Raw genomic sequence first — 40900 nt, 5'->3', positions numbered from 1 at the left:
GATAACGAGGTCGGCAGCCTCGCGTTTGAATTCAGGGGAAAAGGTACGGCGTTGTTTGGTCATCTGACACCTCGTTCTGGCGAGCATTCTCGCCTAAATGGGTGTCCGGTTTCATTAGACCACTACAAAACCGACTGATGGCCGGATGACCACGTTCACCCTCATTTCCGCTCATCTCAGCCAACACGTTAGGGTGTTATCAGGAATATATCCATGTTGGCGAGGTGGGAAGGTTAAGGTGGGTTAAGAAATAGTTAGTGTTCGCACGCGCCTTAGATCAATAGGGTTCGCTGGCACTGGGTGTCGGCATTGAGTCGGGAACACCGAAAAACAGGTTCAAAGGGAGGACATCATGAGTAATGCGTTGGTCATAGAGGATGACCAAGTAACGGCGGAAATCATCGTCGCCGAACTCCAGCGCCACGGCTTCAGCTCAAAGTGGGCGGCCACCGGGCGCGACGGGCTGGCCCTGGCGATTGCAGGCGGCTACGACGCCATCACGCTGGATCGCATGCTGCCGGACTTTGACGGGCTGACGATTGTGAGCACCTTGCGCAGTCTTGGGATTCAGACGCCGGTCCTGATGATCAGCGCTCTTTCGGACGTGGATGAGCGCGTTCTGGGACTTCGTGCGGGCGGCGATGACTACCTGACCAAGCCCTTTTCGGCCGTCGAGATGGTCGCGCGCCTTGACGCATTGCTCAGACGCACCGCCGCAGACCCCAGCAACCCACACCTCAGTTGCGGCAACCTGCGACTGGACTTGGTGGAGCACAAGCTGACGCGCAATGACGAAGACATCCAGTTGCTGCCCACCGAGTTCAAACTGCTCAACTTCCTGATGCGCAGTGCCGGCCAACTGGTCACTCGCACCATGCTGTTTGAAGGCGTCTGGGGCTATCACTTCGACCCCGGGACAAACATCATTGATGTGCACATCGGTCGGCTGCGTAAAAAGCTGGAAAGCGACAAAGACTCACCTGTGATCCATACAATACGCGGTGCCGGCTATGTCCTCGCTACCAAAAAATGAGGAATGGCGCTCGTCCGGTAGTCGATTGATCGGGTTTTACGCGGTGTTCTTCGTGGCCTGGGGAGCACTCTTTACCGGTGTGCTGTACTGGGAAATCTCCCACTATCTGGGCACGGTTGCCGAGCGTACGTTGTTGCAACGCGCCCACTACTATCAAAAGGTCGACGACTCGAACCTGCTTGCTGAGTTGGCGGCGAGTGAGGCTTACTCGACCCCCGGGATCGACGCCTACGGGTTATTTGCACCCGATGGCACCCATGTCGCCGGCGACCTGCTGAAGCTGCGCTCCAACCTGCCCGACGATGGCCAGGTTCATTACCTTGAGCGCGGCTTGAGCATTGCGTTACCCAACACAGAAACCCGAAGCAGCTATGCCTTGCTGGCACGGCGCGCCGACGGGCATATCCTGATTTTGGCACGTGACGGCGGGTCGATTTCCGCCGTGGGTGGCATTATTGAGCAGGCCCTGATGTGGGGGTTGTCATTAACCCTTATCCCCGGTTTGATTGGCTGGCGCTTACTGCGACGTCGCCCATTGCGCCGTGTCAAACGCCTGCAGCTGTGTACCGAAAGTATCGTTTCGGGCAACCTGGCTGAGCGTTTGCCGTTGTCAACACGCCGCGATGAACTGGATATGCTGGCCAACGCTGTCAACACGATGCTCGATCACATTGAGCAGTTGATGCACGAGGTGAAAAGCGTCTGCGACGGTATTGCCCATGATTTGCGCACGCCCTTGACACGCTTACGCGCACGGCTCTATCAGCTCCAGAAATTGCCGCTGGCCCGTGAACATAAGCGGACCTTGAACCAGGCGTTTGAGGAGAGCGAGTCGATCATGGTGCGCTTTCAAGGACTGCTGCGGGTCGCCGAGCTTGAGGATATTCGTCGCCGTTCTGCCTTTGCGCCCTTCCCGATCATGACGTTGTTGAAACAGGCGCATGAGTTTTACGAGCCGATGGCACTTGACCGCGCCCAAACGCTTTCGCTGGACATTCCCAGCGATTGCGCCCAGGTGTATGGCGACTCTTCGTTACTGTTCGAAGCGCTGGTCAATCTGCTCGATAACGCCATTAAGTTTACTCCGGAGGGCGGCCATATCGAATTGCGGGGGAGCATCAAGGACTCAGCTGTCGTTATTGAAGTCGTGGACGATGGTACCGGCATCCCCGAAGCGGACCGTACGCATGTCATTCGCCGGCTCTATCGCGGCGAGGGAAGCCAGATAAACCCAGGCCACGGCTTAGGCCTGTCATTAGTCGCCGCCATCGTGAAATTGCACGGATACACACTGGATATCCACCCTGGTGCCTCAGGCAGGGGAACACGCGTATTGATTCACTGCCCGATGTTCAGCGGTCAAGCCCCGGATCGATTTGTACCTCAACATTAAATTTAACTTAATACTGGTTAATTTGAGCGCCTCTGCGCCCAGGCCTAGTTTGGCAGCACATATCGCTGACCCAAGGCCTTTTGCTTGTGAAATATCCGTTGTTCCTGCGTGTGTTAACCGTGCTCTGTGTAACGCCACCGCTTCTTTGGGCGAATGCCGCTCTGGCTGCCAACGCAACCCTGGGGACAATGATCCCCGCTGCGCCGAAGCTGGGCGCCGAAGCCTGGATACTCATCGACGCGGAAACGAACAGGGTCATTACCAGCCACAACAGTGATGCACGCCTACCACCGGCCAGCCTGACCAAGTTAATGACGGCGTACATCACGACGCATGAGATTAAGGCCGGCCTGATCAGCGCAGATGATGAGGTCGTCGTGAGCGAAAATGCCTGGCGAACAGGTGGATCACGGATGTTTCTCAAGCCCGGCAGCTCTGCTTCGGTTCACGATTTGCTAAACGGCGTGATCATCGACTCAGGCAATGACGCAAGCGTTGCGCTGGCCGAACATATCGCTGGAAGCGAAGCCGGGTTTGTCGGAATGATGAACTCAACCGCTTCAACACTGGGAATGCTCAACACCCACTTTATGAACGCCACCGGCCTACCGGACCCGGAGCACTATTCTTCCGCACGTGACATGGCGACCCTGGCTCGAAAAGTCATCAACGAAGGGACCACCTACTACCCTCTTTACGCCAAGAAAACCTTCACCTGGAACGGCATTCAGCAATCCAACCGCAATACGCTTTTGTGGCGTAATTCCACCTACGACGGCTTGAAGACCGGGCACACAGAGGCAGCGGGCTACTGTTTGGTCGCCTCCTCACAGCGCGATGGGCAACGTTTGATCAGCGCAGTTCTGGGCGCCAGTAGCGCCCACAAGCGCACGGCAGAAACGGAAAAGCTGATGGGGTATGGCTTTCGCTTCTACGACACCCAAACCTATAAGAAAGGTGGCGAAGTACTCTCGCAGGTCGCGCTCTGGAAAGGCATACAACCCTACGTGAATGTGGGTTTGCTTGAAGACATGACCCTCACGCTGCCCAAGAATAAAAATCGAGACGTCGAGATGCGCCTGGCGTTTGATGGCCCCATCGAAGCCCCTATCACGGCAGGCACGGTCGTCGGAAGGCTCGACCTGTTCGACGCCGAGCATAAGCTGGGGAGTCGGTCATTGGTGGTCCTTGTGGACGCAGAGCAAGGTCATTGGTGGCAACGCTGGTGGGACACCGTGCATTTGTTTTTTACCCAGACGGTCCGCAGCTGGTTCGATGAGGCCCAGGTAACGTGAATAGTGAGGAGAGCGTCATGAACTCCGATGATCTACGCAAAGAACTCGCGCTATCAAAATTCTTCGAAGGCGATTCATCCCTCAATGACGCTGTACAGGGACTGAGTCAGGCTGAAAGGAAACTGTGTATCGAATCGGCCTTTGAGCAAGAGGCCGCAAGGCTTGGGGTAGAAGTGTGGGAGCTGACGCTGACAATGATTTCGCAGTCACCCCAAGAGCTGAAACGCCTGACCCTGGCGTTTCATCGGGAAGTGTCAGAAATGGTTGAGATGCCATGGAAGGATTACTGCACGCTGAATGGGATCACCGAGTAGCCTTTGGGCCGCATAAGCATCGGCGCTTCGCGTCGCGACGGCCCTGAGTGCTGACCGTCTGTCCTGGCTCAAGCCTCTCAACAGTGAGCACTCAATATCTCCAGAATACCGGCGTGACGAGCACTAACACTGTCAGGATTTCCAGCCGTCCAAGTAGCATGCCTAGGGTCAATAGCCATTTGGCGGCATCCGGCAGTGATGAGAAATTACCGGCCGGCCCAATGATTGTGCCAAGCCCAGGCCCGACGTTACACACCGCCGTAGCGGCACCGCTCAACGCCGTTGTCCAATCCAGCCCAATCAGGCTCAGGCCCAAGGCAATCAGAGCAATCGTGATGGTGAAAAAGAATGAGAACGTCAAAAGCGAACGTAAGATCTCTTCGTCGATGGGGTGGCCATTGTACTTTTTCTGAATCACGGCGCGTGGGTGGATCAGTTGCTTCAAACTGCTCACCAGTAAAGTTGCCGCCACTTGAAAACGGAAGATTTTAAGACCCCCCGCCGTGGAACCTGAGCAGCCCCCCACAAAGGTCAAATAGAAAAAAAGCAACACCGAGAAACTGCCCCACACGGTGTAATCGCCGACGGCGACGCCGGTGGTGGTGACAACCGATGTCACATTCACCGCCACGATACGAAATGCATCCCACCAGCCGTAATCGCTGTGAAGACAAAGCCAAGTACCTACCGCCAGCCACGCGAAGACCAAGAACCCAATAAATCCACGAACCTGGTGATCCTTCAGCAGCGCGCGCCGATGGCCGCGCAATGTCGCGACATATAACGTAAAAGGCAGGCTACCCAGAATCATGATGGCAACTGCCACCCAGTGAATAGCAGGCTGTGTCCAATGCCCAAGCGAGGCGTCCGACGTCGAGAAACCACCGGTAGAGATCAACGACATGGCGTGATTGACGGCGTCAAATGGCGTCATCCCGGCAATCCAGAGCGCGAGCGTTCCGCCCCCCGTGAGTCCAAGATAGAGAAAAAGAATGTATTTGGCTGCCACATGGGAGCGCGGCGTCACTTTTTCCGACCAGTCTGAAGACTCTGTCTGGAACAGCCGCATGCCCCCTACTCGCAGCAGCGGAAGAATCGCCACGGCCATGCCGATAAAACCGATCCCACCCAGCCAGTGAAGCATCGATCGCCAGATCAACAGCCCCGGCGAGGCGGTGTCCAAACCACTCAACACCGTTGAGCCGGTGGTTGTGATGCCAGACATCGTTTCAAAAAAAGCGTCGGTGTAACTGATGTGACTGATAAACACCATTGGCAACGCCGCGAAGATACACACCACCACCCAACTGCCGGTCGTCAGCAGGTACATGTCCCTTGGGCGAAGTTGAGCGGTCTCTGGGCGCCCTCGCATGACCAGCAACAGGCCGCAGACGAACGTAATCAAGCTGGACCAAAGAAAGGCGGACAGATTGTCGCTGCGCTCATAGACCACCAAGGTGATCATGGGGATGGCCATGCTGATGGCCAACGTAATCAGAAACAGACCTAAGACAAAGCCGATGAGTCGTATTGCCGCGTGGGACATAAACAATAACCTGGCAAATTAGCGCCGCGCAGTATCGCGGCGCCAAAACGTCTCCACCCGTAAATTTCTCGTAAATTTTTTAGGGCCGACGGGTCGCTTCGTCAACCTTAGCCTATTCCAAAGACTGCGCGGTTTTGGCAATGCGTTCTTGGGTCATCACCAATGGGTGATCGGGTAGGCGATCCAACGGCAGTAATAACCAACGACACAGCTGCGGGCCGATTCAACGCAGCAGCTCCCCGAGGTCATATAAAATCCTGCCAACGGTAACTGACACCCACTCGAGCTCAGGAAACAGACGATGGCGAACATCGCCAGGGATTAAGGCGAGTAAACGGTTCTGCTGGGGGGTTGGCGTCTCCGACATATTCAGTAACCTTTTTTTCGGCACCCTTGACACGGTGCGAAGCACGCGAGTTCAGCGGCCAAGCAACGCCGACTTGAGCGTGCGCTCTACGCCAATACGGCAACCCCCACATTAGCGGCCTGACAGGCGCTTGAGTAGCCTCGGAAACTGCCCACAGACAAGCATGGGCGGTATGACTGGGCGGATACCAGGAGGCCCGTGCGCCCCCAGAGTCTGGCCCGTTTTAAAGCCGCAGATGTCGCGCAGGGGCAGAAGGTGCGAAAACGACTCAGTGGCGCTTTCCATTCTCACGCTGAGGCGCCTGCACTCAGTGATGTTTTTTTGCCTAGACTGGACGCTTAGCCGTATAACCAAATGCGCGTCAGAGCACAGGCCGCACAAAAACTAAAATAAGAGGAATCCCCCAAAATGTTCAAATCCATCTGCAAGGCACTCGCCTGCACGGTTGCTCTAGGGAGCATGAGTGCAGTCATGGCAGCTGATCCGATCATCATCAAGTTCTCACACGTCGTCGCCGACCATACGCCCAAGGGCCAAGGGGCACTGCTGTTCAAGAAACTGGTAGAGGAACGCTTACCCGGCAAGGTCAAGGTCGAGGTGTATTCCAACTCATCGTTGTTTGGTGACGGCAAAGAGATGGAAGCCCTGTTGTTGGGGGATGTGCAGTTAATTGCGCCGTCACTGGCCAAGTTCGAACAGTACACAAAGACCCTACAACTGTATGACCTGCCCTTTCTGTTTGATGACATCGCTGCGGTTGACCGTTTCCAGATGAGCCCGCAGGGCCAGGGGCTGCTTAAGTCCATGGAGAGTAAAAACATCACCGGCCTGGCCTATTGGCACAATGGGATGAAGCAGTTGTCGGCCAACAAACCGCTGCGTGTTCCTGGGGATGCCCGCGGCCTGAAGTTTCGGGTGCAGGCCTCTGCCGTGCTTGAGGAGCAGTTCAAGGCCCTGCGCGCCAACCCGCGCAAGATGAGCTTTGCCGAGGTGTATCAGGGCTTGCAAACCGGTGTGGTCAACGGTGCAGAAAATCCTTACTCGAACATCTACAGCCAGAAAATGCATGAGGTGCAGAAATACATCACCGAATCCAACCATGGTGTGCTCGATTACATGCTGATCACCAACACCAAGTTCTGGAATGGCCTGCCGCCGGACATTCGCAGTGAACTGGACAAGATTATTGTGCAGGTGACCGCGCAGGTTAACAAAGATGCCGAGCAGCTCAATCAGGACGCCAAGCAAAGCATCATTGCCGCCAAAACCACCGAAATCATTACCCTGACACCTGAACAACGCGAACAATGGCGCGTCGCGATGAAACCCGTCTGGAAAAAATTCGAAGCCGATATCGGCCCTGAGCTGATCACCGCAGCCGAAGCCGCCAACAAGGCTCAATGACCGGGAGGCAGGTGTTGCCGACGTGGTAGCACCTGCCAGTCATCACGATACGGGAGATGCCATCCATGCAGGCCTTTCGGCGCATCTGGGAACACTTCGAGGAAGGCTTCATTGTCTTCCTTTTGGCCGCGATGACATTGGTAACGTTCGTCTACGTCATTCTCAACAATCTCTATACGCTTTTCTACCGGCTTGCCGATAACTGGGAAGGCGCCAGCGACCTATTGTTCACCATCGGCGATGGCGTCATGAGCATGGCTCAAGCCATGACCTGGAGCACCTCACTCACCAAGGCGCTGTTCGGCTGGCTGATCTTCTTCGGCCTGTCCTATGGCGTGCGCACCGCCGGGCATATTGGCGTTGACGCGCTGGTAAAGCTGGCGAGTAAACCCGTCCAACGGCTCATTGGGATCTTGGCCTGTCTTTGCTGCTTGCTCTATGCCGGCCTGTTCAGCGTGGCCAGCTTCGAGTGGATTCATACCTTGATGTCGGCGGGAATAGGCGCCGAGGACCTTGGCCATTTCGGGATCATGCAATGGCACATAGGGCTGATTGTCCCGGTGGGTTTTGCATTGGTATTCATCCGTTTCGCTGAAATTTTCGTGCGCATCCTGCTGCACCGCCAAACCGGTCTCGGCCTGGCCGATGAAGCCGCCGACGTAATGAAACTGACCGAACACGAGGACAATAAACCATGACCATTGCCTTCCTGTTCGCGGCACTCTTCGCATTGATGTTCATTGGTGTGCCCATTGCCATTTCCTTGGGCCTGGCGGGCTCGCTGACCCTTGTATTTTTCAGCCCGGACTCCGTTCGCTCCCTGGCCATAAAGTTGTTTGAAACATCAGAGCACTACACCCTGCTGGCGATTCCGTTTTTCTTGCTTGCGGGCGCCTTCATGACCACCGGCGGCGTCGCACGCCGGCTGATCGACTTTGCCAACGCCTGCGTCGGCCATATCCGTGGGGGGTTGGCCATCGCCGCCGTATTGGCCTGCATGCTGTTTGCAGCCCTCTCCGGCTCCAGCCCCGCAACGGTTGCGGCGGTGGGTTCGATCGCGATTGCCGGCATGGTGCGCTCTGGTTACCCGCAGGCATTCGGCGCGGGAATCGTCTGTAACGCGGGCACACTGGGTATCCTGATACCGCCCTCAATCGTGATGGTGGTGTATGCCGCCGCCACCGAGACATCCGTTGGCAAGCTGTTCATGGCCGGCGTCATACCTGGCCTGTTGCTGGGGATAACGCTGATGGTGGCAATCTACATCGTCGCCGTTAAGAAAAACTTGCCGGCCCTGCCACGCGCAACCCTGCGTGAGTTTCTGAGTGCTGCGCGTAAAGCCGCCTGGGGATTGCTGTTGATGCTGATCATCCTGGGTGGCATTTACACCGGGATGTTCACGCCGACGGAAGCCGCTGCCGTGGCGGCGGTGTATTCGGCGTTCATCGCCTTGTTCGTCTACAAGGATCTGACGTTTCGCGAGACACCTAAAGTGCTGCTGGACGCTGCCAAGCTGAGCATCATGCTGATGTTCATCATTGCCAACGCCATGCTCTTCGCTCACGTATTAACCACCGAGCAGTTACCCCAACAAATCACGGCCTGGGTGATCGAGGCGGGGCTGACACCGGTGACCTTCCTGCTGGTGGTGAACATCGTCTTGTTGGTGGCAGGTGCCTTTATGGAGCCCTCGGCCATTATCCTGATCCTGGCGCCGATCCTTTTCCCGATCGCCATGGAACTGGGTATCGACCCGATTCACCTGGGGATCATCATGGTGGTCAATCTGGAGATCGGTTTGATCACGCCCCCGGTCGGTCTGAACTTGTTCGTGACGTCCGCGGTGACGGGCATGTCAGTGCCTGCCACCATCAAGGCAGCCATGCCCTGGCTGGTGCTCTTGCTGCTGTTCCTGGTGCTGATTACCTATGTACCCTGGATTACCCTGGCACTGCCCAACTGGCTGGGCATGAATTAATGCCCGCCCGCCCCAATCAGTCATCCTCCTCGCAGCGCCCTGAAAGGAAATCGCTATGATCGATATGAGCCACTTCACGCCGCTGAGTGCATGGGTCGGTGGCCTCTTGATCGGCTCGGGCGCCGTGCTGTTGATACTGTTCAACGGTCGCATCGCCGGCATCAGCGGCATCGTCGGCGGCCTGCTACGCCCGGGGACCGGGGACGTGGCCTGGCGAACGGCATTTGTGCTGGGGCTGCTGATGGCACCCGTGGCTTACCAACTTATCGCGCCATTGCCTGCGGTGCAGATCGACGCCGGTTATCCACTCGTGATCCTTGCCGGCCTGCTGGTCGGTATTGGCACGCGCTATGGGGCTGGGTGTACCAGTGGTCACGGTGTGTGTGGCCTGTCGCGTTTATCGCCGCGCTCCGTGGTCGCCACACTCGTGTTCATGAGCGCGGGTTTCATCACCGTTTATGTCGTTGGCCATCTCCTGGGAGGCCTTTGAGCATGCCGCTTTTTTATGCGTGGGTTGCCGGTTTGGTGTTCGGCATCGGCTTGCTGGTTTCCGGAATGACAAACCCGGCCAAAGTCATAGGTTTCCTCGACGTGAGCGGACGCTGGGATCCCTCACTGGCCTTTGTCATGGGCGGCGCCATTGCGGTGGCGGCAGTCGGTTTCAAATTCGCAAGAACGCGAACCCGATCGCTGCTGGGGCTGCCGATGAACCTGCCCACCGCTCGAAATATTGATCGGCGCCTGGTCATGGGTAGCCTTCTGTTCGGCGTCGGTTGGGGCGTGGCGGGTATTTGTCCGGGGCCGGCCTTGGTGCTGCTAGGCTCGGGCATTCCTGAAGGTGTGGTTTTTGTCATCGCCATGTTAGCCGGCATGGGACTCTTTGAATGGCTCGAGCGACGCAGACGTCGTGGAGCGTCGATCAGCGCCAGCGTAGATAAAGCCAACTGAATCAGCTTCGCCTTGGACAAATCGCTGTCTGTCGACCTCGACTGTGCTTCGATCAAGGCCTCTGCGCTGAATGAATCGTCACAACAGTTCAACCGGGAACGCGAGAATAGACCTGTGCCAGGTGGCCGCTGAACAGCATCCACAGCGCTAATACGCCAAGGACGACAAGCAGCACGGCAACAATCATCTCGAGCCTTTTGAACACAGGCTCAGTCGGCGAGTGCTCTTTGCGTGCCCAGATAAACACTCCGTTGCCTATGGCAAAGAACATGGCGCCGGCGAGCATGTATTCAAGGCCAGCGGCATAAACAAGCCAACACCCATAGACCGTACCCAACACACTGCTAACCAACGCCGTGGTTTTACCGGCCTTTGCGGTCGTCGGGTAACTGCCATTCGCGATGATTTTCCACAAGAAGCCCGTGGCGCCGATGTAGGCCGGCAATATCATCACGCCGGTGATGGAGAGCATCACGTTCCACGCGTTGTTCGAGAAGAACATCAGGATCATCGCCGCCTGCATGACGAAGGTGGAAACCCACAGCGAGACCGACGCAGAGCCCTGTTTGTTAGTCATGGCGAACGCCTGGGGAAATGTCCCGTCCTTGGCCGCAGCCCAGGGTAGTTCAGCGACAAGCAGGGTCCATACCAGCCAGCAAGCCAATACCGAGATCAGCACCCCACCATTAACAAAATACTCGCCCCATTTGCCGACAATCGAGCCTAGAATCGCCGCCATCGAGGGCGGTGCAATGACCGCCAACTGCGCCTGAGTCATGACCCCAAAGGGCAGTACCGAAATCAGAACGTACAGTAACAAGGTCACGAAAAACCCTATCAATGTCGCCCGGCTCACGGTCTTGGCATCCGATTTGTCGGAAATGACCACTGCGCCTTCAATGCCAATGAAAACCCACAAGGTCACAAGCATGGTGCTCTTGACCTGCCCCAGCAGGCTACCCAACGGCTTGCCGCCCGCTACGTTGCCGCCGACATTGCCCCAGAAATCGGTGGTGAAAAGTCCGGTTTTCACCGAGAGGGCAACCACCCGCTACGCCGCGCTGGTCCAGCACTTCCCCGCTTCCGAGAGCCATCACCACGCCTACCCCGGTGGCATGCTGGACCATGGCCTCGAAACCGTCGCCTACGCCCTGAAGCTGCGCCAATCGCACCTGCTGCCCCTCGGCGCCCCACCGGAAACCCAAGCCGCCCAGACCGAAGTCTGGACCGCTGGCGTTGCCTACGGCGCGCTGCTGCATGACCTGGGCAAGATCGCCGTCGACCTGCATATCGAGTTGGCCGACGGCAGCATCTGGCACCCATGGCACGGCCCGCTGACCCAGCCCTACCGCCTGCGCTACCGACCCGATCGCCATTACCGCCTGCACAACGCCGCCACCGGCCTGCTCTACAACCGCCTGCTCGACCGCAGCATCCTCGATTGGCTCAGCACCTACCCCGATCTGTGGTCGGCGCTGCTCTATCTGCTGGCAGGCCAGCACGAGCATGCCGGCGTCCTCGGCGAACTGGTCAGTCGCGCCGATCAAGCTTCAGTGGCCCAGGCAATGGGCGGCGATCCGAGCAAAGCCCTGAGCGCCCCCAAGCAGGCCCTGCAACGCAAACTACTGGACGGCCTGCGCTACCTGCTCAAGGAACAGCTGAAACTCAATCAACCCCAGGCCTCCGACGGCTGGCTCACCGACGACGCTCTCTGGCTGGTCAGCAAAACCGTCTCGGACAAATTGCGCGCGCACCTATTGAGCCACGGCATCGAAGGCATTCCCGAACGCAACACCGCGGTGTTCAACGTGCTGCAGGACCACGGCATCGCGCTGGAAAGCCCCAGCGGCAAGGCCATCTGGAAGGCCACCGTGAGCAGTGAAAGCGGCTGGTCGCACAGCTTCACCTTCCTGAAGGTCTCCCCCGCACTGATCTGGAACAGTGATGAACGTCCCGCTTCCTATACCGGCAGCGTGACGGTCGATCCGGTACAGGATGACGAACCACCTGAAGCCGCTACCCCTGTAAAAACCAGAAAGAAGCCTGCCACAGCAGCAAAACCGCCCGGCAAGTCCAGCGAAGCACCGCCCTACTTTGTACTGGACCAGGATCCTGATGAAGCGTTGATGGACAACGGCCCCGCGCAGCCGAGCACGCCCAGACCTTCCTCGCCGCCTCGTAGCCAGTCACCCTCCGGGCAACACTTTGTCGACTGGCTGCACCAGGGCATTCGCTCCCACCGCCTGATCATGAATGACGCCAAGGCGCTGATCCACTCGGTCGACCACACCCTGTACCTAGTCAGCCCTGGCCTGTTTCAGCGTTACGCCCAGGAACATCCTCAGATCGCAAACCTGGCCAAGCAGGAGAAGCTGGCCGATTGGGAGTGGATTCAAAGACAGTTCGAACAGCTCAAGCTGCACCGCAAACAACCCAATGGCCTGAACATCTGGACCTGCCACGTCACCGGCCCACGCAAGTCACGGCGCCTGCATGGCTACCTGCTCAAGGATCCGGGCGACCTGCTGGGGGAGTTGGCGTTGAACAATCCGTATCTCACGATTGCCACGATAGGCGATGTAGCACACTCGGCCACCCACGATAGCTCGCCGCTGTAACCCCGGCACAATGCGGAGCCCAGGCCTTCCGTATATCCGGATTGACAAACCGCGCCCCGGCTATCACCGTTAGCCCATGCCGTGCTGACACGTTCAGCAGCATGCCAGCAGCCAGGACCTTCAGGCTGCGATGCGGTTCACCGCAGGTCCACCCCAATGACCGCTTCGCTTCCGGTAGCGCGGTCAGTCGACATACGTCGAGGAAGCATTGCTTTTCCCACCCATGACGGGCCTTCCCGTCGTGGGCAGGCCTTTGTTGTTTTTGGAGGCCTTATGAAAACCGAACTGGCTCTGTACCAGGCGTTGGTCGCGATCAACGTCCCTGAGCTCAAAGCAACCGCTGTTATCGAAGCACTGGAGTCCGACTTGTTTGCACTATTAGCAACCAAAGGCGATCTGGCAGCCCTGCGTACTGATGTTCTGGCCCAGGCTGCTGAGATCAAAACGCAGATGGCTCAATTCAAATCTGAGATGGCTCAGCAAGAGACCAAACTCTTGATCCGCATGGGCATGATGTTCTCTGCCTCTGTGGGTATCTTGATCGGCGCGATGAAGCTCTTTCAGTAATCACACGTTTTCAGGCACCGTACGCGACAACTTTCCCCAAACGGGAGGTTGTCGCGTTTCTCCTCTTCAAGCACTCACAGGCGCTTGACTCAATCGTTGCCCATTTGTGTCGCGCACGCCGTCGCAATCCGATGCAAGGCCGCCTGATCTTCCTCAGGCATCGCCCTATAAGCCGTCAGCACATCGGACACCTGACTGTCGAGGCTATCGGCGCACAACAGCACTCGACGCCCCGTCAGCAGATAAAACACATCCACACCCCGAGCGGCGACAGCCATCAGGTACTGGATCCGGGGAGTGCGTTCACCGTTCTCGTAACGAAATTGCGTATTGATGCTGACACCCCCTATAGCGGCCATTTTGCTCGCCGCCAGTCCAAGCTTTGCCCGCTCCTGCTTCAATCGCTCAGAGAAAAAACGCATACGACGACCTCAAAAAAACCAAACCGTCGCAAACGATAAATCATCTGAGGCGAGCAGCCATTTTCAGGGTGAAATCAGGATCCATCCTACACGCCTTCCTCCCTGATTCAGACCCGCTACTGCACCACGATTGGCTCAATCGGCTTGAACACTGTGGTTTTGGTCCTCAGACGTCGCAGCTCAAAAGCCCCCAACACCTCGAACACTTGAACAACCGCTCCCATTAGAGCGGCTGACACAATTACGGTGAGGGAGGCTCTGCCTCGAAGGCATTCAGCGCCGCACCGTGCCTGCCTGGATGTCCAATCGTGTCGTGGCATAAGTCCACCCCATCCCCCATGAAAGACTGTTCCTACAGACGGCACTCACTGGACTCGCAGGAGACGTCCTGATTACTTCCACCTAATTGAAGTGCATGGACGGCGCTGACTAGGATGTTACGGCTCGTCAATGCCGACCAAGATCCGATTTCCACGCCAATGGAAAGTGAGCTGCGCTGCTACCCAGCGGCAGCCGGCCGGTCAAATTGGGCCACCCAAGGCTGGCTGCTCTGCGCTCTACATGGCCCAGAAAATAACTAACAAAAAGTTAATTTTGCACGTTCAAGGACCCTCCTCGACAATGAAGTCCATCATCGCCGCCATTTCACCTGCCATGCTGCTCCTTGCTGGCTGCACAACACCGAAATATTGGGAAGCCACCGGCGGCAGTCAGTCAGACGGACTCGTTCAACTGTCCTATCAACAGGGGCCGTTTGAGTACGGCCAAAGCAGGGAGTCCCAAGGTTTGGCGATCGCCACGGGGCGCTGCCAATTTTGGGACTACAAACGCGCAGAGCCCTCGGGCGAAGAAAAATCCGTATGCCGCACCATGGGGCAACTCCATTGCCTGGAAACCACTGTCATACAGGACTACCGCTGCAAAGCGTGATACCGGACCAAGGTGTCACGGGGGGCCGGAAGGTGATCATATCCCCCGGCCCCACGAAAAGCGCACATGTCGCGATCAGCCCGGCCGCCTGAATATTTCATCAAATTCCTATTGCACAACGGGCGCAGTCAAAACACCCTTTTGGCACCTCGCTCACACGCCTGAGTGCTTCCCGTCACACCATGTCCCGCCCCACTCCCCGCCTCGATTGCGCCCGTCTCGCCGTGTTGCGTCCCGGCGATTCCCTGGAACAACTGCAGGCCGCGCTCGGGGAGGCCTGGTCTCCACCGCGCGCGAAAGACGATGGCTGGTGGCGTCCCGCTCGCCATCTGGACGGGTTCATGGCGCGCATCGGGCCGGATGCTCGACTGGTGTCCGTGTGCTTCTACGGCCATTTTTCCATGCGCTGCCGCGTGGAGAACATGCATATAAATCTGCCCCTGGCCTCAGCACAGGCACGACAGCCCTCGCTGCGTCGGCTGGAATCGGTGTCAGGCCCGCGGCGTGATGTGCATTACATGCGCAGCAGTGACGGCCATCACCTCTATGTGCAGGTCTACCGCAGCCGTATTTGGCGCTTATGTCTGGAGGCAGACGGCGGGTACCCCCCCTTGACCCCTTCTGCCTGAAGCACATTGATGACCTACACGCTTGACTAATCGAACCGGTCACGCCCCGGCACAGGCCATTGAAGCGATTCCGGGAGAAGCCAGCGCATGGCTGCGGCCACCCGATGCACGCGTTGTTTGAACACCGCAGACGCCATCCTCAAACACCAGAGCCCACAAGATAGACCCAATGCGCTTGGCGCCCTGACTCAACCACAATGGTCTTGCAAGGCCACACACAGGGTTTTGCACGTTTTATTGAGGTTGCTCGACGACACTATTTCGATCGGCACCTTCCCATTGAATTGCGCACACGGCTGCGAAAGTGCCCGGTACATCGTCCAGCCATCCACGTCGGTCGTCTCATCCAACACACGCTGGATCAATGAATGCCGCACGGGGTCCAGCTGCCAGTCAGGTATCCGATGCCCACGATTGCCCAGACTGATTGCCAATAAGCGCCGTGCCTTGATATCGCGATTGATCTGATCGCGGGATTTGCCCACCAGTCGGGCGAACGCCTGAACTGAAAGATTGTGAGGGGCTTCAAAGTCGTCCAACATCGCCTGCCGTTGCTGCTGGAGAGCAGACGGTGGTGCGGCCTCCACCGGCTCAGGTGGCTGAGGCGTTTGGGGAACCGCCGATAACCGCAGACTCGCCCGTTCAGTCACCGGCGCCGAGGGCGAGCTGGGCATGACCAGAACCTTCAAAGACGCGGAGGGGTTCAATTCGGCGCCCTCGGCAGGCAAGGCCGCACCCTCCAGACGAATGGTCAAATGCGTGCTGGCCGCTTCCACCCGCCCTTGCTCCAGCAGATCCAGACGATCGGCCCAGTCCTGCATCATGCGGCGCCGCAGCTCCACGTATTCGGCATGATTGTAGGCGGCGCTGACCTTGTCCGGGTCCGCATGGGACAACTGCGCATCCACCCAGACCTTCGGATAGCCGATTTCATGCAGCACCGTGGACAGGGTCGCCCGTATCCCGTGCCCGGTCAGTTGATCGGCGTACCCCATCCGGCGTAACGCACCGTTGAGCGTGTTTTCGCTGATCCGCTTGCCCAGGTCGCTGCGATGGCTCAACAGGTAACGCTGGGCCGGCCGCATCTGCTGAAGCAGGTAACGCACCACCTCCAGCGCCTGGACCGACAACGGCACGATGTAGGGAGGGATATCCTGGGAACGCTTGCCTTCCTTACGCATTTCCAGCTGCAGTTGCTTAACCACTTCCGGCGGAATGATCCACAGCGCCTGATCAAGGTCAAATTGGTCGGGCGTCGCCCAGCGAAGCTCCCCCGTCCGCACACCTGTGAGCAGCAACAATCGGATGCCCAGCTGGGTTTGAGGCATCCCGCCGTAACCGCGCAAGGTGCGCAGCAACGCCGGAAGCTCGGTGATACGCAAGAAGGGGTGATGGGCCACAGGAGGCTTGGGGGCTGCCACCACATCCAAGTCCGAGGCGGGGTTCTGCTCCAGACCCGATACTTTCACCAAGGCAAAACGAAACAGCTGATTGAACCAAGTGCGGCACTTCTCGGCGGTGGTGAAGGCGCGGCGTTGTTCGATTCTTGCCAGCACCTCCAGCAAGTCCGGGCGCCTGATCTCAAAGAGTGAGCGTTTACCCAGGGTGGGCAGTACATCCTTGTTGAAGATCCGGCGGATTTGAGCCAGGGTACTTTGACGGCCATCCTTGAGCGTCAGAGCCCGGTGCGCGACCCAGCGGTCAAACATGCTTTTGAACGTATGTTGATCCGCCTGCCGGACGGCATGACGGGTGTGCTTGCGGTGAACCCGCGGATTGATCCCCTTGGCCAGCAACGCGCGCGCCTCATCCCGCAGAGCACGGGCCTCCCGCAGGCCGACTTCGGGATAGGTCCCCAACGACATGCGTTTTTGCTTGCCGGCCCAGCAGTAGCGAAAGTGCCACGAACGCCCACCCGAGGCCGTCACAGCCAGAGACAGGCCATCAATATCACCGAGGGTATAGTCTTTGCCGGTCGCCTTGGCCTGGCGAACCGTTGCATCTGAGAGTGCCATAGTACGAGCTCCTGAATAGAGGATTCAGGGATAGATGCTCGTTACCTCAAACGCTCCTCTCCAGCAACAAACCGCACCGCGACCACCCGGATTTCATGGACTAATTTCTGGACTAAAAAAGTCCGGATACCGGTGGTTTTCGGTGGATCGCACTGGAACGAAAAAAGACGCCTAAGCGTCTATTTTCAATGACTTACAGACTTCCATGGAACTCTGTAGATCCATATATGGAGCGGGAAACGAGACTCGAACTCGCGACCCCGACCTTGGCAAGGTCGTGCTCTACCAACTGAGCTATTCCCGCGTCTTGGTGGTGCGCATTCTATAGAAATATCAGAACCCGTCAACCCCTTGATTCAAAAAAGTTTTATTTCTTTTCAATGGTGGTGCGCAGATGCGGCCAGGCGGCGCGCAGATACTGGAGCATGGACCACAAGGTTAGGCCGGCGGCGATGAGCAGCAAGGCGTAGCCGCTCAAGACCCAGAAAGAGAAATCCGACGGGTTGGCCAGCAGAATCACCAATGCGAGCATCTGCGCAGCGGTTTTCCATTTGCCCATGTTGGAGACGGCAACGTGGGCGCGGGCGCCGATTTCTGCCATCCATTCGCGTAGGGCCGACACCACGATCTCGCGGCCGATGATCACCGCGGCCGGTAGGGTCAGCCACAGGTTGCCGTGTTCCTGAACCAGTAGGACCAGGGCGACGGCCACCATGAGCTTGTCGGCCACAGGGTCGAGGAACGCGCCGAACGGCGTGCTCTGCTCCAGCCGACGTGCCAGGTAGCCATCGAGCCAGTCGGTGGCGGCGGCAAACGCAAACACCGAGCTGGAGGCCATATGACTCCATTCGTACGGCAAATAGAACAACAGAATGAAAATGGGGATAAGCAGGACGCGTAGAACGGTGATCAGATTAGGGATATTCATCGGCACAACTGGCTACGAGGTGGAAAGGGCATTCTATTCGCTATGCAGGTTCGCATAAATCAACTCAGCGAGCTTTTTACTGATACCGGGTGCTTTGGCTATTTCGTCAATGCTGGCACGGGACAGCTCCTGCAAGCCACCAAAATGTTTTAGCAAGTCGCGACGCCGTGTCGGCCCAACCCCCGCCACCCCTTCCAGGGTTGACGTTCGCCGGGTTTTACCACGGCGGGCGCGGTGGCCGGTAATGGCGAAACGGTGGGCTTCGTCGCGGATCTGCTGGATCAAATGCAGCGCAGGCGAGTCACCCTTCAAGGTGAACTCGTGGGCGGCATCATTCAAGTACAACGTTTCGAAACCGGCTTTGCGTGTGGCGCCCTTGGCCACGCCGAGCAGGATCAGGTCGGGCACGGCCAGTTCGTTGAGCACGTCGCGAGCCATCGACAGCTGGCCTTTGCCACCGTCCACCAGCAGGATATCGGGCAGTTTGCCCTCGCCGTCCTTCAGCTTGCTGAACCGCCGCGTGAGGGCCTGGTGCATGGCTGCATAGTCATCGCCAGCGGTGACACCTTCAATGTTGTAGCGCCGGTAATCGGATTTGATCGGCCCTTCCGGCCCGAACACCACGCAGGAGGCCACGGTGGCCTCGCCGCTGGAGTGGCTGATGTCGTAGCACTCCAGGCGCTGTGGGGGCTCGTCCAGGTTGAGGACTTCGGCCAGGGCGTCAAAGCGTGCTGCGACATGCTGTCGATTGGCCAGGCGTGCTCCCAGGGCCTGTTCGGCATTGGTCACGGCCAATTGCTGCCAGCGCGCTCGGGTGCCGCGTACGCGGTGGCTGATGTCCAACTCGCGGCCGCGCAGTTCGTGGATCGCCTCGATCAGCGTGGGGAAGTCTTCATGCACCACGTTGACGATCAGCTCCGCTGGCAGGTCGCGCTCGGGGCTGCTGACGTAGTACTGGCCAAGGAACGCCGCCATGACTTCGGCGACCTCCTCGTCGATACCGGTCTGCGGGAAGAAATTCTTACTGCCCAACACCCGCCCGCCACGCACGCTGATCAGGTGCACACAGGCACCGCCCGGGTTGACGAAGGCTGCGATCACGTCCACGTCGCCGGAGCCGCCTTCCATGCTCTGCTGGTCCTGCACGCGGCGCAGCAGGGAGATCTGGTCGCGCAGTTCGGCGGCCCTCTCGAAATCCAGGGTGCTGGCGGCTTGCTCCATGGCGCTGGAGAGTTCGTCGGTGAGCGCATTACTGCGTCCTTCGAGGAACATCACCGAATGGCGCACATCCTCGGCGTACTCGGCCGGTTCAACCAGGCCCACACAGGGTGCCTTGCAGCGTTTGATCTGGTACTGCAGGCACGGCCGGGTGCGGTTCTTGTAGAAGCTGTCTTCGCACTGGCGCACAAAAAAGGTCTTTTGCAGCAGGCTAAGGCTTTCGCGGATCGCGCCGGCGCTCGGATAGGGCCCGAAATACTTACCCTTCGACTTCTTCGCGCCACGATGAATGCTCAGGCGTGGGAAATTACCGTCGGATAAATACACGTAGGGGTAGGATTTATCGTCACGCAGCAGAATGTTGTATGGCGGCCGCCATTCCTTGATCAGCGTCTGCTCGAGCAGCAACGCCTCGGTTTCATTAGCGGTGATGGTGGTTTCGACCTGGGCGATACGCGCCACCAGTGCAGCGGTCTTGGGCGCGAGACCGCTCTTGCGAAAGTAGCTCGCCAGACGGTTCTTCAGGTTCTTGGCTTTGCCGACATACAGCAGGCGCGCCTCACTGTCGAACATGCGGTACACGCCAGGGCGGCCACTGCAGGTCGAGAGGAAAGCACTTGGATCAAACAATGTGGTCATGTCAGGCGCTGGCGTCCACCATGCCGTGGCGCACCGCGAGCAGGGTCAATTCAACATCACTGCTGATGGCGAGCTTCTCGAAAATGCGATAGCGGTAGGTGTTGACGGTCTTGGGCGACAGGCACAGTTTGTCTGAAATCGTCTGCACCTTCTGGCAACCGACAATCATCAGGGCGATCTGGATTTCCCGCTCCGACAGCGCATCAAAGGGCGAGTCGCTGGTGGGCTGGAAGGATTTGATGGCCAGTTGCTGGGCAATCTGCGGACTGATGTAACGCTGGCCCGCAAATACCAGGCGAATCGCTTGCACCATCTCCGCCAGGCCTGCGCCCTTGGTCAGGTAACCGGCCGCACCCGCCTGCAACAGGCGTGTCGGGAACGGGTCTTCTTCACACACGGTCACCACCACGACTTTGATGTCCGGGTGGCTGCGCAACAACTTAGTCGTGGCGCCAAGACCACCGATACCGGGCATCTTGACGTCCATCAGCACCACATCGGGTTTCAACTCCCGGGCCTTGATCAGGGACTCTTCCCCGGACTCGGCCTGGCCGACTACTTGCAGGCCATCGATGTCAGCCAGCATTCGTGTAATGCCTGTACGAACGAGATCATGGTCATCGACTACTAGCACCCTAATCAAGCAGACACCTCGCGATATGGTCTTATAGGTTGCTGAACACCTTAGCAAAAAACCTAGGCGCAGACCTAGCTGCAAGCGTCATATATATAGCGTTAGCACACAGTAGCCGCCCAGTGTGGGCCGGGCGGCTCAATTTTCTGGGCAACAGGTCAGGAATTCCGGGGCTACGGCTTGGTTTTACCGTTAAGCGCCACACAATGCTCGGCAAGGCTAGACGTCAAACGACGGATTGCAGCCTGGTCTTCCTTGAACATCGCACGGTAGTCACCCAGCACTTTTTCTTCAATCTGGCTGAGATTCTCAAGTTGCAGGGGCGTGGTTTCACCGGTCAGCACGTACAACACGTCTACACCTCTTTCGGCGACACGCGACAAGTAGTCGGCTTTGGGCGCTCGCCCTCCGTTTTCGTACTTACCCTGTGCATTGGCTTCAACGCCGCCTATTTCACCAAATACTTTTTGCGACAGGCCAAGTCGCTCCCTTTCTTGTCTCAAACGCGAACTAATTCCACTCATTTGAATACGCATTCCTGTTTGACACGTTGAAGCGACAACAAGAAAGTCGCCTCCTGTACCCAGTATGCGCTTATTAAAATGGACCATAGGGATTAGCTCGATTGACAGGCACGCTCCATGCGCCAGAAGCAATCATCTTCACCCACAATGTTCAGCCCGCTGCGCTGATAGAGCTGCCTGGCAGGATTACTCTTGAACACCGTCAAGCGTAACAAACCCAAGAATTGAGCCTTGGCGGCCATCTGCTCCAACACCCAACTGCCCGCGCCCAGCCCGCGACACGCCTCGAGCATATGCAACTCGCGGATATAGAGCGCGCGACTGTCGCGGCTCAGGCTGATAAAGCCCAGCACGACGTCATCATTGCAGATCAGCCAGTTTTCACGGCCCGCCCAGGCAACATCAAAGCCATCGTTGGACCACACCAAGCCATATTGCACGTAGTAGCGGCTCATGGCTTCGAACGTCAACGTCCGCGCGAATGGCAGGTCGTGGTCCGTCGCCGCGCGTAAGTGGAACGCCATTTAGAGAGCTACCACTTGGCCAGCCCACACGGCGCCAACACGACGGGCAATCACCAGCGCGTCGCCAACACCGGGAGCGGCGGCCAGCAAACCGCCATCAGCCGCCCAGATGGCGCTGCGACCGGCGCAAACATAGCCCCCGGACGGGCCGCCATGGTTGGCCATCAACACCAGCAGGCCATGCTCAGCCGCATAGCCCTGGAGTAACGCGCTGTCCGTTGCGTAGCCGCCCTCGCTAACCAGCACGCCAGCGGCGTAGACAGTGGCGCCCGCCTCTGCCGCCAGGCGCGGATGACTGGCGTGTGAGAAGTCCGCGCACACGGCCAATGCTATCTGCTCATCCTCACACTCGAGGGCCGCACCGCCCTGGCCCGGGACGAACGCAACCTCTTCGCCTGGGTGCAAATGCTGCTTGGTATAGAGCGCCAGGGAGCCATCCGCGCCCAGTACCAGCGCGCCAATCAACACACCGGCATCGGGTGCGAGGCGGACAGGCATTCCCACTACCGCCGTTAATCGCAACGCCCGGGCTAGTTCACGCAGCGGCGCGAGGACTGGGTCATCTGGCGTAATCGCCAAACCGGCAGCCAATGACGGCTCGTACCCGGTCAACGAAAGCTCGGGAAATACAAGTAATTGCACGTTATGCTCGGCCGCCACGTGCACGAACGCCAGGTGCCGTTCGATATTGGCCGGCACATCACCCGCAATGGAAATGGATTGAGCCGCAGCAAGGGTCAGGGCAGTCATGGTCGCGTCCAAGCAATTATTGTCGAAGTGTTACAAGCATATCCCGGCCGATAGCAGTAAGTACCCCGGCACGATAGAAATTTCTGATTGAATCCCCCCGTGTGCCTCTAGTAAGCTGCCCCCATCATTTGGAGACATACCGTGTTGCAACTCACCCACACTCACGTTTGCCATGCTGCCAGCGCCCCGCGCCCGGTATCGGCTACCCGTGTGAACGGTTCGAGCGCTGCGGTATGCTTTTATTTTGGGTATTGGTTTAGCCACTGGCGCGCCTGATACCTGAAATCGGCGCCCACTACTCAAGGGGTCGCCTACCAGAGAAATCTAACCCCCGGTCGGCTCCCCGACCGGGGGTTTTGTTTTTTCAGGCCTCCATCAATTTTGCAAGAACACTTAAAGGACTCACGACATGAACTACGCCACCTATTACCGCTACGACACTTCCACTGCATGGCGATTTAGCAAGCTCCGTTCGGGACAGCCTGCCGCCTCCGATCGGTCACCTATTGGTGGCAAGCCAACACACGCAGCCGATACGGCCAATTGTCGAACACCCCAGTAGGGCAGAGCGCGCGGGAATAGCCCGCCGCTTGCCCAGGAAGCCTTGAATATGAACACTGCCATTGCCGCCCTGCCCCTCTCTGCCCTGACCAGCGCCAATGAAGCCCTGACCCAGCGCCTGCCCAGTTCCCTTGATTTAAAGCTCAAGCTGCCGCTCAGCCCGTTCCTCAACGAGCAGGTCCATGCCCATCGCCAAGCCGTACGCGGCATCCTCAATGGCGACGATTCACGTTTGCTGGTGATTGTCGGCCCGTGCTCGATCCATGATCCGGAAGCGGCCATGGAATACGCGCGCAACCTGAAGAAGCTCGCGCTTGAAGTCAGCGACCAGATGCTGCTGGTGATCCGCGCCTACGTCGAAAAACCGCGCACCACCATCGGCTGGAAAGGCCTGGCCTACGACCCTCATTTGGATGGCAGCGATGACATGGCTGCCGGACTTACGCTGTCGCGCGAACTGATGCGCGAAATGCTGCGCCTGGGCCTGCCAGTAGCCACCGAGCTGCTGCAACCCATGGCCGCCGGCTACTTCGATGACCTGCTCAGTTGGGTCGCGATTGGCGCGCGCACCACCGAATCGCAGATCCACCGCGAAATGGCCAGCGGCCTGGGCATACCCGTGGGTTTCAAGAACGGCACCGACGGCGGCGTGGCGATAGCCTCTGACGCGATGCGCTCGGCCTCACACCCGCACCGCCATTTCGGCGTCGACAGCCAGGGCCACCCGGCGATCATCCAGACCCCGGGCAACCCCGATACTCATCTGGTACTGCGCGGCGGTCACCGTGGGCCGAACTACGATGCGCAAAGCATGGCGCAGGTGAAACACGACTTGGCCAAATCCAAGGTGGCGGCGCGGATCATGGTCGACTGCAGCCATGCCAACAGCGGCAAGGATCCGTTGCGTCAACCGGCCGTATTCAACGACGTACTGGAGCAACGCCTGCAGGGCGACACCGCGCTGATCGGCATGATGCTCGAAAGTCATCTGTTCGAAGGTTGCCAGCCGTTGAGCGCGTCCATGAAGTACGGCGTGTCAGTGACCGATGGTTGCCTGGGCTGGAGCAGCACCGAGCAACTGCTGCGCAGTGCGGCGGAGCGGTTGCGCGGACAACGAAACATCACTGACTGATGAAGATCGATGTGTGGGAGCTGTCTTGCCTGCTCCCACATTTGATCAATGCTCGGTTCAGAGACGTGGGTACAACGCCTCATCAAACTGCTCAAGTTTCGGAAACACCAAGGGCTGCTCATCCGCCAATCCTTGCCGCCGTATCTCATACCCCAGCAGGAAATCCTGGTGCGCCTCAGCGCTGATATACGGAGCGTGCCACGCCACAAACGGCGCCAATACGTCATAGCCCCCATACGCCAGCATCCCGCGCAGAATCGGTCGCAACATATCCGCGCGCCCTAGCCGAACATATGCTCAGGCCCTCCCAAGGTGACCGTGAGCAGCGCCCGGCCCTCTTCGTTGGCGGCTTTGCCAGTACCTTCGGCGATGGGATCACCTCGCGCACCGGGCTGGCGAATAAGGGGGCGGCATCGTACCTGCGGGAATCAGCCTGCGCCGGTCACTCCCTGGATTACTTCGGGCATATCCGCCAGGACCTGTTCACCCTCGGCGCCCTGCTGCCCCCCCCCAGCGCGCAAATGTTGAGCGATGCGCTGGATGCCGACCTGGCACGCGCCCATACTCGTGACCTGGGGTAAAGAGTCCTTTTCGGATTCGGCGGTTTTTCCAGAGGAACGACGAGCGGATACTCGACTCCATTGTTTACACCCCTTCAGGAGTTACTGATGTCTATCCCAACGCAAAACGTTCCGGCCTTCGGCCTAGGCACCTTCCGCCTGCAAGGCCAGGTGGTGATCGATTCGGTCAGCACCGGCCTGGAACTGGGCTACCGCGTCATCGACACCGCGCAGATCTATGAGAACGAAGCAGACGTCGGACAAGCCATTGTCGACAGCGGCATACCGCGCGATGAGCTGTTTATAACCAGCAAAATCTGGATCGCCAATTTCGCCAAAGGCAAGCTGATTCCAAGCCTGCGTGAAAGCCTGAGCAAACTGAAAACCGACTATCTGGACCTCACCCTGATCCATTGGCCATCGCCGGAAGACCAGGTGCCTGTCGCCGAATTCATGGGCCAACTGCTTGAAGCCAAACGCCTGGGCCTGACCCGCCAGATCGGCATCTCCAACTTCACCGTCGACCTGATGAAGCAAGCGATTGCCGCCGTTGGTGCCGAGAACATCGCCACCAACCAGATCGAGATGCACCCCTACCTGCAAAATCGCAAGGTCGTGGATTTTGCCACCGCTAACGGTATCCAGATCACCTCATACATGACCCTGGCCTACGGCGAAGTGCTCAAAGACCCGGTGATTGAGCAAATCGCCGAGCGCCATCAGGCTACCCCGGCGCAAGTGACGTTGGCCTGGGCCATGCAACTGGGCTACGCGGTCATCCCATCGTCGACCAAACGTGCCAACCTGGAAAGCAACCTCAAGGCCTTGCAACTGACCTTGAGTGCGGCCGACATGGCGCAGATTGCCGAACTGGAGCGCGGCCATCGCCTGACCAGCCCGAAAGGTATCGCGCCACAGTGGGACTAGGCCACAGGCGCGCGCGATAACTCCCGCAGCCAAGGCAAAACCCGCAGGCCGGTGGTGGCTGCGGGTGGGTCGATGATGTCCATGAAGTGTTCGAGGTTGACGTTATCCGGCATGCCGGGCAGCCGTACCAGCACCGCCGGCGTTGCATCGGCGGGGGTGTTCAGATCCAGGCTCAGGTCCTGGTGATCGTAGACCAGCACATGATGTGCCTGGGGTTGGGGCCCGCAAGCGTGGACCGCCAGCCCCGCACTGATGATCAGCACGTCAAAAGGTTGGGCCGGGATAGCAGTGAGTAGCTGGACCTCTTCGAAGGTCTGCACCGGTACGATCCGGTGATACCCCAACTGGTTGAGCATTTTCTCGATGTACAGGCGTTGCAGGTGCTGCTCATCGGCAATCAGGATAGTCAGTGCTTTGTTTGGCATGGCAAACCCCTGGGCAGGCAGTGCTCGTCAGTGAGCGAGGCCCATTTTCCAGACATATACCGAAGACAAAATCAGGCTTATTACCCTTCCATGTAGGCGTTCTCCCAAATCCGCCGAATGGCTATCCAGCTCAGTCAAGCCTGCTTGCTGTGCTGGCTCAGGCTGTGGTGCAAACCATCGATGGCCGCGTCCAGCGCCTGTATCGCAGGCGCCAATGCCTGGTGGTCATGTCTTTCACACGCCCCTTCCAAGGCTTCGCAACAGGCGACCAAACTGTGGGCCTTGACCATGCGAGCGCCCCCTTTAACGCGATGAGCCAGGTCATGCAACTTGGCGATATCCGCGTGATCTTTCAGCGTCGACAACAGCACGCGATCGTCTGCAAGACTGATGAGCAATGGCATCAGTAACTCGTTAAGCGCGGCAGTGTCACCGCCTGTCAGCGCAGTCAGCGTACTCAGGTCGTACACCGACTCGACCTCACCCTTCACGGCTGCTGCGGTGCGAGGAGCCAGCGCCGCACGCAAATCATCAAGGCCGGTCGGTTTGAACAGGCAACCATCCATGCCCGCCTGCCTGCAGCGCTCGGTTTCCTCCGGCTGGGCGTTGGCGGTGAACCCCAGCAGCAGGCACGGCACCAGACCACGCTGACGCTCTTGGGCACGGATATCACGTGCCAGCGTGTAACCGTCCATAACCGGCATATTGCTATCAGTGATGACGCCATCAAAATGCCCGGCCTGCCACAGTGCAAAGCCCTCGGCGCCATCTTCGGCCGTGACGATGTGATGCCCAAGGAAGCTCAGTTGACGAGTCAGTAACAAACGGTTGGCCGGGTAGTCGTCGACCACCAGAAGGTTCAACGCCTGCGTCGGTGGAACACCTGCGACGGAAGTCGAAACCCGTGCTGCGCGGGTCAACGCCAGCGCCAACGTCACGTCCACCCGCGTCCCCTTGCCCAGCACACTGCTCAAGTGCAGTTGACCGCCCATCATCTCGCACAGGTTGCGACTGATCGCCAACCCGAGTCCGGAACCACTGCGCGCCGACTGGTCGTTGTTACTCCCCTGGATAAATGGGTTGAACAAACGCTGCTGATCTTCAGCACTGATGCCAACCCCCGTGTCTTCGACATACAACCGTAGGTTCAAGTGGTCCCCGGCCAACGCCGGGGCGCACTGGGCACCCAGGCGCACCTGACCGGTGGCGGTAAACTTGATGGCATTCCCCAGCAGATTGGACACCACCTGCTTGAAGCGCAAAGGGTCGATGAGCACCGGGCGGTCAATCATCGGATCGAGATCCACTTGCAGCTGCAAACCTTTGTCCCGCGCCAGCCCCTCAAACACACGCGCCACAGATGCCAACAACTCGTGGAGATTGGCCGGCGCGAGGGTCAGGGACAGGTGGCCGGATTCTATCTTCGCAATGTCTAGAATATCGCCGATCAATTCCAGCATGCTTCGGGATGCCATCGACGCCACCTCCAGCGCATCCTGATCGACGCGGCCCTGCTCGGCGTTTTTCTGGGCCAATTCGATCATGCCTATCACGGCATTCATCGGCGTGCGGATCTCATGGCTCATGGTCGCGAGGAATGTGGTCTTGGCACGGTTTGCCGAGTCTGCGTCCTCCTTGGCTGTCTGCAACTGGCTCAACAGCCGCTGGCGCTCGCTCACATCCACCCAACCTGCAATCATGCCTACAACGTGGCTATTGCTATCTCGGTACGGCAGCATCCACTGGTAGATGGTTAGTACACCGCCATCGGGAACCTTGAGTACGCGATCCTGGATCTGCGGCTCCCCCCGTGCCATCAAGCTCAAGTATTCGGCGTGGAACGACTGCGCCTGGGGCGGGTTGCCCGTATCGGTTTGCACCACGGTCTTGCCGATCACGTCCTCCAACTTAAAGCCAAATACATCGAGGTAAGCGTTATTACAGGCCATTAACCGGCCCTGGCGATCGCGCACGTAAATCGGGTGCGGAGTGCCGTCGATCAGAACGCTCATGAACCGCATCTGGTCGCTCAGGGCCCGTTCGGCCTGTGTGCGCTTGTGAATCAGGTTACGCAGGTAGAGCACCCAGCCCAGTGTGATCAGCAGCAGCAGCGCGGCCAGGCCAAACCCTTGGATAATCACGTTGCGATGGCTGATCCAGTAGCTGTCTTCGATGATGATCTCACTGCGCCAACGGTTGGTCAGTTCGTCCATTTCTTCAGGCGTGATACATAACAGCGCCTTTTCGAGGATCGAATACAGCTCCAGTTGGCTGCGATTGACACCGAAGGCAATGCGCGCTGGCTCCGTACCGACGGTGCTGGTGATACGCAAGCGATCACGGTAATGGCGCGCAATCATGTAGCGTGCACTGATCAGCGAAATAACGTTCGCATCGACGCTGCCCTTGGCGACCAGATCCATGGCCTGCTCGGGGTTCTCGACATTGACAAACTCGATGCCTGGATAGTCCCGGGCAATCTGCACGGAGAGCGTGCTACCGGCGAGCAATGCCAGGCGTTTTCCAGGCATGTCCTCCAGCGTCACCAGGCGTTCGTCACCGGTACGCGCCACTAACACATAGGGATTGGACAGATAAGGCCGAGTGAAGCGCAGCTTTTCGGACCGCTCGACGCTGGGCGTGATCACCGCCAGCATATCCACTCTGCCGGTACTGACCTCTTCAATCTGCTGAGGCTGCGAACTGCCTGGCACCACTTCGAACTTCAAGCCCGTAAGCAAGCTGACGCGCGACAATACCTCGTCACTCAAGCCCACAAACTGCCTTTGCTCATTAAAAAAAGACAACGGCACGAACTTATCGAGCACTGCAACTTTCACCCGTGGGTGCTTCTGCAGCCAACGCTGCTCACTCTCACTCAAACGCAAACGGTCGGCAGCCAGGAAACCGCTGTCACCGGCACTCCAGCGGCGCAGGATCTCCATCTGCTGGTTGGCCGGGATAACGGCCAGCGCTTCGTTGATGATATTCAGCAGGCGCTCGTTGTCCTGGTTGAAGGCAAACCCGAACGGGTTGACCTCCAGTGCGGAAAAATCTGCCATGCGGACGTTATTGAGGTGGTTCTTGTTGATCAGATAGCGGGTGCTGATAGCGTCGCCCAAGTAGACATCCGCCTGACCGAACGCCAAGGCGCCGATAGCCTGGTGCGTCGAGCCGTACAGCTGCAGTTGCGCGTGGGGGTAAAAGGCCTGGACAGCGTCAGGCTGCATATAGTGGTAAAGCATCGCGACGCGCTTTCCAGCCAGGTCGGCGCTCAATGAATGACTGTCACCCGAGCGGGTCACCAGCACGGGTTGATCACTAGCGTAGGAACGCGACAGTATCAGTGCCTTATCGGCCGCTTCGTAACCGTTGGCAGACCCGACTAAATCCACCTCACCGAGTTTGAGCGCTTCGATGACTTCATCACGAGTGTCGTAGCGTCGAACCTCAATAGGAATGTTTAAAATCAGGCTGATCAGCCACGCATAGTCAGCTGTAATGCCTTCAAAGTCGTTTCCGTTGGACCGGTCGAAAGGTATGTAGTCAGGTGCTGACACCCCCATCACCAACATCCGTTGCTCGCGCAGCCAGCGCCAGTCACTTTCCTCAAGTTCCAGACGTGGGTTTTCCAGCGTTGAATGGCCGAACAGCCGCAGTGTATGTGGCTCATCCAGAGCCATCGCTGCACAGGGCAACAGCCCCATCAGCAGGATGGCCATGAAAATCAACAGCCGGGAGATGGTCATTTCAGATCAGATGATTGCGCTGGGCAAACTTGGACAGGTGCACCACCGAGGACATACGCAGCTTCTCCTTGAGTCGTGTCTTATAGGTGCTGATGGTCTTGTGGCTCAACAACATCTCCTCAGCGATTTCCTTGTTGCCCTGGCCCAGCGCCAGTTTTTGCAATACCGTCAATTCGCGATCCGACAGCGCGTGCACCAGTTCTTGCTCGGTGGTCTGCAAATCATCACGGCGCACCGAACTGGTGGCCACGCTGGGGAAGCAGCTGTAACCGGACCTGATCGCCCTGATCGCCTTTTGCAACTCGTCCAGTTCACCGGTCTTGTTAACAAAGCCCATGGCTCCGGCGCGCATGCAGCGGGTAGAAAAGAACACCGCCAGGTACGAAGTCAGCACGAGGATTTTACAGGGCAGTTCCAACGCCTTGATCCGGCTGATCACCTCCAGCCCGCCAAGCTTGGGCATCGCCAGGTCAAGGATGACCAGGTCCGGACATTTCTCACGAGCAATCTGCATGGCGTCTGCACCGTTGCCTGCTTCATATATTTCAAAGAATCCTTCCTGCTTCAACAGGTACTTCACGGTGGCACGTATAAAAGGGTGATCATCCACAATTAAAGCTTTGCTCATAAGACTCCCCGAGGGATCAGTACGCTTACATATCACACGGGACCTATCTACCTGTGAAAAGTAACAGTTCCGACAAACGGTGCTGATTACTCTGCTTGACACTTCAGGCAGTACAGACCCCTACTTTTGATAAAGCACGGTAAACACGTAGAGCCGCGCCCTTGTTCCTGAGGCGCAAGCGCGCAACCTTAGCAACGTCGCGCCTTATCAAATGAAGGGATCATCTCGATTGCTTGTAGGATTTTTCCTCGTAGTAGCATAGTCAGCTTTGCGCGGGACAGAGCCTGGCAGCCGGGGGGGGGCTACTCGGTGGTACTCGGACTCCAGAACGCCTGCACCACCAGAGTCGACATCGATATCCTTTCCACCAGCGCGTCCAACTCGTCACCGTCGACCGACGTCACGGCCAGGGTGGCTTCGATTTCTACTTCCTCCGTGCCAAAGGGGCGCACGTCAACATCGCTGGCTGGGTAATTGCAACGCGCCAGCTCAGCTTCCAACAAGGCCAGCACGGCTTTCTGCTGGGTACGTCGAGCGATTACATACAAGATATTGGTCACCTCCGCCGACACCACATCCAGCGGCTGGCGGTTGATAGTGTTAACGATCGGCCGCAGCAAGGTATTGGCCGCCAGCACGAACAGCGTGCCCAGCAGCGCTTCGAGGATCAGGTCGGCACCCGCGCAGGCCCCCACTGCCGCCGACGCCCAGAGCGTGGCGGCGGTGTTGAGCCCGCGCACATTGCCTTCTTCACGCATGATCACACCGGCGCCGAGAAAGCCGATGCCCGACACGACATACGCCACTACGCGCACCGCACCTTCCGCACCGCCGAGACGGTTGGCCATGTCGACGAAAATCGCCGCGCCCACCGCCACCAGCACGTTGGTGCGCAGACCTGCAGTGCGCTGGCGGTATTGACGCTCGAAACCGATCAGGCCGCCAAGGATGAATGCCGCAGTGAGGCTGACCAGGGTGTCGATCAGGGAATTGAGGTTGATGTTGTTGATTGCTTGCAAAGGAAATCGTCCCTGTTTATTGCCAGCCAAACTTACGGATGTAGTAACCCTTCACCGCCTGGGTCAGGGCCATGTACGCCAGCAGGATCACGGGCAGGAACACAAAGTACAGCGATGGCAGCGCCTGCAATTTAAAGTAATGCGCCAACGGCCCCATCGGCAGGAAAACCCCCACGGCCATGATCACACCGGTCATCACCATCAACGGCATCGCCGCACGGCTTTGCAGGAACGGGATTTTCGGGGTGCGGATCATGTGCACGATCAGCGTCTGGGTCAGCAGCCCCACCACAAACCAGCCGGACTGGAACAGGGTCTGGTGGTCGGGGGTGTTGGCATCGAAGACATACCACATGAGTGCAAACGTGGTGATGTCAAAGATCGAACTGATCGGCCCGAAAAACAGCATGAAGCGGCCGACATCGCCCGGTTGCCAGCGTTGTGGCTTGGCGAGCATGTCTTCATCGACGTTATCGAACGGAATCGCGATCTGCGAAATGTCATACAGCAGGTTCTGCACCAGCAAATGCATCGGCAGCATCGGCAGGAACGGGATAAATGCACTGGCCACCAGCACCGAGAACACGTTGCCGAAGTTGGAACTGGCGGTCATCTTGATGTACTTGAGCATGTTGGCGAAGGTACGCCGCCCCTCCAGCACGCCCTCCTCCAGGATCATCAGGCTTTTTTCCAGAAGGATGATGTCGGCGGCTTCCTTGGCAATATCCACCGCGCTGTCCACCGAAATACCGATGTCGGCGGTACGCAACGCCGGCGCGTCGTTGATGCCATCGCCCATAAAGCCCACCACATGTCCGTTAGCCTTGAGCAGGCGCACGATGCGCTCCTTGTGGCTCGGCGTCAGCTTGGCGAACACGTTGGTGGTTTCCACGGCCTCTGCCAGCTCGGCGTCGGTCATGTCCTCGATATCGTTGCCCATCAGCAGGCCTTGTTGCTCCAGGCCCACTTCACGGCAGATTTTGGCGGTGACCAGCTCGTTGTCACCGGTCAGCACTTTTACCGCAACGCCATGGGCTTTGAGCGCCTTGAGGGCGGGAGCAGTGCTTTCCTTCGGTGGGTCGAGGAAAGCCACGTAGCCGATCAGCGTGAGGTTTTGCTCATCCGCCAGGCTGTAAGTGTCGCGCCCCGGCGTCATGGGTTGCGCGGCCACGGCCACCACGCGCAGGCCTTCTTCGTTGAACGCAGCGGTGACCTGGCGAATACGTGCCAGCAGTTCATCGGTCAGCGCCTCGTTGGTGTCGCCATGGCGCACGTTGTTGCACACAGAGAGGATTTCCTCCACAGCGCCCTTGCAGATCAACAGGTGCGGCAAGCCTTCCTCGGCCACTACCACCGACATGCGGCGACGATTGAAATCGAACGGGATCTCATCGACCTTGTGGAACGCGGTGCCGACTTTCAGCTCGCGATGCACCTCCACGTGCTCCAGCACTGCCACGTCCAGCAGGTTTTTCAGGCCGGTCTGGTAGTAGCTGTTGAGGTAGGCCATTTCCAGCACATCGTCGGACTCTTCGCCCCACACATCCACATGGCGCGCCAGGAAAATCCTGTCCTGGGTCAACGTGCCGGTCTTGTCGGTGCACAGCACGTCCATGGCGCCGAAGTTCTGGATCGCGTCCAGGCGCTTGACGATGACCTTTTTGCGCGACAGAAACACCGCACCCTTGGCCAGGGTGGAGGTGACGATCATCGGCAACATTTCCGGGGTGAGGCCCACGGCAATCGACAATGCAAACAGCAGCGCCTGAGTCCAGTCACCCTTGGTGAAACCGTTGATAAACAGCACCAGTGGTGCCATCACGAACATGAACCGAATGAGCAACCAGCTGACGTTGTTAACACCGTGCTGGAACGACGTGGTCGCGCGGTCGGTGGCCGTCACACGCTGGGCCAACGCGCCGAAATAAGTGCTGTTACCGGTGGTCAGGATCACCGCCGTCGCCGCGCCGGACACCACGTTGGTGCCCATGAACAGGATATTCTCCAGGTCCAGCGGATTGCGGGTGTTGGCGTCCTGCTGGTGGGCGAACTTCTCCACCGGCATCGATTCCCCGGTCATCGCCGCCTGGCTGACGAACAGGTCCTTGGCGCTGAGCACACGGCAGTCGGCCGGGATCATGTCGCCGGCCGAAAGTACAATCAGATCGCCGGGAACCAACTGCTTGATCGGTAACTCGATGCGCTTGGCCTCATCGCGACGCAGCACCGTGGCGGTGTTACTCACCATGGCCTTCAGGGCATCGGCGGCCTTGTTGGATTTGGCCTCCTGCCAGAAACGCAGCAACGTCGACAGCACCACCATGGAAAAAATCACCGTGGCGGCCTTCACGTCTTCGGTCAGCCAGGAGATGACCGCCAACAGGGTCAGCAACAGGTTGAACGGGTTCTTGTAGCAGTGCCACAGGTGCACCCACCAGGGCAGCGGTTGCTCATGCTCGACTTCGTTGAGGCCGTATTGCACGCGCAGGGCATCGGCCTCTTGGGTGTTCAAACCTTCGCAATGACTGCCTAGCGTGCCGAGCAATTGCACGGCACTGTTGTTGGCCGAGACCACGAGGGTTTGCGCCAGGGTCGGTGGTACTTCGCGGCTGACACTGGCGTCAGTCACCGTTTCGAGCATCGCCAGGCGGCGGAAATGCCGGGCAATATGCCGGGTCCGCAGGAAGCCGGCGAAGAACTCTTTGAGCAGCGTGAAGTTCATGGTGTTACTCCTGCGCGAGGAAACACTCGTGCAGGTACGGCCGTCTGCCCCGCGCCATTTTATAGGCACAGTCAGCTTGGCCCGCCCACCGTAAAGGCAGGCGCGTCCGTAGCATCCCGAGGTGAGTCAGGTGCTGGTCAGCGTCGATGAGAGGGATTCGGGCAGGCGCCAGGATTGGCTGCTGCCGGGATGCCGTTTCTCGCTTTTATTGGCGAGACAACGGCATCAGAAGAATGCGCGTTACCTTGCCAAGCCTGTGCCGGCTACCAGAACCGGCCGACTACTGTCACTCGAACAAGTACCCACTGAGGGTCTCCGCTATTGATGAAAACGCGCGAAGCTTACGCCTCGAGTTCAGGAGCGTAAACCGCAGAAAAGTGTCTGCGTGAGGAATAAGAAGATTCTTCAGGGAGGGTTCAGGAACGCATCTTCCTGAACCCTCCAGATATCTAAATGTGGGAGCGGGCTTGCTCGCGAAGACGGTGTATCAGCCACTGCAGATGTCGACTGAGCTACCGCATTCTCGAGCAAGCCCACATTTCGGACAGCGTACATCAGTTGCTACGCGGTACCCGGTCTATCCCTCGCCACCAGCCTCAAGTAATCCTCAACCGCCCCACCCGCCAGCGCCTTGACCTGAATCGACACCCGGTTCACCTGCCGTCCCATCGTGACGCCCTCCCGCGTACGTACCTGCGCATACCCAAGCCTGGGCCAGAAACGCTCGGCTTTGATATTGCCGATAACCACCGTCAACCGCAGCCATTGGGCGCCCTTCTTCGCAGCCCATTCTTCAAGGTCCGCATGCAGTCGTTGCGCAAGGCCAGTGCCATGCAGGCAGGAATCGACCAGCAGCAGCCCGATATGCCAGACACCGCTCGCCAGCAAGTCCGCCGCAATGTTCACCACCGCGACCCATTGGTCGTCAGCATCGCGATAACCCAGCCAATACATCCGGCGGCACGTCCATCCTGTGGGCAACTGCCCGTGCAACTCCTCGCGCGCTTCAGTCGGCGTGGCGGGCTCGCCGTTCACCGCAATGAAGTAATCCGGCGCTCGCTCGAAAAAACGTTGCAGCTCGGCCTCGTCGCTAGCGCACAGCTCAACCACCCGAGTACCTGCAACAGAGCAACCGGGCAACACGTGCTCATCAACATCCCTGTTCATCCGCCCTCAATCATCCCGCGTCAGCACTTCCAACAACTCAATCTCAAAACACAGATTACTGTTGGGCTTGATATGCGCGCCCATCGACCGTTCGCCATACGCCAGATGCGCCGGCACGAACAAGGTCCGAACACCGCCCACCTGCATGCCCATCAGCCCCTGGTCCCAGCTTCTTCAGATGTGACACTGAAAGCTGATATGCTTTCAAGCATCAGGAGAACACATGAAACAAGCTATCTCATATGTACGATTTTCCAGCTTCCGACAGCACGGTGGTAGCTCGGTAGAGCGCCAGACCGCCATGATTGCTGAGTGGTTAACTAGAAATCCCGAATACCTACTGAGCGGGTTGAAGTTCGAGGATTTGGCAAAGTCTGGCTATCACGGCGACCACATCAAAGCTGGAGGTGGCTTCGGCAAACTGCTAGGTGCTGTCGAGGCTGGAGCCATCAAAGAAGGTGATGTTGTATTGGTGGAAGCCATCGACCGAACAGGCCGGATGGACACCGTTGACATGCTCGACCTACTCACGCCAATCCTTAAAGCTGGCGTCTCTATAGTCACTCTTGATGACGGGAACACATACAACCGTGCCAGCGTAAACGGCTCACACATCTACATGCTGATGGCGAAAATCCAAGCTGCAAACCAATACTCCGAAGCCCTCTCCCGCCGTGTAACAGCGTCGTACAGGATACGTGAAGAGAAGGCGAAAGCCGGAGAACAGGTGAAACGCTGGACGCCTGCCTGGCTAACTGTGGAAGGCAAAGTGATAGACCGGATTGCCAAGCACGTTAAGACAGCTTTCGAGTTGTACGCGGCTGGCGTGGGCAAGGCAACTATCTCTGTCCGCATGCGAGAAACTGGGGAACCAGAGCTAGCAAAATGCTCAAGTCCAACCATCGAGGGCTGGCTACGCAACAGGACTGTGCTCGGCTACTGGAATGACATCCCCAACGCTTACCCCGCAATCATTGAGCCGGACCTTTTCTTTCGTGCCCAGCAACGCGGCAAGGAAGCGAAGACAACACGACCGGTGAAGACGGCAAAACACTTACTCGTTGGTTTGGTCAAGTGCGGGCATTGTGGCGGAAACTACATAATGCAAAACAAGGACGGACGCCCCCACAGTATGAGGTGCTTGAATCGTCAGCGACAACAGCCGTAGGCTTATATAGAGACTTAACTGCCGTTTTCCGTAGTTGGGTAAATGGTGCAGTACTCGTTAAAGGTGAGGCTGTCGGTGGGCCTTGGGACTCAGAAGCATTTCCTACTTTCGTAGAGGGGTACGCACTCACGTATGCCCAAACGGCTTTGACACCTTTGCAATAATAACGGTGAGTCTATTGAGCGGTAGGAGTCTGCTGGGGGATATACCTGACCACGAAACCATTAATCTGATGGTTTTTAGTCAATTTATCTCGTATACGGTCTGCTTCTCCCCGCTCATTCACCGGGCCAACAAATATCCGACTTTTACCGTCTGCCTGAGTCAAATAAGTGATATATCCGGCTTGTTTGAGATATGCCATCATCTTCAGAGCAGTTGTTTCAGATGAAAGTGATGCTACTTGTACGCTCCACAAAATGCCATCCTGAGTAGTAGCGATAGGAGCAGTCTGAGAGGGCTTCGGTTTTTGCTGAAGTACGAAAGCAAACGCCATGGGTTTCGCTTCCCAAAAAATGTTTTTCCCATCCGCAATGATATCTATCGTGACTTGATGGCTCTCACCATCAATTTCAACTTCAGCCATGCCCTTGTATTTGTTACCTGATTCATGAATTGCCGTGACGCTTCGAACTTTTAGTTCGTATTTTTTAAGGTTTTCGTCGGTGTCTAGTTTTTCCTGAACTGACAGCTTTGCCTGTTGACTCACGGCATCAACGGAGGGACCACATCCGGAAAGCAAAACGACTAGAGCTGAAAATACGAGGGCTTTCCCTTTCATTCCTGTACGTCCTTACACAATTCTAGAGAAGCCATACGGGCTATAGCCCTTGTGATGCAGTAATTTTCTTCAGTTCGTCATAAATCCCGCTGAGGACAAGCCAGAAACCAGCCATCACCGCCCCAGCTATGAAGCCTCCGATTGCCCCCCATTCGCCATAGATCGCATACCCCGCGAATGCAACAGCAACAATGGCAAAGTAACAAAGGTAATCGTTGAGCCTAATGATACTGTCTTTCATCTCTGTTTCCCCTTCGTCCGCTGACTGAGTAGAAGATGATCTATTCAGCCGATGTCACGATTAGTGTGTTCACGATAAGTGTACATTACCACACGATACGCGGATGCAATCCATCCCACTCCGCAAATCATTCGGAAACCGCGTACGAGAGCTTCGTCTTGCCACAGGTCAGACTCAAGAAGCTTTCGCGGACACGTGCGGATTCGCCCGGACGTACATGAGCCGTATAGAAACCGGTGGCGCCAACCCAAGCCTAGATGCAATTAAGGTTCTTGCTGACGCACTTGGTATATCCTTAGCAAAGCTTCTTGACGGGCTCTGAAAGACTGTCTGGCTGACACTCATCGCCACATCATCAAAAGGAAGCGATCCCGTGGCCAAAAAAAGCAAAGGTGTCCACGAGATACCTCGCGACGACTACGTGTATGGTCACGCAACAGACTTCGTCTCGCAGCTCACAGTAAGATTTGATCCAAGTGGCGGCGTAACCATCGTTGAAATAAACCCTAGCTCAATTCACCGCAAGCTTTCTCACCCAAAAGCCAAAGGCGACAAGATAATTCTTTCAACCCCTGCACATGACTTCAGCCTGCCGGAAACCTATACCCAAGAATTACAGGCTCGCTTCGACTACCTTGCGGCGGTGGACACGAACACAATCGCGGATGACCAAGGACCGACGAGATTCGACGGTTACGTGGTGAGTGCAGCCACTGTCAGTGTCATCGCTGAGCCGCTGCGATCCCTTCACGAGAAATCCATCTTTCAACCGCTCGTTACTTACCTGATCCTAGACCCAAACTTCGTAGCTTCCCACGAGCCATTGGGCTGGCACCTGGCTTTGACTCGCCACATGAACACCCCACATCTACGTTCAAGCCGGCTAGGCGTCATCGTAGATCATGACTTGAGAGCTCACCCAGCAATCAATGCCCGCGAGCGCCCCTACTATGGCGATCATTTACTACCCAGCCATGCCGCCCTCATCTACGCCTCGGCAGATAAGAGAGACACGATTGGCAATCGCATGATTCATTATTGCGACAACATAGCCGGGCAGATTCTTACGCAGTTCAAGCAGCAAACAGCAGCAGTGCTGAAACAGGAAAGCTTTCGGGTAGGTTCGGCAGTGTGTGTCGCCATTCCGCATCCGAAACAGAAAGCGCCCGCTTAGCTTTGTTTCTAGCCTTCGCGGCTACCAGCATGAGCCATGTAAAGCTTGGCATCATCAAACGACCGTTAAACGATACCTTCCTGACAGGCGGTATTAGGTATCATCAAAATAGACCTTGCATATTGTTGATACCTTGGTACACTGATACCACGTTAAACGATACCGGAGCCAACATCATGTCACGCACATTCCTCTACTGCCGAGTCAGCACCTCCAACCAGTTCACTGAAAACCAGGTGCAGGAAGTGAAAGCTGCTGGCTTCGATGTACAGGCTAGTCGTGTAGTGGAAGAAACGGTGTCGGGTAGCGTCGCTGCAAAGGAGCGTGCAGGCTTCCAGAAGCTCCTAGAACGTATGGAATCGGGTGACGTACTGATCGTTACTAAGCTTGACCGTCTGGGGCGCAACGCGATGGATGTACGTCAGACAGTCGAACATTTGGCAGAGAATGGCATCCGTGTTCACTGCCTCGCTCTTGGCGGTGTAGACCTGACCAGTGCAGCAGGCAAGATGACCATGCAAGTGCTAGGGGCGGTAGCAGAGTTTGAACGTGACTTGCTTATCGAGCGTACACAGCAAGGTTTGCTGCGGGCCAAAGCAGAGGGTAAGAAGCTTGGACGTCCTGAAGCCACAGACACCACAGCAAATGTTCAGCGCCTCAAAGCTCAAGACAAAACTCAGGCACAGGCTGCTAACGAATTGAACATTGGCATAGCTACAGTGAAGCGTCACTGGAACAAGTAATGGCGATCCGCAGAGAGACGAAGACTTAGGCTGCTCCCCCTCAAGAACCGTCTTTTCTAGGCGGTTTCAGCCCCTCTGAGACGTGATAGCTCTTCTTCCCTCTCCCTGTCAGGGGTAGCCAGTGAGCCACCCCAAGGCTCTCATATTTCCACATCGTATGGATGAGATACGTTCTCATTTGTTGCTGATCTTAACCGTGGTGCCCTAGCGCCAATATTTGCGAATCCCCTGCCCTCTTCTAAGCTAGCCATTTCATAGAAGGAAAAACGGGGAAGGTGAAGGGCGACTTGCTATCATCCCTAGCTACCATCGAAACGTCACAACACTGCAAGGGAAGGCGCCATGGCTCACGAAGTAAAGATCAATCTTCAATCTATGCTGGTGCAGCGTCAGGACGTAGAAGTTGAAGTGAAAAAGGATGGTGGCAAGCTCGGCACTATTCTCATAAGCCAAGGCAACATCGAATGGCTTCCATCAGGCAATCATGTAAATAAATACAATCTTACCTGGACGCAATTCTCTGAGTTTATGGAAGAACACGGAATGCCAAAGAGGATGTAATGCTTACGCTTCGGATGTGAGCCCTGCGTGCAGGGCTTTCTTGACGGCCATCGCGCTGATGGACATCACGATTTCGGGGGGCTTACTCTTTAATAAAGTTTTGGGAAGTGTAGGCAGTCTTACCACTGGGCAATTGGACCAAAGCATTGCCACCAGACGCCGGGTCTAGGTAGCTAACTCGCATTGGTTTGTCCAACATCCTGCATTTGCCACCGTCAAGTAGCCGCTGAGCCTGATCTGCGTCCTCGTCAATGGACGCCGCAACAATCTTGTCCCAATCCCCCCTCGCGAAACACAGGACTGTATCTGTTACCAAGGTCACTTGGCGGTATTCCTCCGCGCTGGCGTTAGGCATGGTCGATAAAGCCCCAAGAAGAGATGCTGATAAAACTGCGGCATACTTCCCATTCATTTCCCTGCTCCATATTTTCCTGTCCGGCAATGCGCCTTGTGGAAAGGTATAGCAGTTACATTTCTAGGGGACGGGGGTAATTTCGGCAGGGAGAAAACACCGGAGGACTCAAAATTGAAGCTTTCTCTGTAGTGGTCAACTAATTCCGGACACCTCGATAGGTGGTTTCGACGCCATTGCCCGTTCGTAAACGGTCGGTGGCAGATATCCCAGTTTTGAGTGCAGCCGCTCGTTGTTGTAAAACCCAACGATGT

The 40900-nt window shown here is 57.4% G+C and carries 38 protein-coding genes, 1 tRNA gene and 3 pseudogenes; 21 read left to right on the top strand and 21 right to left on the bottom strand.

Features of this window, described 5'->3' with window-relative positions; translation table 11 throughout:
* Window positions 1-352 precede the first annotated feature (352 nt).
* The 4 genes from AACY52_RS25580 to AACY52_RS25565 all read left to right on the top strand — a co-directional run bounded on the left by AACY52_RS25580 (window position 353) and on the right by AACY52_RS25565 (window position 4035).
* The gene (locus tag AACY52_RS25580) at window positions 353-1033 is read left to right on the top strand and encodes a response regulator transcription factor (protein ID WP_083359030.1); all 681 of its coding nucleotides are present in this window, start codon (window positions 353-355) and stop codon (window positions 1031-1033) included.
* Window positions 1011-2426, top strand: coding sequence for a HAMP domain-containing sensor histidine kinase (locus AACY52_RS25575; protein ID WP_339560951.1), 1416 nt, complete (start codon window positions 1011-1013; stop codon window positions 2424-2426). Before AACY52_RS25580 ends, AACY52_RS25575 begins: the two co-directional genes overlap by 23 nt.
* Before the next feature lie 86 nt (window positions 2427-2512).
* Window positions 2513-3721 carry a D-alanyl-D-alanine carboxypeptidase family protein gene (locus tag AACY52_RS25570; RefSeq protein ID WP_370468051.1) on the top strand — a complete coding sequence of 403 codons (1209 nt, stop codon included), beginning with the start codon at window positions 2513-2515 and terminating at the stop codon, window positions 3719-3721.
* A gap of 17 nt (window positions 3722-3738) precedes the next feature.
* Window positions 3739-4035 (top strand): DUF6388 family protein, encoded by a 297-nt coding sequence (locus AACY52_RS25565; protein ID WP_339419421.1) that lies wholly within the window; start codon window positions 3739-3741, stop codon window positions 4033-4035.
* A gap of 91 nt (window positions 4036-4126) precedes the next feature.
* Here the strand turns inward: AACY52_RS25565 and AACY52_RS25560 are convergent, their stop codons facing one another.
* Complete coding sequence (locus AACY52_RS25560; protein WP_339560950.1) at window positions 4127-5581, bottom strand: TrkH family potassium uptake protein; 1455 nt, start codon at window positions 5579-5581, stop codon at window positions 4127-4129.
* A 775-nt stretch (window positions 5582-6356) separates the two neighbouring features.
* Here AACY52_RS25560 and AACY52_RS25555 point away from each other — a divergent pair.
* From AACY52_RS25555 to AACY52_RS25535, 5 genes are all read left to right on the top strand, one after another.
* Window positions 6357-7352 (top strand): TRAP transporter substrate-binding protein, encoded by a 996-nt coding sequence (locus AACY52_RS25555; RefSeq protein WP_370467854.1) that lies wholly within the window; start codon window positions 6357-6359, stop codon window positions 7350-7352.
* 65 nt (window positions 7353-7417) lie between these two features.
* Window positions 7418-8050, top strand: a complete 633-nt coding sequence (locus AACY52_RS25550) for a TRAP transporter small permease (RefSeq protein WP_339419425.1) — start codon at window positions 7418-7420, stop codon at window positions 8048-8050.
* Window positions 8047-9330 (top strand): C4-dicarboxylate TRAP transporter large permease protein DctM, encoded by a 1284-nt coding sequence (gene dctM / locus AACY52_RS25545; protein WP_339493487.1) that lies wholly within the window; start codon window positions 8047-8049, stop codon window positions 9328-9330. Before AACY52_RS25550 ends, dctM begins: the two co-directional genes overlap by 4 nt.
* Before the next feature lie 55 nt (window positions 9331-9385).
* Window positions 9386-9820 carry a YeeE/YedE family protein gene (locus AACY52_RS25540; protein WP_339419429.1) on the top strand — a complete coding sequence of 145 codons (435 nt, stop codon included), beginning with the start codon at window positions 9386-9388 and terminating at the stop codon, window positions 9818-9820.
* Window positions 9821-9822: 2 nt separating this feature from the next.
* Window positions 9823-10278, top strand: coding sequence for a YeeE/YedE family protein (locus AACY52_RS25535; RefSeq protein WP_339468847.1), 456 nt, complete (start codon window positions 9823-9825; stop codon window positions 10276-10278).
* 88 nt (window positions 10279-10366) lie between these two features.
* Here the strand turns inward: AACY52_RS25535 and AACY52_RS25530 are convergent, their stop codons facing one another.
* Complete coding sequence (locus AACY52_RS25530; RefSeq protein WP_339560949.1) at window positions 10367-11326, bottom strand: amino acid permease; 960 nt, start codon at window positions 11324-11326, stop codon at window positions 10367-10369.
* Here AACY52_RS25530 and mobH point away from each other — a divergent pair.
* Together mobH and AACY52_RS25520 are read left to right on the top strand one after the other, a co-directional pair.
* Window positions 11292-12896 carry a MobH family relaxase gene (gene mobH / locus AACY52_RS25525; RefSeq protein ID WP_339560948.1) on the top strand — a complete coding sequence of 535 codons (1605 nt, stop codon included), beginning with the start codon at window positions 11292-11294 and terminating at the stop codon, window positions 12894-12896. The genes AACY52_RS25530 and mobH overlap by 35 nt on opposite strands.
* 273 nt (window positions 12897-13169) lie before the next feature.
* The gene (locus AACY52_RS25520) at window positions 13170-13463 is read left to right on the top strand and encodes a hypothetical protein (RefSeq protein ID WP_339456259.1); all 294 of its coding nucleotides are present in this window, start codon (window positions 13170-13172) and stop codon (window positions 13461-13463) included.
* An 89-nt stretch (window positions 13464-13552) separates the two neighbouring features.
* Here the strand turns inward: AACY52_RS25520 and AACY52_RS25515 are convergent, their stop codons facing one another.
* Complete coding sequence (locus tag AACY52_RS25515) at window positions 13553-13885, bottom strand: helix-turn-helix transcriptional regulator (RefSeq protein WP_339456261.1); 333 nt, start codon at window positions 13883-13885, stop codon at window positions 13553-13555.
* 621 nt (window positions 13886-14506) lie between these two features.
* Here AACY52_RS25515 and yecR point away from each other — a divergent pair.
* The gene (yecR, locus tag AACY52_RS25510) at window positions 14507-14815 is read left to right on the top strand and encodes a YecR family lipoprotein (protein ID WP_339456263.1); all 309 of its coding nucleotides are present in this window, start codon (window positions 14507-14509) and stop codon (window positions 14813-14815) included.
* Between the two features lie 341 nt (window positions 14816-15156).
* Window positions 15157-15444 (top strand): hypothetical protein, encoded by a 288-nt coding sequence (locus AACY52_RS25505; RefSeq protein ID WP_339456265.1) that lies wholly within the window; start codon window positions 15157-15159, stop codon window positions 15442-15444.
* 188 nt (window positions 15445-15632) lie between these two features.
* Here the strand turns inward: AACY52_RS25505 and AACY52_RS25500 are convergent, their stop codons facing one another.
* The 8 genes from AACY52_RS25500 to AACY52_RS25465 all read right to left on the bottom strand — a co-directional run bounded on the left by AACY52_RS25500 (window position 15633) and on the right by AACY52_RS25465 (window position 22676).
* Complete coding sequence (locus tag AACY52_RS25500) at window positions 15633-17459, bottom strand: integrase arm-type DNA-binding domain-containing protein (protein WP_339560947.1); 1827 nt, start codon at window positions 17457-17459, stop codon at window positions 15633-15635.
* 228 nt (window positions 17460-17687) lie between these two features.
* Window positions 17688-17763: transfer RNA gene (locus AACY52_RS25495), tRNA-Gly, on the bottom strand.
* A 63-nt stretch (window positions 17764-17826) separates the two neighbouring features.
* Window positions 17827-18387: a CDP-diacylglycerol--glycerol-3-phosphate 3-phosphatidyltransferase gene (pgsA, locus tag AACY52_RS25490; protein WP_339419471.1), complete on the bottom strand. Its 561-nt coding sequence runs from the start codon at window positions 18385-18387 to the stop codon at window positions 17827-17829.
* A 33-nt stretch (window positions 18388-18420) separates the two neighbouring features.
* Window positions 18421-20244 carry an excinuclease ABC subunit UvrC gene (uvrC, locus tag AACY52_RS25485; protein ID WP_339428067.1) on the bottom strand — a complete coding sequence of 608 codons (1824 nt, stop codon included), beginning with the start codon at window positions 20242-20244 and terminating at the stop codon, window positions 18421-18423.
* A 1-nt stretch (window position 20245) separates the two neighbouring features.
* Window positions 20246-20887 carry a UvrY/SirA/GacA family response regulator transcription factor gene (uvrY, locus tag AACY52_RS25480; RefSeq protein WP_003190387.1) on the bottom strand — a complete coding sequence of 214 codons (642 nt, stop codon included), beginning with the start codon at window positions 20885-20887 and terminating at the stop codon, window positions 20246-20248.
* Window positions 20888-21051: 164 nt separating this feature from the next.
* Complete coding sequence (locus AACY52_RS25475; RefSeq protein ID WP_339419476.1) at window positions 21052-21402, bottom strand: helix-turn-helix transcriptional regulator; 351 nt, start codon at window positions 21400-21402, stop codon at window positions 21052-21054.
* 92 nt (window positions 21403-21494) lie between these two features.
* Complete coding sequence (locus AACY52_RS25470) at window positions 21495-21926, bottom strand: GNAT family N-acetyltransferase (protein WP_339419477.1); 432 nt, start codon at window positions 21924-21926, stop codon at window positions 21495-21497.
* Window positions 21927-22676: a carbon-nitrogen hydrolase family protein gene (locus AACY52_RS25465; RefSeq protein ID WP_339560946.1), complete on the bottom strand. Its 750-nt coding sequence runs from the start codon at window positions 22674-22676 to the stop codon at window positions 21927-21929. It abuts the gene before it with no gap.
* Window positions 22677-23286: 610 nt separating this feature from the next.
* Here AACY52_RS25465 and AACY52_RS25460 point away from each other — a divergent pair.
* Entirely contained in the window at window positions 23287-24369 is a 1083-nt protein-coding gene (locus AACY52_RS25460; RefSeq protein ID WP_339419481.1) for a 3-deoxy-7-phosphoheptulonate synthase, read from the top strand.
* Window positions 24370-24426: 57 nt separating this feature from the next.
* On the opposite strand, the pseudogene AACY52_RS25455 reads toward AACY52_RS25460, so the two are convergent.
* A pseudogene (locus AACY52_RS25455) lies at window positions 24427-24701 on the bottom strand (flavodoxin family protein); the annotation flags it as partial.
* Between AACY52_RS25455 and AACY52_RS25450 the strand changes: the two are divergent.
* A pseudogene (locus AACY52_RS25450) lies at window positions 24693-24929 on the top strand (iron ABC transporter substrate-binding protein); the annotation flags it as partial. The pseudogenes AACY52_RS25455 and AACY52_RS25450 sit on opposite strands and share 9 nt — an antisense overlap.
* A 108-nt stretch (window positions 24930-25037) precedes the next feature.
* Complete coding sequence (gene dkgB / locus AACY52_RS25445; RefSeq protein WP_339419483.1) at window positions 25038-25856, top strand: 2,5-didehydrogluconate reductase DkgB; 819 nt, start codon at window positions 25038-25040, stop codon at window positions 25854-25856.
* Here dkgB and AACY52_RS25440 read toward each other — a convergent pair.
* The 7 genes and pseudogenes from AACY52_RS25440 to AACY52_RS25410 all read right to left on the bottom strand — a co-directional run.
* The gene (locus tag AACY52_RS25440) at window positions 25853-26281 is read right to left on the bottom strand and encodes a chemotaxis protein CheY (RefSeq protein WP_339428068.1); all 429 of its coding nucleotides are present in this window, start codon (window positions 26279-26281) and stop codon (window positions 25853-25855) included. The genes dkgB and AACY52_RS25440 overlap by 4 nt on opposite strands.
* A 134-nt stretch (window positions 26282-26415) precedes the next feature.
* Entirely contained in the window at window positions 26416-30030 is a 3615-nt protein-coding gene (locus tag AACY52_RS25435; RefSeq protein WP_339419487.1) for a transporter substrate-binding domain-containing protein, read from the bottom strand.
* A gap of 1 nt (window position 30031) precedes the next feature.
* Window positions 30032-30658 carry a response regulator transcription factor gene (locus tag AACY52_RS25430; protein ID WP_339419489.1) on the bottom strand — a complete coding sequence of 209 codons (627 nt, stop codon included), beginning with the start codon at window positions 30656-30658 and terminating at the stop codon, window positions 30032-30034.
* A 302-nt stretch (window positions 30659-30960) separates the two neighbouring features.
* The gene (locus AACY52_RS25425) at window positions 30961-31677 is read right to left on the bottom strand and encodes an MgtC/SapB family protein (RefSeq protein ID WP_339419491.1); all 717 of its coding nucleotides are present in this window, start codon (window positions 31675-31677) and stop codon (window positions 30961-30963) included.
* Between the two features lie 16 nt (window positions 31678-31693).
* Window positions 31694-34399: a magnesium-translocating P-type ATPase gene (gene mgtA, locus AACY52_RS25420; protein WP_339419493.1), complete on the bottom strand. Its 2706-nt coding sequence runs from the start codon at window positions 34397-34399 to the stop codon at window positions 31694-31696.
* A 561-nt stretch (window positions 34400-34960) separates the two neighbouring features.
* Window positions 34961-35566 (bottom strand): GNAT family N-acetyltransferase, encoded by a 606-nt coding sequence (locus AACY52_RS25415; protein ID WP_339506805.1) that lies wholly within the window; start codon window positions 35564-35566, stop codon window positions 34961-34963.
* 6 nt (window positions 35567-35572) lie between these two features.
* Window positions 35573-35740, bottom strand: a pseudogene (locus tag AACY52_RS25410) (FKBP-type peptidyl-prolyl cis-trans isomerase); the annotation flags it as partial.
* A gap of 49 nt (window positions 35741-35789) precedes the next feature.
* On the opposite strand from AACY52_RS25410, the gene AACY52_RS25405 reads away from it, so the two are divergent.
* Complete coding sequence (locus AACY52_RS25405) at window positions 35790-36734, top strand: recombinase family protein (protein WP_339428072.1); 945 nt, start codon at window positions 35790-35792, stop codon at window positions 36732-36734.
* Between the two features lie 175 nt (window positions 36735-36909).
* On the opposite strand, the gene AACY52_RS25400 is transcribed toward AACY52_RS25405, so the two are convergent.
* Window positions 36910-37515 carry an SPOR domain-containing protein gene (locus tag AACY52_RS25400; protein WP_339428073.1) on the bottom strand — a complete coding sequence of 202 codons (606 nt, stop codon included), beginning with the start codon at window positions 37513-37515 and terminating at the stop codon, window positions 36910-36912.
* A 40-nt stretch (window positions 37516-37555) separates the two neighbouring features.
* Window positions 37556-37756, bottom strand: coding sequence for a hypothetical protein (locus tag AACY52_RS25395; RefSeq protein WP_057978384.1), 201 nt, complete (start codon window positions 37754-37756; stop codon window positions 37556-37558).
* A gap of 103 nt (window positions 37757-37859) precedes the next feature.
* Here AACY52_RS25395 and AACY52_RS25390 point away from each other — a divergent pair, with 103 nt between their 5' ends.
* From AACY52_RS25390 to AACY52_RS25375, 4 genes are all read left to right on the top strand, one after another.
* Window positions 37860-38078 (top strand): helix-turn-helix domain-containing protein, encoded by a 219-nt coding sequence (locus AACY52_RS25390; protein WP_082631614.1) that lies wholly within the window; start codon window positions 37860-37862, stop codon window positions 38076-38078.
* A gap of 51 nt (window positions 38079-38129) precedes the next feature.
* Window positions 38130-38930 (top strand): hypothetical protein, encoded by an 801-nt coding sequence (locus AACY52_RS25385; RefSeq protein WP_339428074.1) that lies wholly within the window; start codon window positions 38130-38132, stop codon window positions 38928-38930.
* 176 nt (window positions 38931-39106) lie between these two features.
* Entirely contained in the window at window positions 39107-39673 is a 567-nt protein-coding gene (locus tag AACY52_RS25380) for a recombinase family protein (protein ID WP_339428088.1), read from the top strand.
* Between the two features lie 342 nt (window positions 39674-40015).
* Window positions 40016-40234, top strand: coding sequence for a hypothetical protein (locus AACY52_RS25375; RefSeq protein ID WP_028621461.1), 219 nt, complete (start codon window positions 40016-40018; stop codon window positions 40232-40234).
* The last annotated feature ends 666 nt before the right edge of the window (window positions 40235-40900 follow it).

The sequence above is a fragment of the Pseudomonas sp. EA_65y_Pfl1_P113 genome (assembly GCF_963970525.1).
Lineage (GTDB): Bacteria > Pseudomonadota > Gammaproteobacteria > Pseudomonadales > Pseudomonadaceae > Aquipseudomonas > Aquipseudomonas tritici.
Note: the sequence above shows the minus strand (reverse complement) of the source record. Positions and strands in the feature narration are given on the sequence as shown.

What these genes read in the sequence shown, in the direction of transcription:
- AACY52_RS25515 (WP_339456261.1), bottom strand. Translation starts at nt 13,885, where the DNA reads ATGCGTTTTTTCTCTGAGCGATTGAAGCAGGAGCGGGCAAAGCTTGGA.
- AACY52_RS25375 (WP_028621461.1), top strand. Translation starts at nt 40,016, where the DNA reads ATGGCTCACGAAGTAAAGATCAATCTTCAATCTATGCTGGTGCAGCGT.
- AACY52_RS25550 (WP_339419425.1), top strand. Translation starts at nt 7,418, where the DNA reads ATGCAGGCCTTTCGGCGCATCTGGGAACACTTCGAGGAAGGCTTCATT.
- AACY52_RS25430 (WP_339419489.1), bottom strand. Translation starts at nt 30,658, where the DNA reads ATGAGCAAAGCTTTAATTGTGGATGATCACCCTTTTATACGTGCCACC.
- AACY52_RS25415 (WP_339506805.1), bottom strand. Translation starts at nt 35,566, where the DNA reads ATGAACAGGGATGTTGATGAGCACGTGTTGCCCGGTTGCTCTGTTGCA.
- dctM (WP_339493487.1), top strand. Translation starts at nt 8,047, where the DNA reads ATGACCATTGCCTTCCTGTTCGCGGCACTCTTCGCATTGATGTTCATT.
- AACY52_RS25475 (WP_339419476.1), bottom strand. Translation starts at nt 21,402, where the DNA reads ATGAGTGGAATTAGTTCGCGTTTGAGACAAGAAAGGGAGCGACTTGGC.
- uvrC (WP_339428067.1), bottom strand. Translation starts at nt 20,244, where the DNA reads ATGACCACATTGTTTGATCCAAGTGCTTTCCTCTCGACCTGCAGTGGC.
- AACY52_RS25580 (WP_083359030.1), top strand. Translation starts at nt 353, where the DNA reads ATGAGTAATGCGTTGGTCATAGAGGATGACCAAGTAACGGCGGAAATC.
- AACY52_RS25435 (WP_339419487.1), bottom strand. Translation starts at nt 30,030, where the DNA reads ATGACCATCTCCCGGCTGTTGATTTTCATGGCCATCCTGCTGATGGGG.
- AACY52_RS25505 (WP_339456265.1), top strand. Translation starts at nt 15,157, where the DNA reads ATGGCGCGCATCGGGCCGGATGCTCGACTGGTGTCCGTGTGCTTCTAC.
- AACY52_RS25520 (WP_339456259.1), top strand. Translation starts at nt 13,170, where the DNA reads ATGAAAACCGAACTGGCTCTGTACCAGGCGTTGGTCGCGATCAACGTC.
- AACY52_RS25405 (WP_339428072.1), top strand. Translation starts at nt 35,790, where the DNA reads ATGAAACAAGCTATCTCATATGTACGATTTTCCAGCTTCCGACAGCAC.
- AACY52_RS25440 (WP_339428068.1), bottom strand. Translation starts at nt 26,281, where the DNA reads ATGCCAAACAAAGCACTGACTATCCTGATTGCCGATGAGCAGCACCTG.
- AACY52_RS25470 (WP_339419477.1), bottom strand. Translation starts at nt 21,926, where the DNA reads ATGGCGTTCCACTTACGCGCGGCGACGGACCACGACCTGCCATTCGCG.
- AACY52_RS25575 (WP_339560951.1), top strand. Translation starts at nt 1,011, where the DNA reads ATGTCCTCGCTACCAAAAAATGAGGAATGGCGCTCGTCCGGTAGTCGA.
- AACY52_RS25560 (WP_339560950.1), bottom strand. Translation starts at nt 5,581, where the DNA reads ATGTCCCACGCGGCAATACGACTCATCGGCTTTGTCTTAGGTCTGTTT.
- AACY52_RS25555 (WP_370467854.1), top strand. Translation starts at nt 6,357, where the DNA reads ATGTTCAAATCCATCTGCAAGGCACTCGCCTGCACGGTTGCTCTAGGG.
- AACY52_RS25460 (WP_339419481.1), top strand. Translation starts at nt 23,287, where the DNA reads ATGAACACTGCCATTGCCGCCCTGCCCCTCTCTGCCCTGACCAGCGCC.
- AACY52_RS25540 (WP_339419429.1), top strand. Translation starts at nt 9,386, where the DNA reads ATGATCGATATGAGCCACTTCACGCCGCTGAGTGCATGGGTCGGTGGC.
- AACY52_RS25535 (WP_339468847.1), top strand. Translation starts at nt 9,823, where the DNA reads ATGCCGCTTTTTTATGCGTGGGTTGCCGGTTTGGTGTTCGGCATCGGC.
- AACY52_RS25565 (WP_339419421.1), top strand. Translation starts at nt 3,739, where the DNA reads ATGAACTCCGATGATCTACGCAAAGAACTCGCGCTATCAAAATTCTTC.
- AACY52_RS25395 (WP_057978384.1), bottom strand. Translation starts at nt 37,756, where the DNA reads ATGAAAGACAGTATCATTAGGCTCAACGATTACCTTTGTTACTTTGCC.
- AACY52_RS25500 (WP_339560947.1), bottom strand. Translation starts at nt 17,459, where the DNA reads ATGGCACTCTCAGATGCAACGGTTCGCCAGGCCAAGGCGACCGGCAAA.
- AACY52_RS25380 (WP_339428088.1), top strand. Translation starts at nt 39,107, where the DNA reads ATGTCACGCACATTCCTCTACTGCCGAGTCAGCACCTCCAACCAGTTC.
- AACY52_RS25390 (WP_082631614.1), top strand. Translation starts at nt 37,860, where the DNA reads ATGCAATCCATCCCACTCCGCAAATCATTCGGAAACCGCGTACGAGAG.
- pgsA (WP_339419471.1), bottom strand. Translation starts at nt 18,387, where the DNA reads ATGAATATCCCTAATCTGATCACCGTTCTACGCGTCCTGCTTATCCCC.
- AACY52_RS25465 (WP_339560946.1), bottom strand. Translation starts at nt 22,676, where the DNA reads ATGACTGCCCTGACCCTTGCTGCGGCTCAATCCATTTCCATTGCGGGT.
- dkgB (WP_339419483.1), top strand. Translation starts at nt 25,038, where the DNA reads ATGTCTATCCCAACGCAAAACGTTCCGGCCTTCGGCCTAGGCACCTTC.
- mgtA (WP_339419493.1), bottom strand. Translation starts at nt 34,399, where the DNA reads ATGAACTTCACGCTGCTCAAAGAGTTCTTCGCCGGCTTCCTGCGGACC.
- yecR (WP_339456263.1), top strand. Translation starts at nt 14,507, where the DNA reads ATGAAGTCCATCATCGCCGCCATTTCACCTGCCATGCTGCTCCTTGCT.
- AACY52_RS25400 (WP_339428073.1), bottom strand. Translation starts at nt 37,515, where the DNA reads ATGAAAGGGAAAGCCCTCGTATTTTCAGCTCTAGTCGTTTTGCTTTCC.